This window comes from Bradyrhizobium sp. AZCC 1678 (assembly GCF_036924765.1).
GTDB lineage: Bacteria > Pseudomonadota > Alphaproteobacteria > Rhizobiales > Xanthobacteraceae > Bradyrhizobium > Bradyrhizobium algeriense.
The window spans coordinates 7,385,290-7,442,064 of record NZ_JAZHSE010000001.1; the positions used below are offsets into that span (position 1 = coordinate 7,385,290).

Below are 56,775 nucleotides of genomic sequence, written 5' to 3' on the forward strand. Positions count from 1 at the left end.
ACACCCTTAAATAGAAAGTTAGCGGATGGGCTGCATTTGCAGCAATCTGCCATGCAATGGTTTTGGCCGGTTCTGTGGATGGCCGGTTAAATCATCGCGCGATGAGACGGATACCTCGGCAACGCGAGACGTCAGCCGCCGCTCGCATCTTCGCCGATATGGGTTACTTTCTGCGCCCCGATGTCGTAACCCCTCCCCCATGAACTACCGACACGCCTTTCACGCCGGCGGCTTTGCCGATGTCATCAAGCACATCGTGCTGGTGCGCATGCTGGCCTATTTGCAGGAAAAGCAGGCCGCGTTTCGCGTCATCGACACCCATGCCGGCGCCGGGCGCTACGATCTCACAGGCGAGGAAGCGCGCCGCAGCGGCGAATGGCTGACCGGCATTGCGCGGGTGCTGCAGGCGCGGTTTTCGGACAACACGCTGCCGCTGGTGACCCCCTATCTCGATATCGTCAGGGCATTCAACGCGCCGGGCAAGCTTGAGGCCTATCCCGGATCGCCCCTGATCGCCCGCGCGCTGCTGCGGCCGCAGGACCGCCTTACGGCCTGCGAAATCGAGCCCGGCGCCCGCAGGCAACTGATCGATGCGCTGCGCCGCGACAGCCAGGCGCGGGTGGTCGACCTCGACGGCTGGACGGCGTTGCCGGCCTTCGTGCCGCCCAACGAGCGGCGCGGCCTCGTGCTGATCGACCCCTCTTTCGAGCAAAAGGACGAATTCGAGACGCTGGCCGACGGATTCGCCGAAGCCTACGCGAAATGGCCCACCGGCAGCTATCTGATCTGGTATCCGGTGAAGAGCCGGCGTGCCACCGATACCCTGGCGCGCCTTGTCGCGGGCGCTGCCGCCGCCAGCAAGCCGGCCGGGAAATGCCTGCGGCTCGAATTTTCCGTTGCCCCGCAGGCGGCGGGCGGCCCCCTCGCCTCCACCGGGCTCCTGATCGTCAATCCGCCGTGGACGCTGGCGGGTGAGTTGAAGACAATTCTACCCGAACTCGAAAAACCGCTCGGCCAGGGCGGGGCCGGCCGTTTCAGGCTCGAGACACCCAAGCCCTGAAGAGGTACTCCCTCTGAAAAGTGTGATTGGGCCGTAGGCAATTTACGCAAAACCGTATTATGCTCAGGCCATTGGGACTGGCTTTACGTTCCGCTTCCGCGAATGGTTGCGGCGGAGTGATCAAGGCCGAATAAAAATCCAGGTCGGTCGGCGCCGTGAACCCGATCGGCTCAGGTGGCCAAGCTTCCGGCAGCGAATGTCCGGTCGGCCGATACGCGAGATGCGCGTAGCGGCAGAGCAATACGGGGGAGGAGTTTCCCGATGGCCATGACTGGAATAGTCAAGTTCTTCAATGGAGAACGCGGCTACGGCTTCATCAAGCCCGATGATGGCGGCCGCGATGTGTTCGTGCACATCACGGCCGTCGAGCGGGCCGGATTGAAGGATCTGACAGAAGGACAGCGCATTACGTTCGAGGTCGAACCGGACAAGAAGGGCAAAGGCCCCAAGGCGGTCAACCTGGTGATTTCATCGTAAGCTGACGCTCGCGTTGGACGCGGACTGAATTTTTGGCTGTGAAGATTTGCGCTGGGCGCGGCATCGCCGCCCAGAGCGTTGAGGCACGCGGCGTCCGCACGCGTAAACCCGGCCTGAAGGCAAAAAAATCCCGGCGACTTACTGCCGCCGGGAGATAGTAGTCGACAGTTTCTTTGTTCTCAGAAGCGATAGTTCACTCCGGCCCGGATCAAGCCGAACCGGTAACCATTCGACGCGCCTGTAACGACGAAGTTGCTGTTGGCCAGATCGACATAGAGGTATTCGATCTTGGCGCTCCAGTTCGGGGCGAAGCCCATCTCGGCGCCGGCGCCGAGCGTCCAGCCCGCATTGGTATGGGATTCCGACACGCCAAAGGTGGTGGCGCGCAGCTCGCCAAAGGCGAGACCGCCGGTGCCGAAGAACAAGATGTTGTTGAACGCGTAACCGGCGCGGCCGCGAACCGTGCCGAACCAGGGGTTGGAGAATTTCCACGGCGCGAAGGTTTCTTCGGCGCCGGTCGCCTGGATGTCGCCTTCGAGACCGAACACCCAACCTCCGTTCTGCCAATTGTAGCCGGCCTGGACACCACCCACGAAACCGGACGGCTTGGTCGGATTGTTGGCGACCGAACCCCAGGCATAGCCGAGGTTGCCGCCGAGATAGGGTCCGGCCCAGCTATAGGCGTTGAGCGGCTGGTTGACGGTATAGGGTGCGCGCGATCCGTAAAGGTCGGCCGCCCGTGCCGACATGGTCCAGCCTGTAGCGACCAGCGCCAGCGCGCCCCACACAAACCTGCTCATCACGCACCCCCACGCAACTGCCGCGACCAAGCCGGGCGAGACACCGGTTTGGTTACGGAACTCCACTTTATTCCGGTAAGATTTATCGAGAGTTTTAAGTTAAAGGGTTGTTAAGCCGGGTTACCGCCCACTCATCAGTCTTAAGAATGCGTTACCGGCGCCTCCCCCAAAGGAGCACCGCGAGTGCTGGCGATGCCGCCTTGCAGCGCTTAATTTAGGCCCATGGATCACGATTCTACCGACCATCCGAAATCCCCGAGCAAGGCGCGGCGGGGTTCCCAATCGGATTTGCCGCCGCAGGACCTGACCGCCGACGTCGATCCCGCGACATCCGCCGCCGAGGAGGACGACGAGGGGCGCCTGCCGGAGGCCCCCGAAGAGTCCGCCGAGGTGATTGCAGAAGGCCCGCTGGCGGTCGGCCACGCGGCCATTGAAAACGCGGTGCGGCTGGCGCCGACCTCACCTGGCGTCTACCGCATGCTTAATGCCGGAAGCGACGTGCTGTACGTCGGCAAGGCGAAAAACGTCCGCAAGCGGCTTGCTTCCTACGCCCGCGTCAACGCGCCGCTGCCGGCACGCATCCTGCGCATGATCGCGGCGACCGTGACGGTCGAGATCGTCTCCACCACGACCGAGACCGAAGCGTTGCTGCTGGAAGCCAATCTGATCAAGCAGTTGCGGCCGCGCTTCAACGTGCAACTGCGCGACGACAAGTCGTTTCCCTACATCCTGATATCAGGCGACCATTGGGCGCCGCAGATCCTCAAGCATCGCGGCGCGCAAACCAGGCCCGGGCGATATTTCGGGCCGTTCGCATCCGCAGGCGCCGTCAACCGCACCATCACGGCGCTGCAGCGCGCCTTCCTGATCCGCTCCTGCACCGATGGCTTCTTCGAAAGCCGCACCCGGCCGTGCCTGCTGTACCAGATCCGCCGCTGCTCGGGCCCCTGCACGCGGGAGATCGACTTCCCCGGCTATAGCGAGCTGGTGCGCGAGGCGAACGATTTCCTTTCCGGCCGCAGCCACGCCGTGAAGGAGCTGCTCGCCGGCGAGATGGAGAAGGCGTCCAACGAGCTCGAATTCGAGACCGCAGCACTCTACCGCGACCGCCTCGCCGCGCTGTCGGCGATTCAGTCGCAGCAGGGCATCAATCCGCGCACCGTGGAGGAAGCCGATGTGTTCGCGATCCATCAGGAAGGCGGCTACTCCTGCGTGGAGGTGTTCTTCTTCCGCACCGGCCAGAACTGGGGCAACCGCGCCTATTTCCCACGCGCGGAGAAGTCGTTCACGCCGGAGGAAGTGCTGGCCTCGTTCCTCGCGCAATTCTACGACGACAAGCCGCCGCCGAAACTCATCTTGCTGTCGCACGAGATCGAGGAATCATCACTGCTTGCCGACGCGCTTTGCGTGAAGGCCGGCTACAAGGTCGAAGTCTCGGTGCCGAAGCGCGGCGAGAAAAAGGAATTGGTCGCGCATGCGCTGACCAACGCGCGCGAGGCGCTTGGCCGCAAGCTCGCCGATACGGCGACGCAGAGCAGGCTGCTGGAAGGTATGGCGACCACGCTCGCACTGCCGCAGGTGCCGAAGCGCATCGAGGTCTACGACAACAGCCACATCCAGGGCACTAACGCGGTCGGCGCGATGATCGTGGCGGGGCCGGATGGGTTCATCAAGAACCAGTACCGCAAGTTCAACATCAAGTCCGAGGGACTGACGCCCGGCGACGACTACGCGATGATGCGCGAGGTGCTGGAACGGCGCTTCAAGCGGTTGTTGAAGCCGCCGGAGGGCGACTCCGCAAAGGCGAAGGCCGACGATGATTCGTTTCCGCAATGGCCCGACCTCGTCATCATCGACGGCGGCCGCGGCCAGCTCAACGCCGTCCGGGAGATCTTCGAGGGTCTGGGACTTACCCAGGTCGCCCTGATGGCCGTGGCCAAAGGCCCGGACCGCGACGCCGGGCGCGAAACCCTGTTCATGCCGGACCGTGAAGCCATCAAGCTCGAGCCGCGCGATCCCGTGCTGTATTTCATCCAGCGGCTGCGCGACGAGGCGCATCGCTTCGTGATCGGCTCGCACCGCAAACTGCGGAAAAAAGACATCCGGGAAGCCGGCCTGCAGGAAATCCCGGGCATCGGCCCGTCACGCAAACGTGCCTTGCTGCATCACTTCGGAACGCTGAAGGAGATCGAGCGGGCTTCGATCGCGGACCTCGGCAAGGTTCCAGGCGTTAGCGCCGAAAGCGCCCGCAAGATTTTCGAGTTTTTCCATGCGCAGCCGGGTTGAGGGACTCGAATCGAGAGGCATGTCATTTGGGCGTCGCCTGCGACAGATGATCTAGGTCCGCACGGTTGACCTTCACGCTCCAGCGGTATTGGTAAGACGGATGAACATCGCAACAACCAGGGGACAGGGCAAAACCCTGTCCGTGCCGAATATCCTGACCTACGCCCGTATTGCCGCCATTCCGGTGGTGGTCGGCTGCGTTTTCGCCCAGTCCATCCTGGACGGCCCGCTGTGGCTGCGCTGGGTGGCCCTGGCCGTCTTTATCGCCGCCGCGGTGACAGACTACCTCGATGGCTACTATGCGCGAATGTGGGATCAGCAGTCCGCTTTTGGCCGGATGCTCGACCCGATCGCCGACAAGCTCTTGGTGGCGTCCTGCCTCTTGATGCTGGCAGCCGATAGCAGCATCCATGGCTGGACGCTGTGGGCTGCCATTGTGATCCTGTGCCGCGAAATCCTGGTCTCGGGCTTGAGGGAATATCTGGCGGCGTTGCGGGTCAGCGTGCCCGTGACCAAGCTCGCAAAATGGAAGACCACGATCCAGCTGGTCGCGATCGGCTTCCTGATCGCAGGCGAGGCCGGCGAGCAGATTCTGCCCCAGACCACCCTGATCGGCATCGCCCTGCTGTGGGTGTCGGCGATCTTCACCATCTACACCGGCTGGGATTATTTCCGCGCCGGCATCCATCACCTCATCAAGGAGGATGAAGGATGAAGGTGAAATATTTCGCCTGGGTACGCGAGCGGATCGGCATCGCGGAGGAAACCGTCGAGCCGCCGGCCGATGTGCGCACGGTGAACGATTTGATCGGCTGGCTGTCCAGCCGCGGCGAGGCTTATGCCTACGCATTCGAAAAACCGAAGGTAATCCGCGCCGCGATCGACCATGCCCATGTCAAGCAGGACGCCGTGATATCAGGCGCGCGCGAGGTTGCGTTCTTCCCGCCGATGACCGGCGGCTAACCCTGTCCATGTCCGTCACCGCGACCATCCGTATCCAGGAAGCCGACTTCGACGTCGCGCAGGAAATCGCGGCGCTGACCAAGGGCCGCACCGATATCGGCGCCGTTGTCTCCTTCAGCGGCATCTGCCGCGGCAGCGAGGACGGCGAACCGATCGCCGCTTTGACGCTCGAGCATTATCCCGGCATGGCGGAGGCCGAGATCGCCCGCCACGCCGACGAGGCGCTGACGCGCTGGCCGTTGCAGGGCCTCACCATCATTCACCGGTTCGGCCGTATCGTGCCGGGCGAGAACATCGTGCTTGTCGTGACGGCGTCGCCGCATCGGCAGGCCGCCTTCGAAGCGGCGGAATTCCTGATGGACTATCTGAAGACCAACGCGCCGTTCTGGAAGCGCGAGGAAAGCGAAAAAGGCAGGAGCTGGATCGAGGCGCGCGATCACGACGACGCCGCAGCCGCGCGCTGGACCAAACCCTGATGGCTAAACGCGCAAAACCGGCGGCGAAGCGCAGCGCTGGCTCATCGAAATTTCCCAAGGTCGGCGCGGGCGAATTGCTGACGCTGCTCGATTTCGTCCGATATGCCGTCAGCCGCTTCGTCGAAGCCAAGCTGGTATTCGCGCACGGCACCACCGATCCGGTTGCCGAGGCCGCCTTCCTGGTCTGCGAGGCGCTGCATCTGCACCCTGACCAGTTCGAGGCGTTCGCCACCGCGCGCGTCACATCAGCCGAAGGCAAGAAGATCCTTGATCTGATCGCACGCCGCGTCACGACGCGAAAACCCACAGCCTACCTCGTCAACAAGATCTACATGCGCGGCCTGCCGTTCTATGTCGACGAGCGCACCATCGTGCCGCGCTCGTTCATCGGCGAATTGCTGGAACAGCATTTCGGCGGCGACGGTGATGACGAGGCCGGCTCGCTGATCTCGGACCCGGGCGTGGTTGAAAGCGTGCTCGACCTATGCACCGGCTCGGGCTGCCTGGCCATTCTCGCCAGCCGGAATTTTCCGAATGCCGAAATCGACGCGGTGGACATTTCAAAGGACGCGCTCGAGGTCGCCGCGCGCAATGTCCGGGATTACGCCCTGGAGGATCGCCTCACGCTGTACCGCGGCGATCTGTTCAAGCCGCTGGACGGCAAGCGCTACGACCTGATCATTTCCAATCCGCCCTATGTGGACGCGCAGGGCATGGCCGGCCTGCCGCGCGAATGCCGCGCCGAGCCGAAGCTTGCCTTCGACGGCGGCGCGGATGGGATCGACATCGTCCGCCGCATCCTCGACGAAGCAGAAGCGCACCTGACGCCACAGGGCGGGCTGTTATGCGAGATCGGCCGCTGCCGCCCGCAACTCGAAGCCGCCTATCCGCAACTGCCGCTGCTCTGGCTCGATACCGCGGATTCCGAGGGCGAAGTGTTCTGGATCGCCGCGGCAGATCTCTGAATTTACGGAATTGCGCGGAAATATCACGGCGTGCTGGCGTTCCCGTTCAGGGACGAAACTGATAGTTTGGCATTAGACCATCGCCCCAAACAGAAGAGAGGCCGCCCATGCTGGACAAGAGCCCCCGTCCCACCCCCGTCGCGGTTCCGAACGACCTCGCCGCGCACTGGATGCCGTTCACCGCGAACCGGGCGTTCAAGAAGAACCCGCGGCTGCTCGCCGGCGCGAAAGACATGCACTACTTCACCGTCGACGGCCGCAAGATCATCGACGGCGCCTCGGGCATGTGGTGCACCAATGCCGGCCATGGCCGCACCCAGATTTCATCGGCGATCGCCAAGCAGGCCGAGGCGCTGGACTATGCGCCGCCGTTCCAGTTCGGCATCCCGCAGGCCTTCGAGCTCGCCAGCCGCATCGCGGAACTGGCGCCCGCAGGCCTCGACCACGTGTTCTTCTGCAATTCCGGCTCGGAAGCGGCCGACACCGCGCTCAAGATCGCGCTGGCCTATCACCAGATCAACGGCCAGGGCGGCCGCATCCGCCTGATCGGCCGCGAGCGCGGCTATCACGGCGTCGGTTTTGGCGGCACCTCCGTCGGCGGCATCGTCAGCAACCGCAAGCTGTTCGGCTCGCTGTTGACGGGCGTCGATCATCTGCCGGCGACCTATGACCGCGAGAAGCAGGCCTTCAGCAAGGGCGAGCCCGAATATGGCGCGCATTTCGCCGATGAGCTCGAGCGCATCGTCAATTTGCACGGCGCCAACACCGTCGCGGCGGTGATCGTCGAGCCGATGGCCGGATCGACCGGCGTGCTGCCGGCGCCGAAGGGCTATCTCAAGCGGCTGCGCGAGATTACCCAGAAGCACGGCATCCTCCTGATCTTCGACGAGGTCATCACCGGCTTTGGCCGGCTCGGCTTCGCCTTTGCCGCCGAACGCTATGGCGTGACGCCCGACATGCTGACCTTCGCCAAGGGCATCACCAATGGCGCGGCGCCGATGGGCGGCGTGCTGGTGCGCGACACCATCCATGACGCGTTCATGAGCGGCCCGGAACATGCGGTCGAACTGGCCCATGGCTACACCTACTCGGCCCATCCGCTGGCCTGCGCGGCGGGTCTTGCCACGCTAGACATCTACCGCGACGAAAAGCTGTTCGAGCGCGCTCACGGGCTCGAGCCGAAATTCGCCGATGCGGTGATGTCGCTGCGGAACCAGCCTGATGTCGTGGATGTCCGCACCGTCGGCCTGACCGCCGGCATCGATCTCGCGCCGGTTGCGGATGCGCCGGGCAAGCGCGGCTTCGCCGGGCTCAACAGCGCCTTCCACGACAATGATCTGATGCTGCGGGTCGCCGGCGACACGTTGGTGCTGACTCCGCCCTTGATCATCACCGAGGACCAGATCGGCGAGATCATCGAAAAGGTCGCCAAGGTGATACGCGCGACGGCCTGAGCTGCCCACAGGAACATTCAAATCCAACCAGCGTTCATTCTCCGGCGGCCACGATCATGTCGCCGCCGGAGGAGGTATTGCAGAGATGCTCGCGCCTTCGAGCGACCTGCTACGCGCCGGGATCGGACTGAAGCTCAACCAGATCAAGCTGGCGACGCGCTCGTATCTGCGCGACCGGACGAATCAGGCGAGCGGAACCATTACGTCCTATGCCGTCGCGGCAGGCCTGCTCGCCGTAGCCGGCATTTTCCTTATCGCCGCCTGCCTCGTCGGCGCCACGGCGCTGTTTCGCTGGATCGAAATCCATTACGGGCAGTTCTGGGCATTTGGCGCGATCGGCGCGCTGTTGCTTGCGATCGCCGCGGTCTGCGCCGGGCTGGCCGCGGCCAAACTGAAACAACCATCTCCACATTTTCCTTCGTTCACCAGTCGCCTTCGCGTGGCGATCAAGGCCAATCCGCTCCAGCCGGACCAACTCGAAGCCGCACGGGACACCGCCGCGTCGGTTCTGTTGGCGCCTCCGGCGGGCGCCCGTCGCAGGCGGCGGTCCCGGACGGGACGCGACAACAGAAAGATGCAGGCCGGCCTGATCCTGATGGCGACCTTGCTGGGCTGGGCGGCAACGCGACGGCGGTGGCAAGCGCGACAAATGGACGTCTGATGCCCCGCGCGCGATCCGGCCCCGACGACAATCTGCGCTTGATGGCGGCGACCGCCATTCTCGTCCTGACCGCGCAGCATTTTTTTCAGCCCGGAGCAAAAGGAGCAAAAGCTGGTTCCTCCGGAAAATCGATCGCGCAACCCGTCTCGCCCCCGCGCGAACAGGCTCAGGAACCCGCCGCCCGAGCGGGTATGATCAATTGGGTCGCAATTCCCTGGGCGGCCTGGAAACACATCCTGTGGCGCATCTATGAGCGCACCAATGATGACCGCTTGCTCGCCACCGCCGCCGGCGTGGTGTTCTTCGGACTGCTCGCGATATTTCCGGCCGTGACGGCGCTGGTCTCGTCCTACGGACTGTTCGCCGACCCCTCGACCATTGGCGACAATCTGCAAACGCTGGCGCTGATGCTGCCCGAAGGTTCGTTCCAGATCGTAGAGGACCAGATTGCCCGCGTGCTCGAAAAGGGCAACGCCGCGCTCGGCGGGACGTTTCTGTTTGGCCTCGCCCTTGCTCTCTGGAGCGCCAACGCTGGTGTCAAGGCGATCATCGACGCACTCAACGTCGTCTACGAGGTGAGGGAAACGCGCAACTTCCTGAAACTAAACCTGCTTTCGCTCGCCTTCACGACCGGCGGGATCGTGGCCCTGCTGCTGATGGTCAGCGCGGTCGTGGCGTTTCCGCTCATGTTCAATCATCTCGGCCTGCCGCCCGAGAGCGGGATTATCGTCGGTCTGGCGCGCTGGCCGTTGCTGTTGGTGGTGCTGCTGGCGGCGCTCGGCCTGCTCTACCGGTTTGGACCCAACCGGCGTGCGGCGCGATGGGAATGGCTGGGCGCCGGGACGCTGGTCGCGGCGCTGCTCTGGATCACCGGCTCGGCCGCGCTGTCCTGGTACCTCTCAAATTTCGGCAACTACAACGCAACCTACGGCTCGCTTGGCGCCGCGATCGGCCTGATGATGTGGATGTGGATATCGGCAACGATCGTGCTGTTCGGGGCGGAGCTGAACTCGGAGATCGAGCGCCATGCAACCGCTGACGCCCCGGGGCGCCAAGCCGGCGGGTAGCAGCAGCGCCGGCACGCCAGCCAGTTCCGGCCGTGCCCAAAGAACACTAGCTCTGCGAATCAACATTGATGCTAAGGTTGCGCCGCTCGGGGAGCGCAAGGCGGACCGTGCCTGCAACTTCCGTGTTTTCCCGGGTGAATACAGTTCCGACCTGAGGGCGTAGCGCGCGACATGATTCGCATTTCGACGATTTTCATCGCCATCTGCATGGTGCTGGTTGCAGCCTCCCTCGGCCTCGTCCTGCATGCGGTGGCCGGCTTCAGCGGCACCGAATCCGCGATCGTGGCGCTCACCGCGCTGACCTTCCTGATCCTCTACAACGCCGTGTCGATGCGGCTGCGCGACCGCTCCGACGTCGGCGGCCAGATCGCCGATCTTTCCCGCGGCACCGCCGACCTCGCCCGCCAGGTCGCCGAATTCGGCCGCCGGCTCGCCGCGATCGAGGGCCGGGTTGTATCGGCAAACTCCGCAAGCTCCGACCGCATCCAGGCCGTCCTGGGCGAGATCAACGAGCTCGGCGGGCTGGTCAAGCAACTGGCCATCTCGGTGGCGGGCCATGAGGATCTGCTGGCCTCGGGCGCCGCGGCCGCGCCCCCCGCCCCGTCGGGCCGGCCGCATTCCGAACCGCCGGAACAATCGGCGATCGCCCCGGAGCAAGCGGCCCCCGCCGTCAGACCCGCGCCGGTTGCAGCTGCAAGGCCGGCACCTTCAGCGGCGGCCGCGGACGCCGCTTCGCACTCGCGCAGCCAGCCGCAGCTGCTTGCCGCAGTGAAGAATGCCGTCGAGGAAAGCCGGCTCGATATCTACCTGCAGCCGATGGTGACGCTGCCGCAGCGCAAGGTGCGCTTCTACGAGGCGGTGACGCGACTGCGCGACGACAAGGACCAGATCCTCGCCGCCGACGATTTCATCGCCACCGCCGAAGCCGGCGGGCTGATCGGCAAGATCGATCATATGGTGATGCTGCGCTGTATCCAGGTGTTGCGCCGTCTGATGGTGCGCAACAAGGACGTCGGCGTGTTCTGCAACGTCTCGGCGGCGACGCTCGGCAATTCCGCCAATTTCGCGCAATGCCTCGACTTCCTCGAGGCCAATCGGGCGCTGGCGCCGTCCTTCGTGCTCGAGTTCAAGCAGGCGACGTTCCGCCATCTCGGCCCGACCGAAATCGAGAATCTCGCCGCCTTGTCGCAGCGCGGTTACCGCTTCTCGATCGATCACGTCACCGACTTGCGGATCGAGCCGCGCGACCTCGCCGACCGCGGCGTCCGTTTCATCAAGGTGCCGGCGGCATTGTTGCTCGATCCCAAGCAGAGCTCGACCTCGGACATCCACCCTTCCGACCTTTCCGACCTGCTCGGCCGCTTCGGCATCGACCTGATCGCCGAAAAGATCGAGGGCGAGCGCGCGGTGGTGGACCTGCTCGACTATGACGTGCGGTTTGGACAGGGCTTCCTGTTTGCCCCGCCGCGGCCGTTGCGGCCCGAGGGGGCATCTGCTACCGGCGGGGCGACAGCGAACAAGGAATCCGGCGCTCCCAATGGCTCCAGCAACACCGTTCCCATCGCCAGCCCGGCCGCAGAGCCCCCGATGCGGGCGACCGGCAATGCCGCATTGGCGCGCCGTGCCGCGGGACCGGGCTAACAGGCTTCCGCAATCATGACCTCATTGCGGTTCATCGAGCAGCTGCGTGGGCTGGTGGACGGTGTGGAGGTGATCCTCTCCGACATCTGGGGCGTGGTGCATAACGGGCTGGAGTCCTTCCCCGAAGCCTGCGAGGCGCTGCACACCTACCGCCAGCGCGGCGGCACCGTCATCCTGATCACCAACGCGCCGCGTCCGGCCGATTCCGTGCAGCGGCAATTACGCAAGCTCGGCGTCGCCGACGAAACCTATGATGCCATCGTCAGTTCCGGCGACCTGACCCGGAATTTCGTCGCCGACCATCCCGGCAAGAAGATGTTCTGGCTCGGTCCGGACCGGGACTCGTCGATCCATCGCGGGCTCGATGCCGTGATGGCGCCGCTGGAGCAGGCGGACTACATCGTCTGCACCGGCCTGTTCGACGACGAGACCGAATCGGCGGAAGACTATCGCGCCATGATGCTGCAGGCGCGCGAGCACAAGCTGCCGCTGATTTGCGCCAACCCCGACATCGTCGTCGAACGCGGCGACCGGTTGATCTATTGCGCGGGCGCGATCGCCGAGCTCTATCGCGAATTAGGCGGCGAAGTAGTCTTCTATGGCAAGCCGCACCGGCCGATCTATGAACGCGCCATGGCGCTCGCCGCCGAACGCCGGGGCCAGCCGACCTCGCTCGACCGTGTGCTGGCGATCGGCGATTCGGTGCGGACCGACCTCACCGGCGCGCTCGGTTTCGGAATCGATTGTCTTTTCCTCACCCGCGGCATCCATTCCGAGGAATTCGAGGGCATCGATCAGCTCGATCCGGCTTCGGTCAAGGAGCTGTTCGGCCATCCGCCCCGCGCGCTGATGCGCGAGCTGCGGTGGTAGGTGCATCGTTGCACCGGACTCAAAATTGCGAAAACAACCCCATGCAAAGTAGGAATGGGCCTTACATCATCCGAAAACGCAGGACCTGGTAGGGCCTGGACTCATGAGAGCGCAGCAATGCCCGGGATTGGGCCGGGCATCACGAGAATTGGAGCGAGCTGGGAGACCAGGCGCCTTACGCCGTCGCCATGTCCGGGAAGACCGCCTCGATCTTGGTCTTCAGCGTCGCCGCGTTGAACGGCTTGACGATGTAATTGTTCACGCCGGCCTTCTTGGCGGCGATCACGTTCTCGGTCTTGGATTCCGCCGTGATCATGATGAAGGGCGTGGTGGCCAGATTGGGATCGGCGCGGACTTCCTTGAGCAGGTCGTAGCCGGTCATCGGCTCCATGTTCCAGTCGGAAATCACGAGCCCGTATTTCTTGCCGCGCATCTTGTTCAGCGCCGCCGAGCCGTCGCTGGCATCGTCGATATTGTCGAAGCCGAGCTGCTTCAGAAGATTTCGGATGATGCGGATCATGGTGCTGTAGTCATCGACAACCAGAACCGGCATGGACAAATCAACCGCCATCTTTCCCCCACTCAATGCTTACGCCACAAATAATCGACAGGCCTACGCGACCCGCAGTCCTCCCCCCACATCTAGCAGCTGCCGTTAAACAGCCCGTTAATCGGGAACAGGCGGATTGAGGCCGTTTTGATACGACCCCGCCCGCTTGACTTCGAAGGCGGCACCGCGTCACGGTCCGGCCGCGCTCCCCGACCCAAGAATCTTTGAAGAATCCCTGAAGAATCCCAGAAATGACCACTGCTTTTACCGTTATCCGAGACACCACCCCTGCGGCCGAGATCCCCCGCGGGGCCGTGGTCGCCATGGGCAATTTCGACGGCGTTCATCTCGGCCACCGGGCCGTGATCGACGCGGCCTTACGGATGGGCCGCGCCCATGGCAGGCCGACATTTGCCGTCACCTTCGAGCCCCATCCGCGCAGCTTTTTCAGCCCGAACAGCCCGCAATTCCGCCTTTCCGACGAGGCCAACAAGCTGCGCCTGCTGGCCGGAACCGGGCTCGACGGCGCGGTCGTGATGACCTTCGACAAGACCCGCGCCGGGACCTCGGCGCAAGATTTCATTCACCATGACCTGATCGAGCGCCTCGGCGTCAGCGGCATCGCGGTCGGCTACGACTTTCATTTCGGCAAGGGCCGTGCCGGCACGCCGAGCCTGCTGGTCAGCGAGGGGCCGCGGCTCGGCATCGAGGTCGACGTCCAGGCCCATGTCGATATCGAGGAGCGGCCGGTGTCCTCCAGCGCGATCCGCATGGCGCTGGCGGAAGGCCAGATCGACGAAGCCACCGCCATGCTGGGGGGCCCATGGTTCGTCAGCGGCGAGGTGATCCATGGCGAGAAGCGCGGCCGCGATCTCGGCTACCCCACCGCCAATATTCGCCTCGACAAGAATTGCAGCCTCAAGCACGGCATCTATGCGGTGCGGGTCGGCCGCGGGGCCGAGCGCTTCGATGCGGTCGCGAGCTTCGGCCGCCGCCCGACTTTTGACAACGGCGCGCCGCTGCTCGAAATATTCCTGTTCGACTTCAAGGGCGACCTTTATGGCGCTGTGCTCGACGTCGCCTTCATCCGTTTCATCCGTGACGAGCTGAAATTCGACACCATCGAAGCGTTGATACGCCAGATGGATGACGACAGCGCCAGGGCGCGCGCGGCATTGGCGGCGGCGCCGGACGCCTTTCCCAGGCTCGGAGCGATTGGTTGAACAAGACGGAAAAACAAAAAATGCTGGCCGGCGAGCTGTATCGCCCCGGCGATCCCGAACTGCAGGCGGATGCCGCCGCCAACAAGGCCTGGCTCGCACGCTACAATGCGGCGCTCGCAGCCCCAGTGGCCGAGCGTCACGCGCTGCTATCGGCTCATTTCGGCCGTGTCGGCACCGGCGCCGTGATCCGCCCGCCGTTCTTTTGCGACTACGGCTACAACATCCGGCTCGGCGACGAGGTGTTCCTCAACTTCAACTGCGTTATCCTCGACGTCGTCGAGGTTTTGATCGGCGACCGCACCCAGATCGGGCCTGCAACGCAGATCTATGCTGCCGACCATCCGCGCGACGCCGAGACACGGCGGACCGGCCTTGAATTCGGTCGACCGGTGCGGATCGGCAGCGACGTCTGGATCGGCGGCGGCGCCATCATCCTGCCAGGAGTCACGATCGGCGATGGCGCCGTGATCGGCGCCGGCAGCGTGGTCACGCGGGATGTTGCCGCAGGCCAGATAGTTGCCGGAAACCCGGCCCGGCCCCGGAAATGACCGGCCTGACGGCTCCCTTTTCAGGCGAGCAATCGAGGATCGAAGGGCGCTTTGATGATTTCCGCCACGGCTATCTTTGCGGCGTCCGGGTGTTCGGGATTCAAAAGGTAATTATTTCCTTTCGCGCTGATTGCCGACGGCACCTGTAGTAGTGCGCTCGCTGAACGATCAAGCCATCGATCTCCGATTTCCCGGCTCGTCAACGTCTGCGATCGCCAATCTTGTGATAGCTCCGCGTCGATGGTCTCGACGGCTATGTCGGCAGGAACGACGATGCGCAGCAATTGATAAGTAGCCGGCATCAGATCGCGGTCCATGTGGACCAGCATCTCAAGCAATGCGCTGGATGAATGATCGGCGAGATAGACGATCCGCCGGCCCTGCGAATGCCACCGCCCGGCTGCCCTTAGGCCCCCAATCCCGGAAAGATCGGCGTAGTTCGAAATCCGCCAGAGCTCCATCTGACGGCTCAGGCGAAGATTCCATGGTCGATTCGTTCAAGCATTTCGCGAACGACCGCCGTGCCAAGCTCGTCATTCAAGAGATCAGCGGGCTTTTGACCTGACAGCGACGCGTTAGGCCGCTGCAGCCAGGCTTCGGCCTTTTGCTCGTCGCCAAAGATCCGGTCGGCGAGCGTCTTGATCTCGAGTGCTCTGATCAAATTTGCCGATGGATCCGTTGTGCCAACATGACTTTCTGCCTCGTCCGATTTCCGAATGAGTTCGGCGAAGCGATCCGGAACAGCCTGCCTTACGACGTCATCGTACATCGCCTTGAACTGCCGCCTGATCCTCGACTGTAGTTTGGTCAAATCGCCTTGGCGGCGAAGGTCCTTTAATCTCTCGTAAACCTCGGACGACTTGGCGCTCATGAATTCTCTCCAATAATCAATAGATTAGTATCATCGGAGAAAACCGCAACAGCGATCGGTTCGGCGGCCGTGGGGCTTTGCGATTTCCCGGTTGGCTGCTATGGAAAAGTCCCATGTTTGCGCGGCGCACCATCAACATTAGCGGCCCGGCTTCCGCCTGAGCGATCCGCTCGGCGCAAGACCGGGATTTTCCGTGCTTCACCCGCATATCAGCGATTTCAGCGCCGTTACGAGCCAAACCAGAGCGTTCATGTCCCAAAATCCGCAAAAGTCCGACGTCGTCACCGACTATTCCAAGACCCTGTTCCTGCCGCAGACGGAATTCCCGATGCGCGCCGGGCTGCCGCAGCGTGAGCCGGAAATCCTCAAATACTGGAACGAGATCGACCTCTACGAAAAGCTGCGAAAGGACGCCGCCGGCCGCGCCAAGTTCGTGCTGCATGACGGGCCGCCCTACGCCAACGGCAACATCCATATCGGGCATGCCCTGAACAAGATCCTCAAGGACGTCGTCACCAAGAGCCAGCAGATGCTGGGCTTCGATTCCAACTACGTGCCGGGCTGGGACTGTCACGGCCTGCCGATCGAATGGAAGATCGAGGAAGAGAACTACCGCTCCAAGGGCAAGCCGAAGCCGGACTTCCGCGACTCCACCGCGATGGTGGCGTTCCGCAAAGAGTGCCGCGCCTATGCGACGCACTGGCTGAACATCCAGCGCGAGGAGTTCAAGCGGCTCGGCATCATCGGCGACTGGGATCATCCCTACGCCACCATGAGCTATCCGGCCGAGGCCCAGATCGCGCGCGAGCTGATGAAGTTCGCCGCCAACGGCACGCTCTATCGCGGCTCCAAACCCGTGATGTGGAGCGTGGTCGAGAAGACCGCGCTGGCCGAAGCCGAGGTCGAGTACGAGGACTACACCTCCGACATGGTGTGGGTGAAATTCCCGGTCACCTCGCCGGCGCATGGCGTGCTGGCCGAGGCGTCCGTGGTGATCTGGACCACGACGCCGTGGACGCTGCCGGGCAACCGCGCCATCTCGTTCTCGCCGAAGATCGCCTACGGTCTGTACAAGGTCACCGATGCGCCCGCTGACAATTGGGCAAAGACCGGCGATCTCCTGATCCTCGCCGATGCGCTTGCAGCAGAAGTATTCAAGCAGGCGCGCGTCACCGCCTACGAGAAAGTGCGCGACCTGCCGGGCGACACGCTCGACGCGGTGGAATGCGCCCATCCGCTGAAAGGCTTCGGCGGCGGATACGAGTTCACGGTGCCGCTGTTGCCCGGCGACCACGTCACCGACGACACTGGTACCGGCTTCGTCCATACCGCGCCGGGCCACGGCCGCGAGGACTTCGACGCCTGGATGGCGAACGCGCGCGAGCTGGATGCCCGCGGCATCAACACCGCCATCCCCTACACCGTCGACGAGAACGGCGCCTACACCGACCACGCGCCCGGCTTCACGGGAAAACGCGTGATCAACGACAAGGGCGAGAAGGGCGACGCCAATGACGCCGTGATCAAGGCGCTGGTCGAGGCCGGCAGGCTTCTGGCGCGCGGCCGGCTCAAGCATCAATACCCGCATTCCTGGCGCTCGAAGAAGCCGGTGATCTTCCGCAACACGCCGCAATGGTTCATTGCGATGGACAAGGACATTGCTGTTGACGGCAAGACCAAGCCCGGCGACACGCTGCGCGCCCGCGCGCTGCATGCGATCTCGGTGACGCAATGGGTGCCGCCCGCAGGACAAAACCGCATCAACGGCATGATCGCCGGACGCCCGGACTGGGTGATCTCGCGCCAGCGCGCCTGGGGCGTGCCGATCGCCGTGTTCGTGCGCGAGAAGGGCGATGGTGCAGCCGAGATCCTGCAGGACGAAATCGTCAATCAGCGCATCGTCGAAGCCTTCATGGAGGAAGGCGCCGACGCCTGGTACATGGACGGCGCGCGCGAGCGATTTCTTGGGGAGCGCGCGGCTGAGGAATGGAAGAAGGTCGACGACATCTGCGACGTCTGGTTCGATTCGGGCTCGACGCACGCCTTCGTGCTGGAAGACCGCCAGAACTTTCCCAACCTCGGCAATATCGTCCGCAAGATCGATGGCGGCGACGATACCGTGATGTATCTGGAAGGGTCGGACCAGCATCGCGGCTGGTTTCATTCCTCGCTGCTGGAAAGCGCCGGCACCCGCGGCCGCGCGCCGTATGACGTGGTGCTGACCCACGGCTTCACGCTGGACGAGAACGGCCGCAAGATGTCGAAATCGCTCGGCAACACCGTCGAGCCGCAGAAGGTGATGAAGGATTCGGGCGCGGATATCCTCCGCCTCTGGGTCTGTGCCACCGACTATGCCGACGACCAGCGCATCGGGCCGGAGATCCTCAAAAACACCATCGAGACCTATCGCAAGCTGCGCAACTCGATCCGCTGGATGCTCGGCACGCTGCATCATTTCGATCCGGCCGATGCGGTCGCCTATGCCGACATGCCCGAGCTGGAACGGCTGATGCTGCACGAGCTCGCGAAGCGCGCCGCCATCGTGCGCCAGGCCTATGCCGAGTTCGACTACAAGACGGTGGTCGCGACGCTTGCGGCGTTCATGAATACCGAATTGTCGGCGTTCTATTTCGACATCCGCAAGGACGCGCTGTATTGCGATCCGCCGTCCTCGGTCACGCGCAAGGCGGCGCTGACCGCGATCGACATCATCTGCGATGCGATCCTGCGCTGGCTGGCGCCGGTGCTCAGCTTCACCTGCGAGGAGGCGTGGCGGATGTACAAGCCGGACGCCGAGCCATCGGTGCACCTGACGCTGTTCCCGGAAGGCTTTGACCAATTCCGCGACGACGCATTGGCGAAGAAATGGCAAATCATCCGCAAAATCCGACGTGTCGTTACCGGTGCGCTCGAACTCGAACGCGCCGCCAAGCGCATTGGTTCGTCGCTTGAAGCATCCCCTGTCATTTATATTTCAGACTGGAATGCGCCTTTCGTAGACCTGAAGGTCACACTATTCGATATCGACCTCGCGGAAGTTTGCATCACTTCCAGTTATACGGTGGTCGAGGGCGAACCTCCGGACGGCGCCTTCATCATCAAGGGCGACGATGAACTCGATGGGGTTGCCGTCGTGGTCGAAAAGGCAGTCGGCACCAAATGTGCTCGGTCGTGGAAGATCCTCCCCACCGTTGGCGAAGACCCCGAATATCCCGACGTCTCCCCGCGCGATGCGCAGGCCTTGCGGGAGTGGAAGGCGCTTAGTGGTGATGAAGAGCCAGCCCAGCCGATTGAGAAGCAGCCTATACAAGAGAGTCCCGGGAATGACGTGTTTCGAACAGCTGACTTAGAGAAGGCGGCGGCCGGTAAGAAGGCGAGCACTGACAAGACTGGTGAAGCCGAGAAAGTTCTCGAAGCAGAGAAAGCCGAAAAGGCAGCCGTAGCCAAGAAAGCCAGAGCCGAGAAAGCTGCTGCGGCCAAGAAAGCCGCCGAAGAGAAGGCAGCCGAAGAAGAGAAGGCCAAGAAGGCAGCCGCGGCTAAGAAAGCCAGAGCCAAGAAAGTTGCTGCGGCCAGGAAAGCCGCCGAAGAGAAGGCAGCCGAAGAAGAGAAGGCCAAGAAGGCAGCCGCGGCCAAGAAAGCCAGAGCCAAGAAAGTTGCTGCGGCCAAGAAAGCCGCCGAAGAGAAGGCAGCCGAAGAAGAGAGAGCCAAGAAGGTAAAGAAGGCGAAGAAAAAGAAGAAGGCCAGATAAGTGTCTGGCCTCGAACACCCGCGAACCCCTCACCTCCGCGTCGGCGTCATCGCCGCGATCGCGACGCTGGTGATCGACCAGGCCTCGAAACTCTGGCTGCTCTACGTATTCGACCTCGCCCGTCGCGGCGCGGTCAGGGTCACGCCGTTCTTCGACCTGGTACTGGCCTGGAACGTCGGGATCAGTTTTGGCTGGTTCCAGACTGATAATCAGCTCGCTCAGGTCGCGCTGATGGCGATCAAGGCGATCGCCGTGATCGTGCTGGGGATCTGGATGGCGCGCTCCAGCACCCTGCTGGCGACGCTGGCGCTCGGCCTCATCATCGGCGGCGCGGCCGGCAACGTCATCGACCGCTTCCTGTATGGCGCGGTGGTCGATTTTGCCCTGTTCCACATCGAGATCGGGGGAAAAACCTTCAATTGGTATGTGTTTAACCTGGCGGATGTGGCCATTGTTGCCGGGGTAGCGGGCCTATTGTATGACTCGTTCCTGGGGGTACCCGCCGCAAAAGCGCCCTGATCCCGGCCGATACGAACCCCTGCGGTATGGAGCCATCACGCCCCTTAAACCGGCCCCCGCGTGTTGCAGAAATTGTGAATGGGAACAGCGCGATGCGCGAGACCGAAACCCGCTTCTGGATGCTGCAGACCAGCTCGCTGAGCCGGGCCCTGCGGTTCGCCGCCATTGCTCTCGGCATCGGCCTCGTGATGGCCACCGGACCGTTGCGCGCGGCGGACGACGAGGACGAGGACGACAAGACCTTCGAGGAAAAGATCATCGAAGGCATCATGCGCGGCATCGGCGGCACCAACATGGAGAACCGCGGCATCGAGTACCGCGAGCGCTCGCCCTTGGTGGTTCCGCCCAAGCTGGACTTGCCGCCGCCGGCCGGCTCCTCGGCCGAAGTGACGGCGCCGAACTGGCCGAAGGATCCCGACCTGCAGCGCCGCAAGGCAGCCGCCGCGGCGCGCAAGAAAGAAAACAAGGACCCGCGCGAAGCGGCCCGCATCCTGACGCCGGCCGAACTCGCGGTGGGCAAGACCGCGGCGCCCTCGCGCAAGGACAACGATCCGGTGCAGCCCGGCACCTCGAACAACAATCCGATCCTGAGCCCGTCGCAGCTCGGCTACAACGGCAGCTTCAGCGGCCTGTTCGGCGGCAACAAGGCCGAGACGGCACCGTTCAAGGCCGAGCCGACGCGGGATTCGCTGACCCAGCCACCGCCCGGCTACCAGACGCCGTCGCCGAACTACGCCTACGGCACCGGGCCGAGGGAATCGCTCAACAAGGAATACAACCCGTCCAAGGGCAAGTATGGCGATTAGTTAAGCATGGCGATTAGTTAAGCTGATCTCTCGCCTTCGTGACGATTGCTGGTGCCGGCGCGGTGTACGATGCCGCAGCTTGATCCCGAACGGTTTTGTCGGGTTACTTCTAACGTTTGCGCGAATTCCTGTCGCAGGACCGGTCACCAGCTTTGCGGCATGCGCGCCAGATAGGTCATGATGTCCTCACACCGTTTTGCCGCCTCTCTCGTTGCAGCCTTCATCTCGACGTTCGCATTTTCCGCCGGCAGCGCATTCGCCCAGACCACGGTCACGTCGGAACGTCCCCGCCAGCTTCACTCTCGACAATGGCCTGCAAGTGGTCGTGATCCCGGATCACCGCACGCCCGTCGTCACGCAGATGATCTGGTACAAGGTCGGCTCCGCCGACGAGACGCCGGGCAAATCGGGACTGGCGCACTTTCTCGAGCATCTGATGTTCAAGGGGACAGCCAAACATCCCGCCGGTGAATTCTCCCAGACCGTGCTGCGGATCGGCGGCAACGAGAACGCCTTCACCTCGCTCGACTACACCGGCTATTTCCAGCGCGTGCCGCGCGAGCAACTGGCGAAAATGATGGAGTTCGAGGCCGACCGCATGACCGGCCTCATTCTCAAGGATGAGAACGTGCTGCCCGAGCGCGACGTCGTGCTGGAAGAGTTCAACATGCGCGTCGCCAACAATCCGGACGCGCGGTTGACCGAGCAGATCATGGCGGCGCTGTACCTCAACCATCCCTATGGCCGGCCCGTCATCGGCTGGCGCCAGGAGATCGAGAAGCTCGACCGCGAGGATGCGCTGGCGTTCTACAAGCGCTTCTACGCGCCGAACAACGCGATCCTGGTGATCGCAGGCGACGTCGACGCCAAGGAAGTCCGCCCGATGGTGGAAAAGGCCTATGGCGGCATCCCGGCGCAGCCGGCGATATCAGCGCAGCGCATCCGTCCGCAGGAGCCGGTGCCTGCCGCGCCGCGCACGGTGACGCTGTCCGATCCGCGCGTCGAGCAGAGCAGCCTGCGGCGCTATTATCTTGTCCCCTCCTCCGCAACGGCTGCGGCCGGCGAAGGCCCCGCGCTCGACGTGCTCGCGCAATTGATGGGCGGCGGCTCCAACTCCTATCTCTACCGCGCGCTGGTGATCGACCGTCCGCTCGCGATCAGCGCCGGCGCCGGCTATCAGGGCACCTCGCTGGATCCCTCGCAGTTCTCGATCTCGGTTTCACCAAAGCCCGGCGTGGAGTTTTCGCAGATCGAACAGGCGATCGACGGCGTGATTGCGGAGGTGATCCAGAACCCCGCCCGCGCCGAGGATCTCGAGCGGGTCAAGACCCAGCTGATTGCGGAGGCGATCTACGCCCAGGACAATCAGGCCACGCTGGCGCGCTGGTATGGCGGCGCGCTGACGACCGGGCTTTCCATCGACGATATCAGGAGCTGGCCCGACCGGATTCGCGCCGTTACCGCCGAACAAGTCCGCGACGCCGCGCAGAAATGGCTCGAGAAGAACCGCTCGGTGACCGGCTATCTGATCAAGGATGCCGCGCCGAAACGTGAGGAGAAGCGCTCGTGATCCGTCTTTCGATTGGCGCGCAGCGCCTCACATCCGGCCTGATCGCCGGCGCCGTGCTGCTGGTGCTGGCGGCGACGCCGTCGCACGCCGCGGCAAAGATCCAGCGGTTGGTCTCGCCCGGAGGCATCGAGGCGTGGTTCGTGCAGGACGCCACCGTGCCCCTGATCGCGATGGAATATGCCTTCAGCGGCGGCGCCGCCCAGGATCCATCGGGCAAATCGGGCGTCGGCAACATGGTCGCCGGCCTGCTCGACGAGGGCTCCGGCGACCTTGATTCCAAAACCTTTCACGAGCGCCTCGAGCGCCGCGCCATCGAACTGAGCTTCTCCTCGACCCGGGATTACTTCCGTGGCTCGTTGCGTATGCTCAAGGACAATAAGGACGAGGCTTTCGGCCTTCTGCATCTGGCGCTGACCTCGCCGCATTTCGACACCACCGACGTCGAGCGGATTCGTGCACAGGTGCTCTCCGGGCTGCGCCGCGACACCACCAACCCGACCTCGCTGGCGAGCCGCAAATTCCTCGAAACGGCCTTCGGCGATCATCCCTATGGCAGGCAGGGCAACGGCACGCTCGACAGCGTGCCGAAGATCGACGTCGCCGACATGAAGGATTACGTCCGCCGCGTCATCGCCAAGGATACATTGCGCATCGCCGTGGTCGGCGATGTCGATGCCGACACGCTCGGCAAGCTCTTGGACAAGACATTCGGCGGACTGCCGGCCAAGGCCAGCCTGACGGCGATCACCGAAGTCGAGGCCACCAAGCCGCCGCAGCGCGCGTTCGTGCCGCTCGACGTGCCGCAGACCGTGGTGACGTTCGGCGGCCCCGGCATTCGCCGCCACGATCCGAATTTCATGGCCGCTTATGTGGTGAACCACATCCTCGGCGGCGGCGGATTGTCGTCGCGGCTCTACAGGGAGGTGCGCGAAAAGCGTGGCCTCGCCTATTCGGTCTATCAATCCCTGCTCTGGATGGATCGCTCCGCCCTGTTCATCGGCAATACCGGCACCCGCGCCGACCGCGCCGGCGAGACCGTCGACGCGATCGAGAAGGAAGTCCGCCGCATGGCCGAGGAAGGCCCGACCCAGAAGGAACTCGACGAGGCCAAGTCCTACCTCAAGGGTTCGCAGATGCTGGCGCTCGATACGTCCTCGAAGCTCGCCCAAGCGCTGCTGCAGTACCAGCTCGACAAGCTGCCGATCGACTACATCGAGAAGCGCAACGCGCTGGTCGACGCCGTGACGCTCGACGACGCCAAGAAGGCCGCGCAGAAGCTGTGGGGCCAGGGCCTGCTCACCGTCATCGTCGGCCGCGCCCCGCAGGCCGCCGCCCAGTCCGTCGTGGCGCCGCCGAAGGCGAACTGAGGCGCACCGTATTCTCCGTCATGGCCGGGCACAGTAGTCTGCCTTGTGCAGACTACGTAAACTTGTCTACGCTCCCGGCCATCCACGTTTTCTATACGCTGATAAGACGTGGATGCCCGGGACGTCTGGCGCGAAGACGCGCTTCGCGCTTTTGCCCGGCATGACGACGACCGGTGAACGCCATGCTGCGGGTTTCCCGCGACCTCACGATCGACGAAAACGACATCGAGATCGGCTTCGTCCGCGCCTCCGGCCCGGGCGGGCAGAACGTCAACAAGCTGGCCACGGCGGCCCAGCTCCGCTTCGATACGCGCAGGGTCACGCTGCCGGAGGATGCCGCCTTGCGGCTGAACCGGATTGCCGGCCAGCGCATGACCAAGGAGGGCGTGATCGTGATCCACGCCCAGCGCTTCCGCACCCAGGAACGCAACCGCGCCGACGCCATCGACCGCCTGCTCGAAATGCTGCGCGAAGCCATGGTAAGGCCGATACCGCGGCGCGCCACCAAGCCGACTTTCGGCTCGAAGCAGCGAAGGCTCGAAGGCAAGAAGCGCCGCAGCGACATCAAGGCGAAGCGCAATACCGCGCGCTTCGACGATTGAGGTCCCTCAGTCGCGGATCAAATATTCCCGGATCATCAACCGCGCGCGGTGAATGCGCGCCTTGACGCTCTCGCGCGTCAGCCCAAGAACGCCCGCGATCTCGTCGATCGACAATTCCTCGATATCGCGCAGCAGGATCAGCTCGCGGTAGTGATCGGGCAGCGACTGGATGGCGGGAAAGGTCGATGCGAATGTCTTCGGGCCTAAGATGCGCCAGGCGCATTTCCGCATCGTCGGCCGAAGCGTCCGCCATTCCTGCCGATCGGCGCAGCAGGCGAAGGCACGCACGGCGCGCCACCGCAAACAGCCACGCCGAAAACGACGTCACCGCACGCAGCGTGCCGAGGCGCCGGTACAGCAGCAACAGCGTTTCCTGAACCGCGTCGTCGATATCGGCCGCGCGGCAATTGCGCGCGGCATAGCGGCGGATGTCGGGCTGGGCTATCGCGATCAGCGAGACCAGCGCCTCAGTGTCGCCGCCGCGCGCGGCCTCGATCAGCGAGGGATCGCAGCGCCCTGCCCCGGCCAGCGCGGTCATGGCGAAGGCAGCCTCCGGCCGACCATGGCGCACATCGGACAAAAGCCCAAAAACCCGGTTGCGATCGCGATCGCGCCAGTGCCCGCGATCAGATAACCGGCCATCGTGCCCGGCATCCCGAACAGCCCGTAGGCGATCATCGCAACGCCCCCGATCGTCCGCATCGCCCGTTCCCAGCCCGGCAAATTCTTGCGATAAAACATAACAGCTCCCTTTGATTCAGGGAGAGAACCTCACTCAGTTCTCCCCCAATAGAGCCGTTCAGCCAGGCTTTCGGTTCGCGGACTTCGGGCCAAGGCACAAAAAAATGCACAAAAAACTCCGGCCGCCTGGCGCGGCCGGAGTTCTGTTTGGAGAGCAACCCGGCGGAGGAGACGGGTGTTCTCCTGGCACTTATCGGCTGCTCGCTGGCGGGGTAGCCGCTCCGCCCGTGGCCTTGGGCGCTGCATGCGGCGCGCCGCTACCGGCTCCGACGGTCCCCTTCGAGCCGGGCTTCGCGCCGGCCTTCTGGCCGGCTGCCGGCGCATCAGCGTCCTCGTCCATGCTGCCCGACGGGCCGCCCTGCATCTGGGTCGTGCCCTTTGCACCGCCGCGGATCTGGGTGTCGGATGAGGCGCCTTGCGCCAGTACCGGACCGGCAAGCAGAGCCGAGATTGCAACCGCGATAGCCGAGGTTTTCACTAGCTTCATCCATTTCTCCAAGGTTTGGTTGACGATGAACAGTTCGGCTTTTTCAGGCGCCGTTCACAACCCGAACATGCTCATCGCCGGATCAGTCGTTATCCACGAACGGCGCACCCGCCATGCAAGCCGCGCGATGTGGTGATCGTGCAGGGATTTCGGGGTCATTTTGCGAATCTTTGGCCACATGCAGACCGCATATTCGGCGCCTCCGCAGCGTCCGGAAAGTTCCGTAAAAATATTTTGAACACATGCATTTGACTCGGTAGCCGCGTAAAATCGTCATCCAGACTCGAATCGATCCGAGAACGCATGCCCGTCCGCCAACTCCCCGAACAGGTCGTCAACCGCATCGCCGCCGGCGAGGTGGTCGAACGTCCTGCGAGCGTGGTGAAGGAACTGGTCGAAAACGCCATCGATGCCGGCGCCAGCCGCGTCGACATTTTCACCGATGGCGGCGGCCGGCGGCGGATCGGCATCACCGATGACGGCAGCGGCATGACCCATGGCGACCTTGCGCTCGCCGTCGACCGCCACGCCACCTCCAAGCTGGACGACGAGGATCTCTTACGCATTCGCACACTGGGGTTTCGCGGCGAGGCGCTGCCCTCGATCGGCGCGGTCGCGAAGCTCGGCATCACGACGCGCCATGCCAGCGAGCCGCACGCCTGGTCGCTGTCGGTCGAAGGCGGCGTGAAATCTGCGATCATGCCGGCCGCGCTGTCGCAAGGCACCCGCGTCGAGGTCAGCGATCTCTTTTACGCGACGCCGGCGCGGCTGAAATTCCTCAAAACCGATCGCACCGAGGCCGAAGCGATCCGCGAAGTGGTGCGGCGGCTGGCGATGGCGCGGCCCGACATCGCCTTCACATTGGCCGGCGAGGAACGCGCGCCGGTGACCTGGGCCGCAGCGCTGCCCGGCGCGGCGGGCCGGCTGACCCGGCTCGGCGATATCCTGGGAAGCGAATTCCGTTCGAGCGCCATCGAAGTGCGCGCCGAGCGTGAAGGCGTCGTGGTCGAGGGCTTTGCCGCAGCCCCCTCGCTGACCCGCGCCAACGCGCTCGGACAATATCTGTTCGTCAACGGCCGCCCGGTCCGCGACAAGCTCATTCTCGGCGCCGTGCGCGCGGCCTATTCGGATTACCTGCCGCGCGACCGTCATCCCGTGGTCGCGCTGTTCGTGACGCTGGCGCCGCAGGAGGTCGACGCCAATGTGCATCCGGCCAAGACCGAGGTGCGGTTTCGCAACGCCGGCCTCGTCCGCGCGCTGATCGTGCACGCACTGAAAGACGGCCTCGCCCGCGAGGGCCGGCGCACCGCTGCCAATACTGACGGCGCGGCGCTGTCGGCGTTCCGGCCGTCGTTTGCGCCGCGCCCGAGCAATTGGGACTGGCGCAGTTCGCCGGCGTATCCGGTGAACCCCGCGCCTTCATTCGGAGGCTCGGTCGCATCTGCGCTCGCCGAAGCGGGCCAGGCCGCCTTCGATGTCGGCGCGCCGACCGCCGACGTGCGCTTCGAGGCGCAGCCCTCTGCCGACCTGCTCGACCGCCCGCTGGGCGCGGCGCGGACGCAGATCCACGAGACCTATATCGTGTCGCAGACCCGCGACGGCCTGGTCGTGGTGGACCAGCACGCCGCGCATGAGCGCATCGTCTATGAGAAGCTGAAGGCGTCGCTGGCGAGGAATGGCGTGCAGCGGCAGATACTGCTGATCCCCGAAATCGTCGAGCTGGACGAGGCCACGGTCGAGAAATTACTCGATCGCGCCGTGGAGCTGGCGACGTTTGGATTGGCGATCGATTCCTTCGGCCCCGGCGCGGTGGCGGTGCGCGAAACGCCGTCATTGCTCGGCAAGGCCAATGCCGCCGGATTGCTGCGCGATCTCGCCGAGCACATGGCCGAATGGGACGAGGCGCTGCCGCTGGAGCGGCGTTTGATGCATGTCGCCGCCACCATGGCCTGCCACAGCTCGGTCCGCGCCGGGAGACGCCTCAAGCCGGAAGAGATGAACGCGCTGCTGCGCGAGATGGAAGACACGCCGAATTCCGGCCAGTGCAACCACGGCCGGCCGACCTATGTGGAATTGAAGTTGAGCGATATCGAGAAGCTGTTCGGGCGAAGGTGAATTCGTAGGGTGGGCAAAGGAGCGAAGCGACGTGCCCACCATCTATCGCCGACCGCGCCACGAGATGGTGGGCACGCTTCGCTTTGCCCACCCTCATATGAGGCCTTTTGAGTCAAGCATCCCAACCGGGGCTTGGATGTGATTTTTTGCATTCGGCGGAGCGGCGGCGCGCGGAGCCATGCGTAGCGCAGCGTGCCGCCGCGGTCGGTGCGCTCAGGAACTGGCTTCCGGCGATTTATGCAGCAGCTCACTGCATCACCTCATATCCGGTCGGGCGGTTACAGCCCGGTACCCACATTCCGCATGCTTGCGGCGAGGAAGCCACCAGGATGAGACCCATCTACGAAGCGGCCTGTTGATTTGGCCCAAGGGTGGCACGGTCATCATCCATTCCGCGCTGACCGCGGCTGGTGCCGCGACGCTGACGCGTTGCTTGAAACGGTTACGGCTTTGTGGCCTTGAGCAGGGCTCCTTCGGGGACCAGGCCGGTTGTGAGATAGCGCCAGAGCGCCACCATCAGCTTGCGCGCCAAGGCCACGATGGCGATGCGCTTGTTGCGCTTGCTGGCGTTGTTGTGGGTGCGGCTGCGGAACCATCGGGTGAGCGCACTCTCCGGCTGATGCCGCAGCCACAGCCAGGAAAGTTCGATCGCGGCGCAGCGGGCGCGCGGGTTGCCCGCCTTGCTGATGCCCTGGTCGCGGTCGATCCCGCCGCTCTGCCACGGACTGGGCGTCAGCCCGAAATAGCTCGCGACCTCACGCCGGTTGCGGAAGTCCTTGTAGAACACCTCGCTGGCCAGCGTCGTCGCGAACGCCGGGCCGAGGCATTTGAGCCGGAGCAACAGTTCGCTGCGCTCCGCCATCTGCGCCGCCGCAGGTGCCGGATCCGCTTGAGCCTGTGCCTGTGCGAGCCGCTCGAGCTGTTCGCGTACCAGCATCAGCCGCGCGTGCTCGTACTTGATCTCCGCCAGCATCCGTGGCGGCACCGCCTGGCCCTGCCAATCCCGCTGCGTCGCCAGCCAGTTCAGCCAGTCGCGCCGGCGCGGGTTCCCGACCGCCATGCCCAACAGCCGCAGCAGCGCCTTGATCCGGCTGGTGTGCGCGGTCTGTTCCTTGATCAGCCGGCCGCGTTCGCGGCTGGCGCGGCGGGCGTCCTCTTGCTCCGGCGCAGGTACCCGCACGATCCGTACCACCTGCGGCTCACCGCGCAGATACGCCATCAGCGTCCGCAGCATCTTCTCGCCGTCGATCCGGTCGGTCTTCACCCGACGCGCCCGCTGATCCACCGCAATGCTCGCAGGGTCAAACACGTAGTTCGTGATCCCGGCCGCCATCAGAAGCCGGTGCAGCCAGAACCCGTCGTAGCCGGCCTCGTAGCAGCTCACCACCGCCGGAATGGCTCCCAGCGCCCGAGCCGCCCGGTCGCGCTCCCGACCGATCAGTGCCAGCAACTCGGCATGATCTCCTCCCTCCAACTTATGGCGGGACATCTTGCCTTTGTCCGGGCTGTGCAGCGTCACCAGCCAGCTCTTCTGACTCAGTTCGATTGCAACGAAAATTGTGCCACAATGGTCGACGGTGGGCGTGTCTACGGTCGATGCTTGCATCTGACTCTCCGATGGTTCGAGTGTGGAAACCCAAACCTACCGGAAAGGCCACGCTCACCGCCCCATGGAATCTACAGACTTCGCAAAAACACGAACTCCGTATCGTCGTACGCGCGCCGCTCCAGTTCCTCGAAACCATCGGGCGCGGCGAACGCCGCGGCCTTCGCCTCCTCCACCACCAGCAGCGCACTCCGAGCGAGCCAGCCGCCATCGCGCAGCGAGACGAGTGCCTTGTCCGCGAGTCCCTTGCCGTAGGGCGGATCGAGAAAGGCCAGCGAGAACGGCTCCATCGGATGCGCCGGACCGAGATTGGTGGCATCGCGGCGATAGACTTTTGTCACGCCGCCCAAACCCAGCGCCTCGACATTGTTGCGCAACAGCGCACGCGCTTCGGCGCCGTTGTCGACGAACAGCGTGAACGCCGCGCCACGCGACACCGCCTCGATGCCGAGCGCGCCGGTGCCGGCAAACAGGTCGAGCACGCGCGCGCCTTCGATCGGATCATCGTAGGCGTGGATCAGGATGTTGAACACGGACTCGCGTAAACGATCCGCCGTCGGGCGGATCGCCTGCGAGGATGGCGAGGCCAGATTACGGCCCTTCAATCGTCCGCCGACGACGCGCATCGTCCAGCTACTCGTCCCGCGGCGTCAAATCGCGCTTGCCGTGATAGCCGCGCTTGGGGCGGCGCGGCGGGCCGTAGCCGTTGGCCTCTTCCTCGTTGCGGGCACGGGCCTCCTCGCTGCCGGTGCGCTGCACCAGCACGCGGCGGCCCTTGCGGTCGGCGATCAGTGCGCTTTTCCCGGCCGGCTTGAACGGCTTCTTGCCGCGCGGCGCGGCGGCCTCTTCGTCGTCCGACTTTTCGTCAGATTTTTCGCCCGGCATCGGCCGGTTGAAATCGGCGCCGGCGAGCGTTGCGATCTTCTCACCGAGCTGCTCGCGCAGCACGCGCGTCTTGACCTCCTCGACCTGGCCCTCGGCGAGTTCGCCGAGCTGGAACGGCCCGTAGGAAACCCGGATCAGGCGGTTCACCTCGAGGCCGAGATGGGCCATGACGTTGCGGACCTCGCGGTTCTTGCCTTCGCGGATCGCAAACACCAGCCAGACATTGGCGCCCTGGTCGCGCTCCAGCGTCGCATCGATCGAACCGTATTTGACGCCGTCGACCTCGACGCCCTTCTTCAGTTCGTCGAGCTGCGCCTGCGTGACCTCGCCATGGGCGCGGACGCGATAGCGGCGCAGCCAGCCGGTGTCGGGCAGTTCGAGCGCGCGCGCCAGCCCGCCGTCATTGGTCAGCAGCAAGAGCCCCTCGGTGTTGAAGTCGAGCCGGCCGATCGAGATCAGCCGCGGCAATCCTTCCGGCAGATTGTCGAACACCGTCGGCCGTCCCTCGGGGTCGGCATGCGTGGTCATCAGACCGCGCGGCTTGTGATACATGAACAGCCGCGTGCGCTCGCGCGGCGGCAGCACCTTGCCGTCGACCGCGATGGTGTCGTTGGCGGTGACGTCGAGCGCCGGCGAATTGATGACGCGGCCGTTGACGGTGACGCGGCCCTGCGTGATCCATTCCTCGGCGTCGCGGCGCGAGGCGAGGCCAGCGCGGGAAACCACCTTGGCGATGCGTTCGCCGGATTTCTTGACGCGCGGCGGCTGCGGCGCGCGCTTGTCGAATTCAGGTTGGCGCTCGCGATAAGCACCGCGGCCGCCGAACGCCGGACGCTTTGCAAAAATCTTGCTGTCGTCCTCGTTCTCGCGACGCGGCCGATCGTCACCCGCTTCACTGCGCGGATGCTCCTGCCAGTCGGTGCGGCCGGCCGGCCTCCCAGGGTCGCCCTCGCGATCCCGGCGGGGACGGTCGAATTTCGGGCGATCCTCGCGCGCACGCGAAAACCGCGGACGCTCATCGCCGCCGCGGTCGTCGCGGGACCGGTCGAAGCGCGGCTTGTCAAAACTCCGCGCTCCTTCGCGCGACGGACGGGAGTCACGATCGCCGCGATCCTCACGCTTCTGCCACGGTTTTGCGTCGCCGCGGTCGGCGCCGAAATTCTTGCGCGGGCCGCGATCGGGCGCACCGCGCGAAAACTTCTTGTCGCCGCCAAATTTTCTCTCAGGCCGATCGCCACGGGGGCGATCGCCATCGCGCGACGGCCGGGCACTGAAGGGCCGATCGCCACGCGGACGGTCGCTGTCTTTACGAAAACCCTCGCCACGCGGCGTATAGGGCCGCTTCTCGCCGCCGCCTTCTCGCGGGGTATAGGGCTTCTTGTCGCCAAATTTCCGATCGGAGAAACGTCCAGCCGGACGCGCATCATCGCGATCCCTAGGGTCGCTCTTGCGATCCCAGCGCGGGGGGCGGTCGTCCCGATTAAAGTTCGGCCGGTCGCCGCGCGGCTTGAACGAACGCTTCTCGCCACCGCCACGATCTTCACGCGGCTTGAACGAGCGCTTTTCACCATCGTCACTGCGTGACGGACGGCCAGCAAATGGCCTGTCGCCGCGCGGACGCGGCGCGTCGCCAAAATCCCGGCGCGGCGGACGATCATCGCCGTCCCGCTTGCCGGCGTAAGGTTTTCCGCCGCCGGCATAAGGCTTCTTGCCAAACGACCTCGCACCGTCGGACTTTCCGGCGTAGGGACGCCGCTCGCCGTCGTCCTTCCCAGCAAACCCGCGCTTGGCGAACTTCTTTTCAGGCCCCCTCGCCGCCCCGGAGCGGCCTTTGCCGCCGGACGGCCGGTCACGCCGGCCGCGGGAATCGTTGTTTTTGTCGCTATCGCGGGGCATGAATGGTCTCTCGGTACAGGTAAAATGGCTATCAGGCGGATGCGGATGGGCTGTCAAAGCGGAAACGCGCGCGCGCTTCGCTCAAGGCGCATTCTCACGCAAAACCGGCATCCACGTTTGCTGAAGGCGCAGCTAGTAGCAGGTTTCTTCCGATGATACGAGGCATGACTGCCCCTTCTTTCATGGATTTGGCGCTGAAAACGGCTGAAAACGCCGGAAAAGCCGGCGAAGTTCCGATCGGATGCGTGATTGTCAGGGGTTACGAGGTCATCGCCACCGCCGGCAACCGGACGCTGACCGACCGCGACCCGACCGCGCATGCCGAAATTCTGGCGATCCGGCAGGCCGCCGAGGCCATCGGCACCGAGCGGCTGGTCGATTGCGACCTCTACGTTACCCTGGAGCCCTGCACCATGTGCGCGGGCGCGATCTCGTTTGCCCGGATCCGCCGGCTCTATTACGGCGCCGCCGACCCCAAGGGCGGCGCGGTGGATTCCGGGGTGCGGTTCTTTGCGCAACCGACTTGCCACCACGTGCCGGAGGTTTATTCGGCGGTAGGCGAGACCGAAGCGGCGACGCTGCTCAAGGAGTTCTTCAAGGTGAGGCGGTAGGCCACTCCGTCATTGCGAGCGCAGCGAAGCAATCCATGCCTCGACACGGGGAATAGATGGATTGCTTCGTCGCTCCGCTCCCTTGCGCAAACGCTTCGCGTTTGTCGCAGGCAATGACGTGGAGAGGTCCGTGTCAACTCACGCCGCCAGAAAGAACTCCCGCAACAACTTCGCCGTCACGTCCGGATTCTCCTCCGTCAGGAAGTGCCCGGAGTCCACTGGCGCGCCGCTCACATTGGTCGCCCATTTCTTCCACGTATCGAGCGGCGTCGTTGCGGCACTCGCAACCCCGGCATCGCCCCACAGCGCCAGCATCGGAACCATGATCTTCTTGCCGGCATCGAAATCGGCCTTGTCGATCTCGTAATCCGCATAGGCGCCCGCGCGGTAGTCTTCGCACATCGCGTGAATACGAGAGGGATCGCGGAACGGCGCGAGGTAATGCTCCAGCGCGCGCGGATCGATGGCGTCGAGCGTCTTCGATTTTGTCTGGCTCGCCATCTTCTCCTTGAGGAAAAACTCTCCATGACCCGAGATCAGCGTCTCCGGCAGCGGATAAGGCTGCGCCAGGAACGCCCAGTGGTAGATCTTCAGCGCGGAGAGCCGGTTCAATTTCTCCCAGTAATCATAGGTCGGCGCGATATCGAGCACGGCGAGCTTCGACAACCGGCCGGGATGATCGAGCGCCAACCGGTACGACACGCGCCCGCCGCGGTCGTGACCGGCAAGCGCGAAATGCACATGGCCGAGTTGCTCCATCGCCTCCACCATCGCTTTCGCCATCGCGCGCTTGGTGTAGGGCGTGTGGTACTCGTCGCTGCGCGGCATATCCGACCAGCCATAGCCCGGCAGGTCGGCGATGATCAGCGTGAACCGGTCTGCAAGCTGCGGCGCCACCGGATGCCACATCACATGCGTCGACGAAAACCCGTGCAGCAGCAACAGCGGCGGACCCTTGCCGCCGACGCGGGCAAAGATGCGGCCCGACGAGGTATTGATCCATTCGGAGGCGTATCCGGGAAACAGATCAGCAAGATCGGGCATGGGTGCGCTCCCTCGTGGGCTGCTTCTATTGCTTCAAACTTTGTTTGCCGTTGCCGCTGGCAGACCGCAGGTTTATGCCATCCTTCAAGTCCGACCAAGAGCAACAAGACGCGAGGAAACCGTTAGATGTCGATCGATTTCGAAATCCCGGCCGAAGCCAAGGCGATCCGCGAAAAAGTCCGCCAATGGGTACATGACGAGTGCATCCCCGCGGAGAAGGAACTCGACACCAAGCCGCTCGCCGAAGTGCTCGGCCCGCTCCGGGCCAAGGCTCGCGCGCGCGGCCTGTGGTGCCCGTGGGTGCCGAAGGAATATGGCGGCATGGGCCTCGGTCCGCTGGCGAATGCGCTGGTGCAGATGGAGCTCGGCGAGAGCATGCTCGGCGCGCTGTCGATGAACACGCAGGGGCCCGACGACGCCTCGATGATGACGATCCTTGCCCACGGCACGGAATATCAGAAGGAGAAGTTCCTCAAACCCCTGCTCAACGGCGACAAGCGCATCTGTTTCTCAATGACCGAAAAGGCCGCCGGCGCCGACGCCACTGGCATGCAGACCACCGCGGTGAAGGACGGCAACGAGAATTACGTCCTCAACGGCGAGAAGTGGTTTTCGTCCTCGGCCAGCGTCGCCGACATGGCGCTTGTCATGGCCATGACCGATCCGAACGCGCCACGGCACAAGCAGTATTCGACGTTCCTCGTCGAACTGCCGAACCCCGGCTACAAGATCAAGCGCAACGTCGCCAACATGGCGATCGAGGGACCGCATGACGATGTGATTCACGGCGGCCACTCCGAAATCGAGATCAGGGACCTGAAAGTGCCGGCCGACAATCTGGTTGGCGGCGAGGGCAACGGTTTTGCCATGGGCCAGCACCGCCTCGCCTATGGCCGCCTGCGGCATGGCATGCACAACGTCGCCAAGGCGCAGCGCGCGCTCGATATGGCGGTTGCCCACATCACCAAGCGCTCGACCTTCGGCCAGTTGCTTGCCGACCGGCAAGCCGTCCAGTTCATGCTCGCGGACTGCGCCGAGCAACTCTACATCGGCCGCCTGATGCTGCTGCACATCGCCTACAAGGCGGAAAAGGGCCTCGATATCAGGCAGGAAAACTCGATCGCAAAAATCTTCCATGCGCACATGGTGCACAAGGTGATCGACACCGCGATCCAGCTCCACGGCGCGCTCGGCTTCAGCCAGGATACACCGCTCGCCAAATGGTACACGCAGGTGCGCGCGCAGCGGCTGGTCGACGGTCCGGACGAAGTGCACAAGTGGAAGATCGGCAAGAACGTCATCAAGGCGTTCCGCGAGCACGGCACGACGGCGAGCGCCGTGGGCGGGGATTTGCTCTGACGACGGCGTAGGGTAGGCAAAGGCGCGAAGCGCCGTGCCCACCATTGCGGACTGAGATCGCTATGGTGGGCACGCTTCGCTTTGCCCACCCTACGCGACCGATCTAGCCCTTCGCCCTCTCCTGCTCTACAGCCTGCCAGGCGATATCGCGGCGGCAGAAGCCGTCGGGCCATTTGATGCGGTCGACCGCCTGATAGGCACGCTGTTGTGCCTCCAGCACCGTCTTTCCCATCGCACACACGTTCAGCACGCGCCCGCCATTGGCGAGAATGGCGCCATCCTTCACCACCGTGCCGGCATGGAAGATTTCGACGCCCTCGATTTCGGCGGCGTCATCGAGGCCCTCGATGCGCGTGCCCTTCCTGTAGTCGCCGGGATAGCCGTTCGCCGCCATGACCACCGTCAGCGCAGGCTCCGGATACCAGCGCAGGTCGAAATGCTTCAGTTCTCCGTCGCAGGAGGCGAGAAACGCCGGCACGATGTCGGACATCATCCGCAGCATCAGCACCTGGCATTCGGGATCGCCGAAGCGGACGTTGTATTCGAACAGTTTTGGCCCCTGATCCGTCAGCATTACGCCCGCATAAAGCACGCCGCGAAACGGCGTGCCGCGCTGCTTCATGCCGGCCACGGTCGGCAGGATGATCCGCGCCATGATCTGGTCGTGAATTTCCGGCGTCACGAACGGTGTCGGCGAATAGGCGCCCATGCCGCCGGTGTTCGGTCCCTCGTCGTGATCGAACACGCGCTTGTGGTCCTGGGCGGATGCCAGCGCAATCGCGGTCTCGCCGTCGCACAGCGCGAAGAAGCTGATCTCGCGGCCCGCGAGAAATTCCTCGATCACGACTTCGGTGCCGGCCGCGCCGAACACGCCGTCGAACATCATGGCGATGGCCGCCTCGGCTTCATCAAGCGTTTTGGCGACGACAACGCCCTTGCCGGCGGCCAGGCCATCCGCCTTGACCACGATCGGCGCGCCCTGCACGCGCACGTAAGCCAGCGCATCGCCAGCCGTTGTGAAGCGGCCGTAAGCGCCGGTCGGAATGTTGAATTCGGTGCAGAGCGCCTTGGTGAAGCCCTTGGATCCTTCGAGCTGCGCCGCGTGCTTGCCCGGTCCGAACGCCTTGATACCGGCTTGCCCGAGATCGTCGACGATGCCGGCCGCCAGTGGCGTCTCCGGGCCGACCACGACCAGATCGACCGCGTTTCGCTTGCAGAAATCGATCACCGCCGGATGGTCCGCGATATCCAGCGCCACGCACTCGGCTTCCCGCGCGATCCCGGCATTGCCCGGCGCGCACCACAGCTTGGTCAGCAGCGGGGAAGCGGCGATCTTCCATGCGAGAGCGTGTTCGCGGCCGCCGGAACCGAGCAGAAGGATGTTCATGACAAGAGCCAGATGCGGGGATGAGATGCGGCTTCGGTCGCACAAAACGCCCCCTCGCCGCAAGGGGACCGGACGGCAGAATAGCCGTTGTGCAGAGGTGTTTCGGCGCTATTTGCCTCCCGCGGCGGCGATGATCTCCTGCAGCGTCGCGACATGGCGGGCGAAGGCGGCGCGGCCGACGGCGGTCGCGGTCACCGTGGTCTGCGGCTTCTTGCCGACAAAGGCCTTTTCGACCGCGACATAGCCCGCCTTCGACAGCGTGTCGATATGGGCGCCGAGATTGCCGTCGGTCGCACCCGTCAGCTTTTTCAGCCTGGCGAATTCAAGCCCCACGCCGGATGGCAACGCATTCAGCGCCGCCATGATTCGCAACCGCAGCGGTTGATGAATGATGTCGTCGAGCCCGGCCATGTCAGCTCCGGCGCATCCACAGGCCGCCAAGCATCAGCCCGCCGCCGTTGACGACCGCCATCCACGGCTTGAACCAGTCGCCGATGAAGAAGTAACCGATCAGGGTGAGTGCGGTGATAGCGACGCCGACAACGACATAGGCACGGCCAAACCACAGTCCGACCATGGTGTAGAACAGCATGAAATAGATCGGCCAGAACGTCCCGATCTGGCGCGGGGTGAAACGGCCGAACCAGCAGCAGAATATGCCGAAGGCGAGGACCAGCAGATAGGCAGCGAACATCCGCATATCGAAGGCGCGGATTCGCGTATTCGGGTAGCTATAGGCGCTGAGTGCGAACGAACCGACGATGCCTACCGCCTCAACGGCGAGCCAGATATAGCCGCCCGTGCGCGGCCACAGGAACGATGCGATATTGCCGGCGAACACGAGCGCGCCCCACATAACCAGCATCTGACTGCTGAGGCTGTAGATCGTCGATTGGCGGACACGGCGCGCGATCTCATTGATATCGTCGAGCGCCTCGGAGGCTTGCTGGCTGTCGATCATGTTGCCCATCCGCGCTATGACCCTGCCATGGCGCGCGTGGCAACATCTTCGGCGACGATGGATACCGCCTTCGGCGCGGCGACGATACCCATGTGGTTGATGCCGTCGAGCACCCTGACGTCGACCGCGACCTTCGCGCCACGCACGGCCTCAGTATAATTTTCCGAAAACATCAATTCGTCGTCGGCGCCGGAGATGATCGTGAGCGGTTTTGTCGCGGCGGCGAGATCGCGGCGGAAATCGCCCCGCACCGCAAAGTTGCGCATCAACCGGTCGGTATAGGTCGACACCAGCGTCTTTTCGGAGTTCGGCGGCACCGCGAGCGCCAGCACCGGCAGCGCCTCACAGCAGTTGACGCCGATGGCGCGCAGCGCCGTCAGCCCGAGGATGCGCGGGATATCGGCGCGAGCCCAGCCGCCGGAACTCGGCCGGGTGGAGGGAGCATCGTAGCCGAGATAGGGCGCGAGCAGCACGAAGCGCTCGAACAGGTTCTGGATCGGCGAGCCGGCCACGCGCAGCGCAAAGCCGCCGCCGGACGAATGACCGACCAGGGTCAGCGGCGCTGACGGCACGGTGTTGCGCAACACCGCGACGAAATCGGCGAGATCGTCCTCAAGCTGGCCGACATAGCCGATATCGCCGCGTGTGCCTGACGTGCCGTGGCCGCGGATATCGACCGCAAAGGCTTCCACGCCGTGCGCAGCCAGCGCCTGCGACAGCGCGTGGATGGTGCTGCCGCTGGAGCCGGAGGATCCGTGGATCACGATCGCCACGCGCCCCGTCGCCGCGGCGCCCGCGCCATAATGGCGGAAGCCGAGCCATGTGCCGTCGCGGGCCTGGAACCGCTCAATCGCAGGCAGGCTGGAAAGATCGACGCTGGCTCGCGCCCGCGAGATCGCTTGCAGCTCCGGCAGCGGCTGCAGCGGGGTTGCCAGCAGGGCCAACACCACCAGCGCCAGCACGCCGACGCCGCACAGGACCCATTTCAGGAGGCTGACGGACCCGCGGGTCAGGAATTTGAACATCGTCTCGCCTCTCCAGAATGGAATACAGAGAACTCTGTATCACAGAGTATGTGAGTTCCACAAGAGCCGGATTGGCGGGGATGGTCAAAAATCCCTACGTTGCGGCAACACCTCCAACGCCCGAATCAGTTGCCGATGCCTGCTGCCGAAAACCTGATCAACGCGCCCGAATTTACCGTCTCCGAGCTGTCCTCCGCCCTGAAACGGACGGTGGAGGACGCCTACGGGCATGTCCGCGTCCGTGGCGAAATCTCCGGCTTCCGCGGGCCGCAACCCTCGGGCCACTGCTATTTCGCGCTGAAGGACGAGAAGGCCAAGATCGAGGCGGTGATCTGGAAGTTCGCCCACGCCCGGATGCGGTTCAAGCCGCAGGAGGGGCTCGAGGTCATCGCGACCGGCAAGCTCACGACCTATCCGGGCTCGTCGAAATACCAGATCGTCATCGAGGCGCTCGAGCCCGCCGGCATCGGCGCACTGATGGCGCTGATGGAGGAGCGCAAGCGGAAACTCGGCGCCGAGGGCCTGTTCGACGAGTCGCGAAAGCAATTGCTGCCGTGGCTGCCGGAGGTGATCGGCGTTGTCACCTCGCCGACGGGTGCGGTCATCAGAGACATCCTGCACCGGCTGCAGGACCGCTTTCCCCGCCGCGTGCTGGTGTGGCCGGTCAAGGTGCAGGGCGAAGGCTCGGCCGAGCAGGTGGCCGCCGCCATCCGCGGCTTCAATGCGCTGCCCGAGGCCGGAAAGATTCCGCGGCCGGATCTGTTGATCGTCGCGCGCGGCGGCGGCTCGCTGGAGGATCTGTGGTCGTTCAACGAGGAGATTGTGGTTCGCGCCGCCGCCGACAGCATGATCCCGCTGATCTCGGCCGTCGGCCACGAAACCGATATCACGCTGATCGATTTCGCCGCCGACAAGCGCGCGCCGACGCCGACGGCCGCCGCTGAAATGGCGGTTCCGGTGCGCAGCGAATTGTTCGTCGAGGTTGAGAGTCTGGCGCGGCGCACGATGGTGTGCTGGCAGCGCGGGCAGGAGAGCCGCCGCAACGAATTGCGCGCAGCGGCCCGCGCGCTGCCAAGTTTAAGCGAACTGCTCGCAATCCCCAGGCAGCGGCTGGATCATCTCGGCGCCGCCCTGCCCCGCGGCTTGAAGGCCAATACGCATGCCCATCACCGCCGCTTTTCGCATCTGAGCGCCGGCCTGACGCTGAAGGTTTTGCGCGGGCAGGTTGCCCAGGCCGATCATCGCCTCACGGTGTCGGGCGAACGCATCCGGCTGTCCGCCCGCGCGCTACTGCGCAACCGGCGCGAACGCTTTGCCGGGCTCGAGATTAGGCTGAAGGCCTCAAAACTCTCCAACGCCCAGGCGCAACGCAATGCGATCGCGCGCGACCGCGAACGTGCGCAACGGCTGGCCGAGCGCGCCCGCCGCGCGCTTCTGACCGCTCTGCAGCGCCTCGACGCGCGGGTCGCCCATAGCGGCCAATTGTTGGCGGCGCTGTCCTACCGCGGCGTGCTCGCGCGCGGCTTTGCCCTGGTGCGCGACGAACATGGCCACGCCGTGCATGCCGCCGCCGCGATCGGACCGAGCGCGCATCTGTCGATCGAATTCGCCGACGGCCGCGTCGGCGCCACCGCGGATGCCGATCGGCCGCAGGCCACGGCGCCCGCCGTGGGTACTCCGAAAGCGGCACCGCATGAGGCGAAGCCGGCGGCGCCGAAGCGCGTCATCAAGCCTGTTGATCAGGGCAGCCTGTTCTAACGCGCCAGCCACTCAGTGACGCGTCGCTGCGCGTCCTTGCGCGCGTCCGCATCCGTGCCGATATGACCGCGTTCGGGCAACGCGGCGTCGGAGCCTGCGATCGCACGTAGCGGAAGGTTGGCGCGGTCAAAATCGTGGGATGCGTCGGGATAGACCACGATCTGCGCCAGCGCGCTGCGGCCACGGGCCTCCTCCACCACCTGGCGGCAGGCCTGTGGCGAACTGACGTCGTCTTGCGCGCCGATCAGCAGCAGCGTCGGCACCCGCGTGCTCCAGCCGAGGCCGGAGGAGATGCGGCAGTCCGGATAGAATGCGATGGCCGAGCGGAAGTCCGGTTCGATACCGCGCGCCGACGATTGCGGACGCACCGTCCATAGAACCGCGCTGGCGCCGTTCGCCCATCCCATCAGGCTGATCCGGTCACGCGCGGCCCAGGGTTGCTGCGACAGCCATTGCCGCGACGCGTTGACGTCAGCCACCCGCTCGCGGCGGGCGAGCACGCGGCGCTCCTTGTCGCGGCATTGCGGGCCGAGCTCACGCGAGCCATAACTGTCCGGCAACAGCACCGCATGACCGTTCTTCAACAGCTGTTCCGCCCAGTCGCGGTAGCGCGGCTGCACCGGCTCGGACTGCCCGCCCAATCCGCCGCAGCCATGCAGCGCGATCACGGTGGGAAACGGGCCGTCACCATCAGGCTTGTAGAGCTGGGCATGCAGGGTCAGACCGGTCGCCGGGATATCGACCTGGCGCGGGGCCGGCAATTGCGCGGCACCGGCCGTGCAGGTCGGCGCAAGGAGCGTCAGGAATAGCGTTGCGGACAACAGGCGCATCGGTCTCTGTCGGATCGGTATGACGCTGCGGGCACGTTAAAATTCACGCTATCATGCACCTCGGCACAAAATCATCACAAGTAGGTCAGTTTCCGGGGCGGACAGTACGACCTATTTATGATAGATCGAATTTTGGAAAATATACTTAAGGCCAGCCCGTGCGCGGCCAATCGGAGAGTTTGACGGTGCTCAATAAATTCGGTCCCTCGGGCCATGGCGAAGCGCAGGTGCAATATCTGGACGGCGATTTCCGCGTGATCTCGCCAGGAACCTATGTGCGCTGCGCCATCACCGACGTGCGGATCCCGCTCGACGAATTGAAGTACTGGAGCGTCGACCTGCAGGAGGCCTATTCGGTCCCGACCGCCGTGCTGCAGCGACATTTTCCCGGCGCGCTGAAGGCTCAGGGCTGAGCCGTAGGGTGGGCAAAGGCGCATCGCGCCGTGCCAACCATCTATCGTCGAGCATTGTCTTGAAGGGTGGGCACGCTTCGCCTTGCCCACCCCTACGGTTTCTCCCGCGCCTTGAACAGCCGGTCAGCGACGAACTTCCGCAGCAGCGCCGCGTCGTCGAATTCGAGCGTTACGCCGAACGGCACGATCTGCTTTGCCCAATCCGGCAGGCTGCCGCCGTGCCGCAGCCGCGCCAGATCCTTTTCCGTCGTCACCAGCGTCAGCGCCTCGCCTCTCGCCTCGGCGATCAGGCTTTCGATCTCAGCTTGCGAATACGGGTGATGATCGGCGAAGGCGCGCTGCCCGACCACTTCGATGCCGCTGGCTCGCAGCGTGTTGAAGAATCGGGTGGGATCGCCGATGCCGGCAAACGCCAGCGCGCGCTTCCCCCGAAGCCGCGCGACCTGCGCCTCATCCGGCTTCAGATGCGCTGATAACACCGGCTTGCCTTGCGCCGCGATCTCGGCCGCAACCTGCTCTGCAGCACTGCCGTTGCCGACGATGATGAGCGCGTCGGTGCGCGCCAGTTGCGGCTGCAACGGCGCACGCAGGGGGCCCGCGGGAAATACCTGCCTGTTGCCTATTCCGCGCTCGCTGTCGATCACGATCAGGGACGCGTCCTTGACGATCGCGGGGCTCTGAAAGCCGTCGTCCATCAGGATCACGGTGGCGCCTCGCGACCGCGCCAGCGGCACGCCGTCCGCGCGCTTGCGCGACACCACGACCGGCAAATGGCCCGCCAGCATCAGCGGCTCGTCGCCGACATCGGAAGCCGCGTGCCTGACAGGGTCGACCCTGACCGGCCCAGCCAGCCTCCCGCCATAGCCACGGCTGAGCACGACCGGCGTCTCGCCGAGGTCGCGCAGCAGTTTCGAAAGCGCCAGCACGGTCGGCGTCTTGCCGGCGCCGCCGACGTGATAATTGCCGACACAGAGCACCGGAATGCCTGCATTCAATCCCTTGCGCCGCAGGCGCTGTGCGGCGATGGCGCCGTAGAGTGCGGCGAGCGGTTTCAGGAGATGCGAATTGAGCGAGGCCGGGCCGTGCCAGAAGCCAGGCTCACGCATTGGCGGCTCCCATCTCGATCCGCAACTGCAACAGATACGGCTCGAGCGCGGAGAGCGTCCGCTCCAGCGCGCCGCCGAGCTGCCCGACCACGCGCTCGGACGCAGTCAGCACGGCTTCGCGCGCCTTGGGATCGGCGAGCATCTGCCCGAACTGCTTGACCAGCATTTCCTGCGTATCGGCCAGCCGCGCACCGCCGGCGGCATCGAGGGCTTCATAGACGTCGGTGAAATTGAAGACGTGGGGGCCGTGGATAACCGACGCACCGAGCTTGATCGCCTCGATCGGATTCTGCCCGCCATGCTCGACCAGCGATCCGCCCATGAACACGATCGGCGCCAGCCGGTAGAACAAGCCCAGTTCGCCCATGGTGTCGGCGACATAGATGTCGGTCGTGGCGGTAGGCAAATCCTCGTGCGAGCGCAAGGTCGGATTGAGGCCGGAAGCTGAGATCATGCGCGCGATGGCCTCGCCGCGATCGGGATGCCGCGGCACGATCACGGTCAGCAGCTTTGGAAAATAGCCGGCGAGCGTGCGATGGGTTTCCGTCAGGATTTCCTCTTCGCCTGGATGCGTGGAGGCCGCGACCACCACCGGGCGGCCGCGCGTCATCGACATCAACATATCCAGTTTGTTACCGTCGGCCGGCGGCGCAGGAACGTCGAGCTTGAGATTTCCCGTGACGATGACATTGCGGCTGCCCAGCGTCGCAAAGCGATCCGCATCGGTCTGCGATTGCGCCAGGCAGACTTCGAACTTGCCAAGCAGTGCCGAGATGGTCCCCGCGACCCGGCGCCAGCGCGGAAACGAGCGCTGAGACATCCGTCCGTTGATCAGCACCATCGGCAGCCGCCGCGCGGCGCTCGACAGGATCAGGTTCGGCCACAGGTCCGATTCGATGAACAGCGCCAGCGAAGGCCGCCAGTGATCGAGAAAACGCGCGACGTAACGCGGCGAATCATAGGGCACATATTGATGGATGACGTCAGTGGGGAACCGCTTGGCGACGATCGCAGCCGAGGTCACCGTGCCAGACGTCACGAGAATGCGCAGGTTCAAGGCCCGCAGCCGCTCGATCAACGCCGCCGCCGCCAGCACCTCACCGACGCTGGCGCCATGAATCCACACCAGCGGCCCGGTGGGCCGGATATCGGCGCTCAGACCGCGGCGCTCGCCGACCCGCGCCGGATCTTCCTTGCCGAGCTTCAACCGCCGGCTGATCAACGCTGGTGACAGCGGTACCATCGCGGACGACAGTTTCCGGTAGACGCGCAACGTCATCGGCAGCGAATTAGCCAAGAGCGGCCTCCGGACGCCCGACGGCCTTATAGGCACGACGAGTCGCTTCGTTCAGATAAGATTCTACCTGAAGACGCAGCTTTTCCATAGTCTCGGCATCGGCATCCGGCGGCACGTATACATGTTCAATGCCTACCACCGCACCGCGCCCGAAGGGCAAATTGATGGTGGTAGAGTCCCAGTTCTTCAACCGGATGAACCTGGAGGTCACCATTGCAAACGGCATGATCGGCCGGCCGGACTCCCGCGCCAGCATGATGATGCCCAGCCCCACGACCCGCGCCCGTTTTGGCACGTCGGCGGTGGTTGCGACGTTCCACTTGTCCTCCAGAGCCTGCAGCATTTCCCTGAAGGCGCCGACGCCGCCCTTGCGGTGAAAGGCGCCGCCATGATCGCCGGAGCCTCGGATGGTTCCGATGCCGAGCCGCTCGGCAGCAATGGCGTTGAACTCGCCGTCGCGATGCCGCGAAATCAGGACCTTGGCGCGGTAGCTCTCCTTGGTCTTGATGAACGGCGTCATCAAATGCTGGCCGTGCCAGAACGCGAAGATGGCCGGCATCTCCGGCTCGACGATGTCATAGACGTCGGCAGGCTCATAGGTGAAGCGGTTGGTCAGCCAGACCAGCCGCAGATATTCGGCCGCGAGCACACCCAGCGCGCGCTGAACCCAGCTGCTGCGCAGCAAATCGCGAAGGAATCGTTTCAACTGCAGGACTTCTTAACTGGAGGACTTCGTGTCTTGACCTGGATCGAGCAGCCGGTGGAGGTGAACCACGAAGTAGCGCATGTGGGCGTTGTCCACGGTTTGCTGCGCCTTCGCCTTCCAGGCCGCGAGCGCGGATGCGTAGTTGGGATACACGCCGACGATATCGACCTGGTCGAGATCCTTGAACGTGACGTGTTCGAGATCGGTCAACTCGCCGCCGATGACGAGATGAAGCAATTGCTGCGGGGCACTATCTGGCATGATGGTCTTTCCTAACGAGGTGCCCGGCAGGCGAGAGCGGCAACGTATATCGCGGCGTGGACGGGATGATCTGTGGCACGGATTTCGACCGATTCAGGGCAGCGGACGATTTCGGAAATGCTCGACAATGCGCGCATGCCGATCGTATCCCGCCGCCACCAGCACCCCGTGCACCACTTCCCGGCGATTATACTCAATCGCATCCCCCGAGAGCGCGGTCATTCTACCATTCGCTTCCTGCACGATCAAATTCGCCGCGGCAAGATCCCAGTCGCGGCTCTGACCGCCTGCAAAAGCGGCATCGAGGCTGCCGTCGGCGACCCGGCACAGCCGAAGCGCCAGCGATCCGATCCGCGGATGCAGCGTAATCTCATCCGGTGACGAACTCAGCCGCTGCACCAGCGGCTTCGGGCCGGCCATGCGGGAAAAATCGAGCTCGTGGCCCGCGGCGGCACGCACAGGCCTTTCGTTGCGCGTGGTGCCCTGCCCGCGAACTGCGAAGAAGAATTCGTCGCTGGCGGGAGCGAACACCGCCCCCAGCACCGGTGCCGACCCCCCAACCAGCGCCACGCTCACGCACCAGTCCTCGCGGCCGGCAAGATAGGCGCGGGTGCCGTCGATCGGGTCGACGATCCAGACCAGTTCCTTGCCGAGACGGCTGTCATCATCGACGCTTTCTTCCGACAGCCAGCCATAATCCGGCGTCGCCGCGCGCAGCCGCCGCTCGACGAGGTCGTTGACGGCGATGTCGGCCTCGGAGACCGGCGATGAGGCGCCCTTGATCCAGTTCTTCAGTTCGGTGCGAAACAGCGACAAGGCCAGCGCGCCGGCCTCGCGCACGGTATCCCTCAGCAGCGCGGCATCGCGCGCCCAGATCGCGTCGGCGATATCAGCGTCCGCCAAGCGTCAGGCCCTCGATACGCAGCGTCGGCGCGTTGACGCCGTAGCGGAATTCCAGGTCGTTGGCCGCGACCAGCGATTTGAACATCGGCAGCAGATGGCCCGCGATCGTCACCTCGCTAACGGGGTAAGTGATCTCGCCGTTCTCGATCCAGAAGCCGGAAGCGCCGCGGCTGTAATCGCCGGTCACACCGTTGACGCCGGAGCCGATCAGGTCGGTGACGTAAAAGCCCTGCTTGATGTCAGAGATCAGTTGCTTCGGCGTCATCTCGCCGGGCTCGAGGTGCAGATTATACGATCCCGGCGACGGCGACGACGAGACGCCGCGATGGGCATGCCCCGTGGTGACCAGCCCGAGTTCGCGCGCGGTCGCGCAATCGAGCAGCCACGTGGTCAGCACCCCCTCGTCGATGAGCGCGATCTTCTTCACCCTTACGCCCTCGGCATCGAAGGTCTGCGACCGCAGGCCGCGCACCCGCAAGGGATCGTCGATGATGCGGATGTTCTTCGCGAACAGCTGCTCGCCCATCCGGTCTTTCAGAAAGCTGGTCTTGCGCGCGATCGAGGCGCCGTTGATGGCGCCGACGAGATGGCCGACCAGCGATCCCGACACCCGGGGATCGTACACCACCGGCACCTTGCAGGTTTCGACCTTGCGCGGATTGGCCCGCGCCACGGTGCGCTCTCCCGCGCTGCGGCCGACGCTTTCGGGCGAAGCGAGGTCGGACGCATGGGGTGCCGAGGTGAAATCGTAATCGCGCTCCATGCCGGTGCCTTCGCCCGATATCGCAGTCATCGAGATGCCGTGGCTGGAACGCAAATAGGAGCCGTGGAAGCCGGTCGAGGTCACCAGCACCATGCCGCCGATGCCGCTCGAGGCGGACGCGCCGCCTGATTTGGTAACGCCCTTGACCGCCATGCCTGCGGCTTCGGCCTCGCAGGCGCGGCGTTCCAGTTCGGACGTCGAGGGAACCTCGCGGTCGAGCAGATCGAGATCGGCGAACTCGCGCGCCAGCAGCGACGGATCGGCGAGACCGACATATTTGTCGTCAGGCGCAACGCGGGCCATCGCGACCGCCCGCTCGGCGAGTTTTGCGACGCCATCGCCGGAAATATCGTTGGTGGAGACCACGGCCTGGCGTTGCCCGACCAATACGCGCAATCCGACATCGTCGCCTTCGGAGCGCTCGGATTCCTCGACCCGGCCCTCACGCACTTCGACACCCTGCGAGACGCCGCGGACCGCAACCGCATCCGCGGCGTCCGCGCCCGCGCGCTTGGCGGCCTCGACCAGCCGCTGCGCCAGCGTCGAGAGTGCCGATTGGTCGAACAGACCGGAGGTCATGTCGGAAGTCTTCGAAAGCGGCGAAGCGGTGGATGGTGAAGAGTTCACAAACAAAATCCCTGACATTGAAGAGGGCGGGAACGCAAATCGACAAGGCCCTCAGATGTGCCTGATTCACGGGGATTTCAAGCATTTTGCGCTGCCAAATGCCAAACAATTTCGGCATTTGGGCAAGGTCTCGTCAATCATGCGTGCCAAGGTCTTGTCAATCATGCGGGAAGATCCAGGGCGGGTGACGTCTCCTTAACCAGGCTTTTTAAGGCGAAACGGAAACGCTTCCGCTAAGGTCTCGCGTATCGACCGGGAACATAATCCCGGCGGGGAGATGAGAGCCGTGAGGCGTCAAACAGCAATAAGCGGGATCAATCCCGCCGGGTCGAGCCGTGTCATGCGGCTCGACCCTCTTTCTCTGCCGCTTAGCTTCCATGCGCACGATACCCGCGCAGACGGCGGCGTGCGGAGGGTAGAACTTCATCGCGAGCGTGTCGTGCTGCACCGTGCCGTCAAGGGCATGCGGATGGCGATCAACGTCCGCGTCAGCGACTTTCTCGGCGTCGCGCTGCGTGGTCTCGACGACGCGCAGATGCTCGTGCTGGCGCATCGCGATCCCTCGCTGAACATTCCCTTGTGCGTGAGCTCCGACCACGACGAGATCGCCACCGCCTGGCAAATGTGGAGCGACATCCTCGCGCTGCCGCTGTTGGCGGAAGAAGATGACAACAGCGAACCGGCCGCCCGCCGCCGCCGCCACAACGCGATCCGCGCCCGCCGCCCGAAATTTCTGGTGCGCCGCCGGGGCGGCAACCTGCTCAACACCGATACCGTTCATCGGGACGAGCGCGAGATCATCGCACGGGATTAGATTTTTCTTTAGGCGAGTTCGCACCGCGCAAGGGCTGCCGAACCCGCGCATGCAGGCTTGACTGCAGAATAGCCCGATTGAGCGTTCAGGCCCTGCACAGGTAAAGGGTAGGTATTCGGCAGATACTTGACCCATCTCCGCGCTGGAGCTGTTGGTATTTCTTTCCGAAACAATACTAACGTGTTACTTACCATCAGGACATCCATGGATAGAAGGCACTGCCGTGCAGATCAGACGGCGCTTCCGCCGATTAAAGTTTTCAGCCTCCTTCGTCACAGCAGTTGTCATACCTTTTGCCAACTTCCTTATTTTTCCGGCATCGGCAGCCGATACGGCAAATGAAACGCGCGCACTGAACGAGCAGGTTCTCTCCCTTTTCAGAGCTTCCAATCTGAGCGATGCGGAAATAGTAGCGAAGAAAGCACTTCTGCTCTGCGACGATGCTGGCGACGTCAAGGTCTTTTGTGCAAGCCATTTCAATGAAGTGCTGGCCGACATTGCATATGCGCAGAAACGATACGACTCGGCGCTCGCATTTCAGGAACAAGCCCTGCGGCTGCGCGAAACGGCGTTGCCCAGCGGGCACCCCCTGATCAACCGCTCATTGCAGCGCGCAGGATCAGCATACCTTGCCCTTAATCGGATAGCAGAGGCCGAGGTCTTTTTTGAACGTGCGGTGGCGGGTCCTGAAAAGTTGGTGCCGGTCACGCCTGAACTCAGCATATCCCTCGGTCACCTTCGAAATATCTATCTCAACACCAATCGCATCGACAAGGCGGCTGCGGTCGCGCGTCGGGAACTGGCCGTCCTGCCAGCGGTCAGCGACACTGATAAACAGGCAGTTCTTAATGCGAAGCTCACCTTGGGCATCATCCTGTCGCGGCAAGCGCAAAGCCTTATCGACAAGGGCAGTTATCCTGAAGCCGCCTCAATACTCGCCGAAGCCACCCGACTATTCGACCCGGCCCTGCCGGGCGGAGAGAAAGCATTTAGTGTGCTTCAGGCTCAGCTCGGTCTCGTCCATGAGCGACAAGGCCGCTATGCGGAAGCGGAGCCGTTTATGCTTCGCGCCCTTGAATATCATTCGAGACTCGCCGAACCAGCCGACTCTGCGATTCCGACTATACTTGGCAACCTTTCGGCGCTTTATGCAAATTTGCAAAAGCCGACGGAAACGATTGCTTTTGGCAGTCGAGCCATTTCGTGGTTTGACGAGAACAAGCAGGAGGGGGTGGCTCTCGGTCATGTCCTGGTGCACGTCGGCCGCGCGCAGCGCCAACTCGGCCGCTTGATGGACGCCGAGATCGCCCTTTTGCGGGCGCTTGACCTGCTCGATCGCGCTCTAGCTAAGAGCGACCCGCAACTCGTAAGTGTTCGAACGGAAATTGGAGCACTGTGGCTCGAGCAGGAACGATTTCGGGAAGCCGAGCAGATATTCCGATCGGCGATCGAAATTGAACCGAAATTGGCTAGACCGGCCACGGGCTGGCGATCCTCGTTATTGGCTTACCTGGGAATCGTGCACCGCGAACAAGCACGGTATGCGGATGCGGAGCGATTGTTGCGCGAAGCCGTCGAGCTAGAAGAAGCTTCTGGCAACGAACGAACGCAGTTCGTTGGACAGCGATTGACCCTACTCGCCTCGATCTTTGGAAAGGAGAACCGCCATGCCGAAGCAGAAACCACCCTTCTGCGAGCGCTTGCACTGGAACAGCCAGAACTCGACCGGGCGATTGCACTGAATTTGCTTGGCGTGGTTTACACGTCGACCAGCCAACTGGAGAAGGCTGACGTAGTGCTGAAAGAGGCACTTGCGATACGAACCAAAGCACTATCAGCAACCAGTCCTCTTTTGGCCGAAACCATTGGCAACATCGCAACGGTCGATGGCTCAAAGGGTCGATACGCGGACGCGGAGGTCAAGCTTCGACGCGCCTTAGAGATTGTCGATCCTGCGGGCGAATCATGTTCATTGAAGGTTGCGCCTTATTCCGCCCTGCTCTCTCAAAATCTAGTCTCGCAAGGCAAGCTCGACGAAGCCGACGTCCTGATCCGGCGGTGCCTCGATCTATATCGGCACCGGCCGGGAACCGCCCATCCAGTTTTTGGGGGTGCGCTCAAAACACTCGCTGCGATCGAGGCGCTGCGCGAACAAGACAGTGACGCCGTCAATCATTACCAGCAAGCGCTGACCATCGATGAGCAGGCCATCGGCCCCCGAAGTCCAGCCGTGGCCGCTGACCTGATGAATTTGGTCCCGCTATTGAAGCGCTCGGGAAAGCGGCTCGCAGCAAAAGCCCATATCGAACGTGCGCTCGCCATCACAATCGCCGTTTCCGGCGCGAACAGTCCCGAGACAGCGGGATCGATCCTGGCTTCGGCTGAGATGGCCTACGAGGCTGGAAGATACGAAGATGCGCGCCAGTTGGCGGATCGCGCCCGCCAAATTCAAGAACGCACGTCCGGGCCAGAACACCATTTGGTAGCCAGAAACTGGATCTTCACGGGACGGTTGGACGCTGTTCAAGGCAAGCTCGACGACGCCGAAGCCAGTATGGAGCGTGCCGCCAAAATCATCGCAGCAACGCTTCCTCCCGATCACGCCTTAACTATTGATGTTCTTCAGGGTAAAGTGGAGGTTGCCCGGGCACGAGGCAAGCTCGCCGATACCGAGCAATTTGTTCGCGCAGCCTTCAATCTTTCCGAAAAGCTGTTCGAGCCGGATCACTCCGCTCGACGAAACGCTATTGATTGGCTGGTCAGCGCACTTTGGGCGCAAGGCAAATTCGCCGATGCAGAGCGCTTGCAACGCGACGAGCTTGCGAACACCGAACTGAAGCGAGGCCCCAACCACGCAAGCACCGGGGTCGCGATGCTTCGCGTTGCTGGCATCCTCGGCAGCTCGGGCCGTCAAGGAGAAGCAATTTCGCTGGTCCGTCGCGTGCTCACAATTGATGAGCAAGCGTTTGGCCCCGAGAGCGGCCAAGCAGCACGAGATCATCTTGCTCTCGGCTCGCTTCTTCGCAGGGTGGGGCAATTCGAGGATGCGCGAATCGAAATCAATCTCGCCCGAAATATGTGGGAGAGAAAGGATCACCTCCTCGCGGCAAATTCCTCCCTTCAAGAATTGGCTCTGCTCGCCCTCGATCAGGATTCTGCCGCAGAAGCGGTTGTATTCGGGGAACGAGTGTTGGGCGTTTTCGAACAGACGTTCGGACCTGACAGTCCCGCCCTCACTGCTGCGTTGGCACAGCTCGGACGCTTTTACATATTCGTTGGCCGAAATGCGGAGGCCGAACAAACCCTGGCGCGCATCAATAGCTTGATCGGGGACAATCCGGCAGAGCAAACACCGGGATATTTGGAGATCCTGCACCTGCGGGCCCTGATAGATGCCGGGCGGGGCAATTTCGGCAATGCTGAAACAGGCTTTGTCCGCGCTATCGCCGTGGCCACCAAGTACGGCAGCCTACGCGGCCATGCCGTCGGCCTTCACTCATTTAACCTGGCTAGCATCTATCTCAGGATGGGGCGCTCTAAGGAAGCCATCGACTACTTCTTGAAGGCCCTCGACATATTCAAACGCGAGAATGGCGATCGCACTCCCGTTGTTGGCTATGCGCTACTAGGTGCTGCACAAGCTTACGAAAAGATTGGCGATTCGGTATCGTCAAAGGCACTTCTTTCCGCCGCAATCGATATTCTCGGTCCGACTATTGCCGAACGGCCACTGCCCAACTGGCTATGACCGGGCCTTCGTCAGGCCGGAAACCCGTACACACCCGCCCGCATCACTGCATCGGCGAGCAACCCCGCGAACAGCAACAGTCCTGCATCGCGGTTGGACTTGAAGATGCGCAGGCACAGTGCGGGATCGGCGATATTGAGCCGCTTGATCTGCCAGGCCAGATGGGCTGCGAAGGCGAGCAGGCCGATCCACGCCGGCCAGCGCGCGCCGCCCAGCACCAGGGCTACGCCGATCAAGACCACTGCCAGCGAATAGAACACGGACAGCGCGCGATGGGTGCGCGCGCCGAACAGGCGCGCCGTTGACTTGATGCCGATCAGCGCATCGTCCTCGGTGTCCTGATGGGCGTAGATCGTGTCGTAGCCGATGACCCAGGCGATTGAGCCGGCGTAGAGCGCGAGCGCCGTCAGATCGATCCGCCCGAGCGTGACGGCGAATCCCATCAGCGCGCCCCATGAGAACGCCAGGCCGAGCACGACCTGCGGCCACCAGGTGATGCGCTTCATGAAGGGATAGATCGCGACGATGACGAGCGAGGCGATGCCGGTCATGATCGCAAACCAGTTGAACTGCAGCAGTACCAGAAGTCCGACCAGCGCCTGCAGGACAAGGAAGGCAAATGCCTGCGCCACGCTGATCTGCCCGGCGGGCAATGGCCGCGACCGCGTCCGCTCGACGCGCGCGTCGAGATCGCGGTCGGTGATGTCGTTCCAGGCGCACCCCGCCCCGCGCATGACAAAGGCGCCGATCAAGAACAGCACGATCACGAGCGGCAATTGCGAGACGTCGCGGGCAATGCCGGCGGCCAGCGCCGCCGACCACCAGCACGGCATCAGCAACAGCCATGATCCGATCGGACGGTCGAAACGGGAGAGCCGCAAATAGGGCCGCGACCAGGACGGCGCGCGCGTATCGACCCAGTTGCCGGTGGCATCGGCAACGCGGGTGGTCGCGTCGCTCATCGAGCCGGGATCATCGCGCGAGAACGTTGCCGTTCAGCGTATCGAAGGTGCTGCCGCCCTTCTTCACGGCTTGCGCCTCAGGCAGCGCCGCCGAAGAGCCAAGCACTTCGCTCAGGCTCGGACCGGCCGGTCCCCGCGCCTGCGCCTGCTGCGCGACGGCGCAGACCTGCTTCTGCATCTTCTCGGTGTTCTTGTGGCCGTTCTTGAGCTGGTCGGCGATCTGCGGCGGAATTCCGCATTTGGCCGAGTTGGTCTCGACGTATTTGATCATCTTCAATTCGGCCTGGCCGAAATTTCCGATCAGCTTGCAGGCCTCGTCCGGCGGCGCCTTGCGGTCGCTCGCGGCCTTGATCAGCTTGCCGCGCTTTTCGGCTTCCTCGCGCAGGGGAACGAACCCTTTCATGCAGGCGTCTGCCCCACCGCTGGCCTGTGGCGGCGGCCCACTGAATCCGCTGGAAACCGGGGCGGCGCCTTGCGACGGGAACGGCGACGGCGCGCCGACCGAGGCCGACGGCGCAGCGCCATTCACCGGCGGAAACGGAGAGGCCGCGGCAGGTGCCGCGCTCTGGTTGGGCAATGGCGCCGGGAACGCGCTCTGCGCAAGCGCTTGCCCGGCGTGAACGGTCACGACGACAGCGGTCAGCGGCACAATCAGGCGGCGGATCATCAAGGGTTTGTTCTCCGGCAAGGTCAGGCAGCCCCAACGTCTTCCGAACGACGCAGATCTGCGACGGGCTTTTTACGATTCCTGCCGACGCTTAACAACCCGTTGATTGGGGCAGCAGCGCGGCGCATGGCCCCCCGAAAGCCAAAAATAGCCTCCGGATTCTAGCGCTTTAGGCTAAAAGCGCCCCGGAAACGGAAAACCTCGCCATGCCTGACCTCGATTTTCGCGCCCCTCGCCTGTTCGTCGACGCCCCCTTGCAGGAGGGCGCGCGGATCGAACTGGAGCGCAACCAGAGCAATTATCTCGGCAACGTGCTCAGGCTTTCGGCCGGCGAATCGATCCTGGTGTTCAACGGCCGCGACGGCGAATGGCGGGCGCAGATCCAGGGCCGCAAGCGGCCGGACAGCCTGACCATCGTCGCGCGGACGCGGCCGCAGGATCGCCTGCCCGACATCGCCTATGTCTTTGCGCCGCTGAAACACGCTCGCCTCGACTACATGGTGCAGAAGGCCGTCGAGATGGGGGCCTCAAGGCTGCAGCCGGTGTTGACGCGGCACACCCAGGTTTCGCGGGTCAACGTTGAGCGGATGCGTGCCAACGTCATCGAAGCCGCCGAGCAATGCGGCATCCTGAGCCTTGCTGAGGTTGTTGAACCTGCTGCGCTCGATCGTTTTCTCGAAAAGCGCGAAACCAGCCGCCTGCTGGTGTTCTGCGACGAGGCGGCCGACATCGGCAATCCCATTGAGGCACTGCAACAGGGGTTATCAGCGACTGAGGGAATCGACATTCTGATCGGCCCCGAGGGCGGATTTGCCGGGGAAGAACGCGCGCTGCTGCTGCGGCAGCCGAGGACGCTGCGGCTGTCTTTGGGCCCCCGCATCCTGCGCGCGGATACCGCCGGCGTCGCCGCGCTGGCGCTGGTGCAGACGGTGCTGGGGGACTGGCAGGGGCCGCGGGCCAGCCAACGGAAGGCTAACCGTTAAGCCACCGGCCATTAATTCAGTTGGCCAATCCCTGTCGAAACGCCGCCCCGGCCATGCTAAGGCCTGCGCCAACGAGGCCCCTCGGAACCCCGGGGAACCCCAAACGAACCCTGGAACCCGGTTTTTCCGGATAGTTGGACCTGAAATGACCGCGACCGCCGCCATCAGAGGTGCTGCCGGATCCGCCGCCTGGGCGGACGCCCTGCTATTGTCGTTTGCACAAGGCGGCTACGTCCAGGCCCACCCCGGCATCCTGCAGCCGGCGGAGCCGTTCCTCGACCTTTCCGGCGAGGACATCCGCAAGAGCCTTTACCTGACGACCGACGCGTCCGGCGAGGAACTCTGCCTGCGGCCCGACCTCACCATTCCGGTGGCGCGCGATTATCTCGCCTCTGCCAGCGCCGGAAAGCCCGCGGGCTTCAGCTATCTCGGGCCGGTGTTCCGCTATCGCGGCGGCCAGCCCAGCGAATTCCTGCAGGCCGGCATCGAATCCTTTGGCCGGCAGGACCGCGCGGCCGCGGATGCGGAAATGCTGGCGCTGGCGCTGGAAGCGACCACAGCTTTCGGATTGAAGGATGTCGACATCCGCACCGGCGACGTCGCGCTTTTCACGGCGCTGATCGACGCGCTCAATCTCTATCCGGTATGGCGGCGGCGGCTGATCAAGGACTTCAACCGCAAGGTCAGCCTCGCCGAGGACATCGAGCGGCTGACGCTTGCGACCTCGCCCGGCCGCAACGAATATGAGGGCGTGCTGGCAGCGCTTGCCGGCTCCGACCGCAAGGCGGCGCTGGCGCTGGTCACCGATTTGATGTCGATCGCCGGCACCACCAATGTCGGCGGACGAACGGTCGCCGAAATCGCCGACCGCTTCCTCGAACAATCGACGCTGAAGGGCGGCGCGTTGCCGCGCGATGCGCTTGCCATCATCAAGCGCTTCCTCGCGATCGCGGGTGATCCCGATGAATCGGTGGCGCAACTGCGTGCGCTCGCCGCTGACGCCAAGCTCGATCTCGCCGCCGCCATCGACCAGCTCGAAAGCCGCGTCGGCTTCATGGCCGCGCGCGGCATCGACACGAAGCTGACGCGGTTCTCCACCTCGTTCGGCCGCGGGCTCGACTACTACACCGGCTTCGAATTCGAACTGCACGGCAAAGGAAACACCAAAGGCAACGGCGTCGAGCCGCTGGTGGCCGGCGGTCGCTATGATGGCCTGATGACGCAGCTCGGTTCGCCCGCACCGATCCCGGCGGTCGGCTTCTCGGTGTGGATCGAGGCTTTGACGAAGCTGGGGAGCGCCGCATGACCGCCCCCTTCGTTCTCGCCGTTCCGTCCAAGGGCCGCCTGCAGGAGAACGCTGAGGCGTTTTTCACGCGCGCGGGGCTCTCGCTGGCGAAACCGCGCGGCGCGCGCGATTATCGCGGCACGATTTCCGGCCTCGACAATGTCGAGATCGCCTATCTCTCCGCGAGCGAAATCGCCTCGCAACTGGCGCGCGGCATGGTGCATCTCGGCGTCACCGGCGAGGACCTGTTGCGCGAAAGCATTGCGGATGCCGACAGGCGCGTGCTGCTGATCGACAATCTCGGCTTCGGCAGCGCCAATGTCGTGGTCGCGGTGCCGCAGGCCTGGATCGACGTCCGCACCATGGCCGACCTCGACGACGTCACGACCGGTTTCCGCGCGAAGCATAACCGGCGGATGCGGGTCGCAACCAAATACATCAACCTGACGCGCAACTTCTTCGCCGCCCACGGCGTGGTCGATTACCGCATCGTCGAAAGCGCCGGCGCCACCGAGGGCGCGCCCGCGGTCGGCACCGCCGAGATGATCGTCGACATCACCACCACGGGCGCGACGCTCGCCGCCAATGGTCTCAAGGTGCTGGACGACGGCGTGATCCTGCGCAGCCAGGCCAACCTCGTGGCGTCAAAGGATGCCGACTGGTCGGCTGACGCCCGCGAGACCGCGCGCGTCATCCTCGACCACATCGCCGCACGCGCCCGGGCCAGCAAATATCGCGAGGTGCGAACGCGCTTCGCCGGCTGCAACGATGCGTTGCTGGCGGAGGCGCATAATCGTTTTGGCGTGGTGGCGCCGTTCGGCGGACCGACCTCGTCGGGCATGATCACGCTGCACTGCCCGCCGATGCAGCTTTACGCGCTCGGCAGTTTCCTGCGTGAGCATGGCGCCGACACGGTGTCGATCGCCTCGCTCGACTACGTGCTCGACCGGGAAAACCCGCTATTTGCCAGGCTCGAGGCGTTCTTGCGGCAATGAGGCTGCCGTTTCGTTC

The 56,775-nt window shown here is 64.0% G+C and carries 54 protein-coding genes and 3 pseudogenes; 31 read left to right on the plus strand and 26 right to left on the minus strand.

The features are described 5' to 3' along the window. The first annotated feature begins 199 nt into the window (after window positions 1-199). Together V1294_RS35205 and V1294_RS35210 are read left to right on the plus strand one after the other, a co-directional pair. Window positions 200-1,060: a 23S rRNA (adenine(2030)-N(6))-methyltransferase RlmJ gene (locus tag V1294_RS35205; RefSeq protein ID WP_108522051.1), complete on the plus strand. Its 861-nt coding sequence runs from the start codon at window positions 200-202 to the stop codon at window positions 1,058-1,060. 261 nt (window positions 1,061-1,321) lie between these two features. Beyond that, the gene (locus tag V1294_RS35210) at window positions 1,322-1,537 is read left to right on the plus strand and encodes a cold-shock protein (protein ID WP_108522052.1); all 216 of its coding nucleotides are present in this window, start codon (window positions 1,322-1,324) and stop codon (window positions 1,535-1,537) included. A 179-nt stretch (window positions 1,538-1,716) separates the two neighbouring features. Here V1294_RS35210 and V1294_RS35215 read toward each other — a convergent pair whose 3' ends face one another. Beyond that, a complete protein-coding gene (locus V1294_RS35215; protein WP_334503761.1) occupies window positions 1,717-2,337 on the minus strand; it encodes an outer membrane protein in 621 nt (206 codons plus the stop codon). A 222-nt stretch (window positions 2,338-2,559) separates the two neighbouring features. Here V1294_RS35215 and uvrC point away from each other — a divergent pair, with 222 nt between their 5' ends. The 10 genes from uvrC (at window position 2,560) to V1294_RS35265 (ending at window position 12,720) form a co-directional block, all read left to right on the plus strand. Beyond that, on the plus strand, window positions 2,560-4,623 hold the full coding sequence (gene uvrC / locus V1294_RS35220; protein ID WP_334503763.1) for an excinuclease ABC subunit UvrC: 2,064 nt from the start codon (window positions 2,560-2,562) through the stop codon (window positions 4,621-4,623). Window positions 4,624-4,723: 100 nt separating this feature from the next. Next, window positions 4,724-5,338 carry a CDP-diacylglycerol--glycerol-3-phosphate 3-phosphatidyltransferase gene (gene pgsA / locus V1294_RS35225; RefSeq protein ID WP_334485210.1) on the plus strand — a complete coding sequence of 205 codons (615 nt, stop codon included), beginning with the start codon at window positions 4,724-4,726 and terminating at the stop codon, window positions 5,336-5,338. Continuing rightward, entirely contained in the window at window positions 5,335-5,586 is a 252-nt protein-coding gene (moaD, locus tag V1294_RS35230; protein WP_334485212.1) for a molybdopterin converting factor subunit 1, read from the plus strand. The genes pgsA and moaD overlap by 4 nt, the downstream gene beginning before the upstream one ends. Before the next feature lie 8 nt (window positions 5,587-5,594). Next, window positions 5,595-6,062 (plus strand): molybdenum cofactor biosynthesis protein MoaE, encoded by a 468-nt coding sequence (locus V1294_RS35235; protein WP_334503766.1) that lies wholly within the window; start codon window positions 5,595-5,597, stop codon window positions 6,060-6,062. Beyond that, entirely contained in the window at window positions 6,062-7,027 is a 966-nt protein-coding gene (prmB, locus tag V1294_RS35240; RefSeq protein WP_334485216.1) for a 50S ribosomal protein L3 N(5)-glutamine methyltransferase, read from the plus strand. The genes V1294_RS35235 and prmB overlap by 1 nt, the downstream gene beginning before the upstream one ends. A gap of 107 nt (window positions 7,028-7,134) precedes the next feature. Then, on the plus strand, window positions 7,135-8,481 hold the full coding sequence (locus tag V1294_RS35245) for an aspartate aminotransferase family protein (protein WP_334503768.1): 1,347 nt from the start codon (window positions 7,135-7,137) through the stop codon (window positions 8,479-8,481). Window positions 8,482-8,566: 85 nt separating this feature from the next. Next, a complete protein-coding gene (locus tag V1294_RS35250; RefSeq protein WP_334503771.1) occupies window positions 8,567-9,142 on the plus strand; it encodes a phage holin family protein in 576 nt (191 codons plus the stop codon). Then, a complete protein-coding gene (locus V1294_RS35255) occupies window positions 9,142-10,209 on the plus strand; it encodes a YihY/virulence factor BrkB family protein (protein WP_334503773.1) in 1,068 nt (355 codons plus the stop codon). The genes V1294_RS35250 and V1294_RS35255 overlap by 1 nt, the downstream gene beginning before the upstream one ends. A gap of 171 nt (window positions 10,210-10,380) precedes the next feature. After that, window positions 10,381-11,850: an EAL domain-containing protein gene (locus V1294_RS35260; protein ID WP_334503775.1), complete on the plus strand. Its 1,470-nt coding sequence runs from the start codon at window positions 10,381-10,383 to the stop codon at window positions 11,848-11,850. Window positions 11,851-11,865: 15 nt separating this feature from the next. Continuing rightward, a complete protein-coding gene (locus V1294_RS35265; protein ID WP_334503777.1) occupies window positions 11,866-12,720 on the plus strand; it encodes a TIGR01459 family HAD-type hydrolase in 855 nt (284 codons plus the stop codon). 175 nt (window positions 12,721-12,895) lie between these two features. On the opposite strand, the gene V1294_RS35270 is transcribed toward V1294_RS35265, so the two are convergent. Then, complete coding sequence (locus tag V1294_RS35270; protein WP_057835874.1) at window positions 12,896-13,291, minus strand: response regulator; 396 nt, start codon at window positions 13,289-13,291, stop codon at window positions 12,896-12,898. A 230-nt stretch (window positions 13,292-13,521) separates the two neighbouring features. On the opposite strand from V1294_RS35270, the gene V1294_RS35275 reads away from it, so the two are divergent. Continuing rightward, on the plus strand, window positions 13,522-14,493 hold the full coding sequence (locus V1294_RS35275; protein WP_334503779.1) for a bifunctional riboflavin kinase/FAD synthetase: 972 nt from the start codon (window positions 13,522-13,524) through the stop codon (window positions 14,491-14,493). Continuing rightward, the gene (locus V1294_RS35280; RefSeq protein ID WP_334503780.1) at window positions 14,490-15,041 is read left to right on the plus strand and encodes a sugar O-acetyltransferase; all 552 of its coding nucleotides are present in this window, start codon (window positions 14,490-14,492) and stop codon (window positions 15,039-15,041) included. The genes V1294_RS35275 and V1294_RS35280 overlap by 4 nt, the downstream gene beginning before the upstream one ends. Before the next feature lie 20 nt (window positions 15,042-15,061). On the opposite strand, the gene V1294_RS35285 is transcribed toward V1294_RS35280, so the two are convergent. After that, window positions 15,062-15,502: an RES family NAD+ phosphorylase gene (locus V1294_RS35285; protein WP_334503782.1), complete on the minus strand. Its 441-nt coding sequence runs from the start codon at window positions 15,500-15,502 to the stop codon at window positions 15,062-15,064. 8 nt (window positions 15,503-15,510) lie between these two features. Beyond that, window positions 15,511-15,810 (minus strand): NepR family anti-sigma factor, encoded by a 300-nt coding sequence (locus V1294_RS35290; RefSeq protein ID WP_442895408.1) that lies wholly within the window; start codon window positions 15,808-15,810, stop codon window positions 15,511-15,513. Window positions 15,811-16,162: 352 nt separating this feature from the next. On the opposite strand from V1294_RS35290, the pseudogene ileS reads away from it, so the two are divergent. From ileS to V1294_RS35305, 3 genes and pseudogenes are all read left to right on the plus strand, one after another. Beyond that, window positions 16,163-19,174: pseudogene (gene ileS / locus V1294_RS35295) on the plus strand (isoleucine--tRNA ligase); the annotation flags it as partial. Between the two features lie 486 nt (window positions 19,175-19,660). Further along, window positions 19,661-20,179 (plus strand): signal peptidase II, encoded by a 519-nt coding sequence (gene lspA / locus V1294_RS35300; RefSeq protein ID WP_334503784.1) that lies wholly within the window; start codon window positions 19,661-19,663, stop codon window positions 20,177-20,179. Window positions 20,180-20,271: 92 nt separating this feature from the next. Next, window positions 20,272-20,985: a hypothetical protein gene (locus V1294_RS35305; protein ID WP_334503786.1), complete on the plus strand. Its 714-nt coding sequence runs from the start codon at window positions 20,272-20,274 to the stop codon at window positions 20,983-20,985. A gap of 143 nt (window positions 20,986-21,128) precedes the next feature. Here the strand turns inward: V1294_RS35305 and V1294_RS35310 are convergent, their stop codons facing one another. Next, window positions 21,129-21,260, minus strand: a complete 132-nt coding sequence (locus tag V1294_RS35310) for a hypothetical protein (RefSeq protein ID WP_334505017.1) — start codon at window positions 21,258-21,260, stop codon at window positions 21,129-21,131. On the opposite strand from V1294_RS35310, the pseudogene V1294_RS35315 reads away from it, so the two are divergent. The 3 genes and pseudogenes from V1294_RS35315 (at window position 21,208) to arfB (ending at window position 24,524) form a co-directional block, all read left to right on the plus strand. Then, window positions 21,208-22,555 (plus strand): annotated as a pseudogene (locus V1294_RS35315) (M16 family metallopeptidase). The gene V1294_RS35310 and the pseudogene V1294_RS35315 overlap by 53 nt on opposite strands. A 38-nt stretch (window positions 22,556-22,593) precedes the next feature. Next, window positions 22,594-23,922, plus strand: coding sequence for a M16 family metallopeptidase (locus tag V1294_RS35320; protein ID WP_334504961.1), 1,329 nt, complete (start codon window positions 22,594-22,596; stop codon window positions 23,920-23,922). Between the two features lie 182 nt (window positions 23,923-24,104). Continuing rightward, window positions 24,105-24,524, plus strand: a complete 420-nt coding sequence (gene arfB, locus V1294_RS35325; protein ID WP_334485240.1) for an alternative ribosome rescue aminoacyl-tRNA hydrolase ArfB — start codon at window positions 24,105-24,107, stop codon at window positions 24,522-24,524. Between the two features lie 6 nt (window positions 24,525-24,530). On the opposite strand, the gene V1294_RS35330 is transcribed toward arfB, so the two are convergent. The 4 genes and pseudogenes from V1294_RS35330 to V1294_RS35345 form a co-directional block, all read right to left on the minus strand. Beyond that, window positions 24,531-24,812: a sigma factor-like helix-turn-helix DNA-binding protein gene (locus tag V1294_RS35330; RefSeq protein WP_334503788.1), complete on the minus strand. Its 282-nt coding sequence runs from the start codon at window positions 24,810-24,812 to the stop codon at window positions 24,531-24,533. A gap of 31 nt (window positions 24,813-24,843) precedes the next feature. Then, a pseudogene (locus V1294_RS35335) lies at window positions 24,844-25,062 on the minus strand (RNA polymerase sigma factor); the annotation flags it as partial. Next, window positions 25,059-25,265, minus strand: coding sequence for a YgaP family membrane protein (locus V1294_RS35340; protein ID WP_334503789.1), 207 nt, complete (start codon window positions 25,263-25,265; stop codon window positions 25,059-25,061). The pseudogene V1294_RS35335 and the gene V1294_RS35340, both read right to left, overlap by 4 nt. Window positions 25,266-25,455: 190 nt before the next feature. Further along, the gene (locus tag V1294_RS35345) at window positions 25,456-25,752 is read right to left on the minus strand and encodes a hypothetical protein (protein WP_334503791.1); all 297 of its coding nucleotides are present in this window, start codon (window positions 25,750-25,752) and stop codon (window positions 25,456-25,458) included. A gap of 303 nt (window positions 25,753-26,055) precedes the next feature. Between V1294_RS35345 and mutL the strand changes: the two genes are divergently transcribed. Continuing rightward, window positions 26,056-27,867: a DNA mismatch repair endonuclease MutL gene (gene mutL / locus V1294_RS35350; protein WP_334503792.1), complete on the plus strand. Its 1,812-nt coding sequence runs from the start codon at window positions 26,056-26,058 to the stop codon at window positions 27,865-27,867. A gap of 442 nt (window positions 27,868-28,309) precedes the next feature. Here mutL and V1294_RS35355 read toward each other — a convergent pair whose 3' ends face one another. From V1294_RS35355 to V1294_RS35365, 3 genes are all read right to left on the minus strand, one after another. After that, window positions 28,310-29,473 (minus strand): IS110 family transposase, encoded by a 1,164-nt coding sequence (locus V1294_RS35355; RefSeq protein ID WP_334495839.1) that lies wholly within the window; start codon window positions 29,471-29,473, stop codon window positions 28,310-28,312. A 71-nt stretch (window positions 29,474-29,544) separates the two neighbouring features. Further along, window positions 29,545-30,099: a 16S rRNA (guanine(966)-N(2))-methyltransferase RsmD gene (gene rsmD / locus V1294_RS35360; protein WP_334503794.1), complete on the minus strand. Its 555-nt coding sequence runs from the start codon at window positions 30,097-30,099 to the stop codon at window positions 29,545-29,547. A gap of 7 nt (window positions 30,100-30,106) precedes the next feature. Further along, the gene (locus V1294_RS35365; protein WP_334503796.1) at window positions 30,107-32,254 is read right to left on the minus strand and encodes a pseudouridine synthase; all 2,148 of its coding nucleotides are present in this window, start codon (window positions 32,252-32,254) and stop codon (window positions 30,107-30,109) included. A 164-nt stretch (window positions 32,255-32,418) separates the two neighbouring features. Here V1294_RS35365 and V1294_RS35370 point away from each other — a divergent pair, with 164 nt between their 5' ends. Then, complete coding sequence (locus tag V1294_RS35370) at window positions 32,419-32,865, plus strand: nucleoside deaminase (RefSeq protein ID WP_244608499.1); 447 nt, start codon at window positions 32,419-32,421, stop codon at window positions 32,863-32,865. A gap of 138 nt (window positions 32,866-33,003) precedes the next feature. Here the strand turns inward: V1294_RS35370 and V1294_RS35375 are convergent, their stop codons facing one another. Continuing rightward, on the minus strand, window positions 33,004-33,909 hold the full coding sequence (locus V1294_RS35375; protein ID WP_334503797.1) for an alpha/beta fold hydrolase: 906 nt from the start codon (window positions 33,907-33,909) through the stop codon (window positions 33,004-33,006). A gap of 126 nt (window positions 33,910-34,035) precedes the next feature. Here V1294_RS35375 and V1294_RS35380 point away from each other — a divergent pair, with 126 nt between their 5' ends. Continuing rightward, a complete protein-coding gene (locus V1294_RS35380) occupies window positions 34,036-35,268 on the plus strand; it encodes an acyl-CoA dehydrogenase family protein (protein WP_334503799.1) in 1,233 nt (410 codons plus the stop codon). A 103-nt stretch (window positions 35,269-35,371) separates the two neighbouring features. On the opposite strand, the gene purD is transcribed toward V1294_RS35380, so the two are convergent. The 4 genes from purD to V1294_RS35400 form a co-directional block, all read right to left on the minus strand. Next, window positions 35,372-36,655, minus strand: a complete 1,284-nt coding sequence (gene purD / locus V1294_RS35385; protein ID WP_334503801.1) for a phosphoribosylamine--glycine ligase — start codon at window positions 36,653-36,655, stop codon at window positions 35,372-35,374. Between the two features lie 108 nt (window positions 36,656-36,763). Beyond that, a complete protein-coding gene (locus V1294_RS35390; RefSeq protein ID WP_334503804.1) occupies window positions 36,764-37,066 on the minus strand; it encodes a winged helix-turn-helix domain-containing protein in 303 nt (100 codons plus the stop codon). A 1-nt stretch (window position 37,067) separates the two neighbouring features. Next, window positions 37,068-37,616, minus strand: a complete 549-nt coding sequence (locus tag V1294_RS35395) for a hypothetical protein (RefSeq protein WP_334503806.1) — start codon at window positions 37,614-37,616, stop codon at window positions 37,068-37,070. A 14-nt stretch (window positions 37,617-37,630) separates the two neighbouring features. Beyond that, window positions 37,631-38,641 (minus strand): alpha/beta hydrolase, encoded by a 1,011-nt coding sequence (locus tag V1294_RS35400; RefSeq protein WP_334503807.1) that lies wholly within the window; start codon window positions 38,639-38,641, stop codon window positions 37,631-37,633. Between the two features lie 135 nt (window positions 38,642-38,776). Here V1294_RS35400 and xseA point away from each other — a divergent pair, with 135 nt between their 5' ends. Then, window positions 38,777-40,399: an exodeoxyribonuclease VII large subunit gene (gene xseA, locus V1294_RS35405; protein ID WP_334503809.1), complete on the plus strand. Its 1,623-nt coding sequence runs from the start codon at window positions 38,777-38,779 to the stop codon at window positions 40,397-40,399. Here the strand turns inward: xseA and V1294_RS35410 are convergent. Continuing rightward, entirely contained in the window at window positions 40,396-41,229 is an 834-nt protein-coding gene (locus V1294_RS35410; protein WP_334503811.1) for a dienelactone hydrolase family protein, read from the minus strand. The genes xseA and V1294_RS35410 overlap by 4 nt on opposite strands. Window positions 41,230-41,414: 185 nt before the next feature. Here V1294_RS35410 and V1294_RS35415 point away from each other — a divergent pair, with 185 nt between their 5' ends. After that, complete coding sequence (locus V1294_RS35415; RefSeq protein ID WP_334503813.1) at window positions 41,415-41,642, plus strand: DUF2093 domain-containing protein; 228 nt, start codon at window positions 41,415-41,417, stop codon at window positions 41,640-41,642. Window positions 41,643-41,734: 92 nt separating this feature from the next. Here V1294_RS35415 and lpxK read toward each other — a convergent pair whose 3' ends face one another. From lpxK to V1294_RS35445, 6 genes are all read right to left on the minus strand, one after another. Continuing rightward, window positions 41,735-42,748, minus strand: a complete 1,014-nt coding sequence (gene lpxK, locus V1294_RS35420) for a tetraacyldisaccharide 4'-kinase (protein WP_334503815.1) — start codon at window positions 42,746-42,748, stop codon at window positions 41,735-41,737. Continuing rightward, a complete protein-coding gene (locus V1294_RS35425; RefSeq protein WP_334503817.1) occupies window positions 42,741-44,045 on the minus strand; it encodes a 3-deoxy-D-manno-octulosonic acid transferase in 1,305 nt (434 codons plus the stop codon). The genes lpxK and V1294_RS35425 overlap by 8 nt, the downstream gene beginning before the upstream one ends. Then, window positions 44,038-44,751 (minus strand): lysophospholipid acyltransferase family protein, encoded by a 714-nt coding sequence (locus V1294_RS35430; RefSeq protein ID WP_334485272.1) that lies wholly within the window; start codon window positions 44,749-44,751, stop codon window positions 44,038-44,040. Before V1294_RS35430 ends, V1294_RS35425 begins: the two co-directional genes overlap by 8 nt. Before the next feature lie 12 nt (window positions 44,752-44,763). Continuing rightward, window positions 44,764-45,012 carry a DUF4170 domain-containing protein gene (locus tag V1294_RS35435; RefSeq protein ID WP_108519953.1) on the minus strand — a complete coding sequence of 83 codons (249 nt, stop codon included), beginning with the start codon at window positions 45,010-45,012 and terminating at the stop codon, window positions 44,764-44,766. A 93-nt stretch (window positions 45,013-45,105) separates the two neighbouring features. Continuing rightward, a complete protein-coding gene (locus tag V1294_RS35440) occupies window positions 45,106-45,915 on the minus strand; it encodes a 3'(2'),5'-bisphosphate nucleotidase CysQ (protein WP_334485274.1) in 810 nt (269 codons plus the stop codon). Then, window positions 45,902-47,305, minus strand: coding sequence for a TldD/PmbA family protein (locus tag V1294_RS35445; protein WP_244608497.1), 1,404 nt, complete (start codon window positions 47,303-47,305; stop codon window positions 45,902-45,904). The genes V1294_RS35440 and V1294_RS35445 overlap by 14 nt, the downstream gene beginning before the upstream one ends. On the opposite strand from V1294_RS35445, the gene V1294_RS35450 reads away from it, so the two are divergent. The 3 genes from V1294_RS35450 (at window position 47,256) to V1294_RS35460 (ending at window position 51,867) form a co-directional block, all read left to right on the plus strand. Beyond that, on the plus strand, window positions 47,256-47,504 hold the full coding sequence (locus V1294_RS35450; protein WP_334490282.1) for a hypothetical protein: 249 nt from the start codon (window positions 47,256-47,258) through the stop codon (window positions 47,502-47,504). The two genes, V1294_RS35445 and V1294_RS35450, sit on opposite strands and share 50 nt — an antisense overlap. An 87-nt stretch (window positions 47,505-47,591) precedes the next feature. Next, window positions 47,592-48,119 (plus strand): DUF6101 family protein, encoded by a 528-nt coding sequence (locus tag V1294_RS35455; protein ID WP_334485278.1) that lies wholly within the window; start codon window positions 47,592-47,594, stop codon window positions 48,117-48,119. A 223-nt stretch (window positions 48,120-48,342) separates the two neighbouring features. Continuing rightward, entirely contained in the window at window positions 48,343-51,867 is a 3,525-nt protein-coding gene (locus V1294_RS35460; protein ID WP_334503819.1) for a tetratricopeptide repeat protein, read from the plus strand. 11 nt (window positions 51,868-51,878) lie between these two features. Here the strand turns inward: V1294_RS35460 and ubiA are convergent, their stop codons facing one another. Then, a complete protein-coding gene (gene ubiA / locus V1294_RS35465) occupies window positions 51,879-52,829 on the minus strand; it encodes a 4-hydroxybenzoate octaprenyltransferase (RefSeq protein WP_334503821.1) in 951 nt (316 codons plus the stop codon). A gap of 10 nt (window positions 52,830-52,839) precedes the next feature. After that, entirely contained in the window at window positions 52,840-53,496 is a 657-nt protein-coding gene (locus tag V1294_RS35470; protein WP_334489968.1) for a hypothetical protein, read from the minus strand. Between the two features lie 206 nt (window positions 53,497-53,702). On the opposite strand from V1294_RS35470, the gene V1294_RS35475 reads away from it, so the two are divergent. From V1294_RS35475 to hisG, 3 genes are all read left to right on the plus strand, one after another. Further along, entirely contained in the window at window positions 53,703-54,479 is a 777-nt protein-coding gene (locus V1294_RS35475) for a 16S rRNA (uracil(1498)-N(3))-methyltransferase (RefSeq protein WP_334503823.1), read from the plus strand. 145 nt (window positions 54,480-54,624) lie between these two features. Continuing rightward, on the plus strand, window positions 54,625-55,785 hold the full coding sequence (locus V1294_RS35480; RefSeq protein WP_334503825.1) for an ATP phosphoribosyltransferase regulatory subunit: 1,161 nt from the start codon (window positions 54,625-54,627) through the stop codon (window positions 55,783-55,785). Beyond that, window positions 55,782-56,759 carry an ATP phosphoribosyltransferase gene (hisG, locus tag V1294_RS35485; RefSeq protein WP_334503827.1) on the plus strand — a complete coding sequence of 326 codons (978 nt, stop codon included), beginning with the start codon at window positions 55,782-55,784 and terminating at the stop codon, window positions 56,757-56,759. The genes V1294_RS35480 and hisG overlap by 4 nt, the downstream gene beginning before the upstream one ends. Window positions 56,760-56,775: the final 16 nt, after the last annotated feature.

Coding starts and splice junctions, on each gene's coding strand:
- V1294_RS35410 (WP_334503811.1), bottom strand. CDS start 41,229: ATGCGCCTGTTGTCCGCAACGCTATTCCTGACGCTCCTTGCGCCGACC.
- xseA (WP_334503809.1), top strand. CDS start 38,777: ATGCCTGCTGCCGAAAACCTGATCAACGCGCCCGAATTTACCGTCTCC.
- hisG (WP_334503827.1), top strand. CDS start 55,782: ATGACCGCCCCCTTCGTTCTCGCCGTTCCGTCCAAGGGCCGCCTGCAG.
- purD (WP_334503801.1), bottom strand. CDS start 36,655: ATGAACATCCTTCTGCTCGGTTCCGGCGGCCGCGAACACGCTCTCGCA.
- V1294_RS35305 (WP_334503786.1), top strand. CDS start 20,272: ATGCGCGAGACCGAAACCCGCTTCTGGATGCTGCAGACCAGCTCGCTG.
- moaD (WP_334485212.1), top strand. CDS start 5,335: ATGAAGGTGAAATATTTCGCCTGGGTACGCGAGCGGATCGGCATCGCG.
- uvrC (WP_334503763.1), top strand. CDS start 2,560: ATGGATCACGATTCTACCGACCATCCGAAATCCCCGAGCAAGGCGCGG.
- pgsA (WP_334485210.1), top strand. CDS start 4,724: ATGAACATCGCAACAACCAGGGGACAGGGCAAAACCCTGTCCGTGCCG.
- arfB (WP_334485240.1), top strand. CDS start 24,105: ATGCTGCGGGTTTCCCGCGACCTCACGATCGACGAAAACGACATCGAG.
- V1294_RS35390 (WP_334503804.1), bottom strand. CDS start 37,066: ATGGCCGGGCTCGACGACATCATTCATCAACCGCTGCGGTTGCGAATC.
- V1294_RS35365 (WP_334503796.1), bottom strand. CDS start 32,254: ATGCCCCGCGATAGCGACAAAAACAACGATTCCCGCGGCCGGCGTGAC.
- V1294_RS35450 (WP_334490282.1), top strand. CDS start 47,256: ATGTCGGAAGTCTTCGAAAGCGGCGAAGCGGTGGATGGTGAAGAGTTC.
- V1294_RS35265 (WP_334503777.1), top strand. CDS start 11,866: ATGACCTCATTGCGGTTCATCGAGCAGCTGCGTGGGCTGGTGGACGGT.
- V1294_RS35345 (WP_334503791.1), bottom strand. CDS start 25,752: ATGAAGCTAGTGAAAACCTCGGCTATCGCGGTTGCAATCTCGGCTCTG.
- V1294_RS35260 (WP_334503775.1), top strand. CDS start 10,381: ATGATTCGCATTTCGACGATTTTCATCGCCATCTGCATGGTGCTGGTT.
- V1294_RS35205 (WP_108522051.1), top strand. CDS start 200: ATGAACTACCGACACGCCTTTCACGCCGGCGGCTTTGCCGATGTCATC.
- prmB (WP_334485216.1), top strand. CDS start 6,062: ATGGCTAAACGCGCAAAACCGGCGGCGAAGCGCAGCGCTGGCTCATCG.
- V1294_RS35355 (WP_334495839.1), bottom strand. CDS start 29,473: ATGCAAGCATCGACCGTAGACACGCCCACCGTCGACCATTGTGGCACA.
- V1294_RS35245 (WP_334503768.1), top strand. CDS start 7,135: ATGCTGGACAAGAGCCCCCGTCCCACCCCCGTCGCGGTTCCGAACGAC.
- V1294_RS35475 (WP_334503823.1), top strand. CDS start 53,703: ATGCCTGACCTCGATTTTCGCGCCCCTCGCCTGTTCGTCGACGCCCCC.
- V1294_RS35270 (WP_057835874.1), bottom strand. CDS start 13,291: ATGGCGGTTGATTTGTCCATGCCGGTTCTGGTTGTCGATGACTACAGC.
- V1294_RS35250 (WP_334503771.1), top strand. CDS start 8,567: ATGCTCGCGCCTTCGAGCGACCTGCTACGCGCCGGGATCGGACTGAAG.
- V1294_RS35290 (WP_442895408.1), bottom strand. CDS start 15,810: ATGTACGATGACGTCGTAAGGCAGGCTGTTCCGGATCGCTTCGCCGAA.
- V1294_RS35470 (WP_334489968.1), bottom strand. CDS start 53,496: ATGATCCGCCGCCTGATTGTGCCGCTGACCGCTGTCGTCGTGACCGTT.
- V1294_RS35400 (WP_334503807.1), bottom strand. CDS start 38,641: ATGTTCAAATTCCTGACCCGCGGGTCCGTCAGCCTCCTGAAATGGGTC.
- ubiA (WP_334503821.1), bottom strand. CDS start 52,829: ATGAGCGACGCGACCACCCGCGTTGCCGATGCCACCGGCAACTGGGTC.
- V1294_RS35395 (WP_334503806.1), bottom strand. CDS start 37,616: ATGATCGACAGCCAGCAAGCCTCCGAGGCGCTCGACGATATCAATGAG.
- V1294_RS35215 (WP_334503761.1), bottom strand. CDS start 2,337: ATGAGCAGGTTTGTGTGGGGCGCGCTGGCGCTGGTCGCTACAGGCTGG.
- V1294_RS35275 (WP_334503779.1), top strand. CDS start 13,522: ATGACCACTGCTTTTACCGTTATCCGAGACACCACCCCTGCGGCCGAG.
- V1294_RS35370 (WP_244608499.1), top strand. CDS start 32,419: ATGACTGCCCCTTCTTTCATGGATTTGGCGCTGAAAACGGCTGAAAAC.
- V1294_RS35210 (WP_108522052.1), top strand. CDS start 1,322: ATGGCCATGACTGGAATAGTCAAGTTCTTCAATGGAGAACGCGGCTAC.
- V1294_RS35480 (WP_334503825.1), top strand. CDS start 54,625: ATGACCGCGACCGCCGCCATCAGAGGTGCTGCCGGATCCGCCGCCTGG.
- rsmD (WP_334503794.1), bottom strand. CDS start 30,099: ATGCGCGTCGTCGGCGGACGATTGAAGGGCCGTAATCTGGCCTCGCCA.
- V1294_RS35235 (WP_334503766.1), top strand. CDS start 5,595: ATGTCCGTCACCGCGACCATCCGTATCCAGGAAGCCGACTTCGACGTC.
- V1294_RS35340 (WP_334503789.1), bottom strand. CDS start 25,265: ATGTTTTATCGCAAGAATTTGCCGGGCTGGGAACGGGCGATGCGGACG.
- mutL (WP_334503792.1), top strand. CDS start 26,056: ATGCCCGTCCGCCAACTCCCCGAACAGGTCGTCAACCGCATCGCCGCC.
- V1294_RS35285 (WP_334503782.1), bottom strand. CDS start 15,502: ATGGAGCTCTGGCGGATTTCGAACTACGCCGATCTTTCCGGGATTGGG.
- V1294_RS35375 (WP_334503797.1), bottom strand. CDS start 33,909: ATGCCCGATCTTGCTGATCTGTTTCCCGGATACGCCTCCGAATGGATC.
- V1294_RS35255 (WP_334503773.1), top strand. CDS start 9,142: ATGCCCCGCGCGCGATCCGGCCCCGACGACAATCTGCGCTTGATGGCG.
- lpxK (WP_334503815.1), bottom strand. CDS start 42,748: ATGCGTGAGCCTGGCTTCTGGCACGGCCCGGCCTCGCTCAATTCGCAT.
- V1294_RS35435 (WP_108519953.1), bottom strand. CDS start 45,012: ATGCCAGATAGTGCCCCGCAGCAATTGCTTCATCTCGTCATCGGCGGC.
- V1294_RS35380 (WP_334503799.1), top strand. CDS start 34,036: ATGTCGATCGATTTCGAAATCCCGGCCGAAGCCAAGGCGATCCGCGAA.